The organism is Candidatus Odyssella thessalonicensis L13, assembly GCF_000190415.1.
GTDB classification, from domain to species: Bacteria; Pseudomonadota; Alphaproteobacteria; order Paracaedibacterales; family Paracaedibacteraceae; genus Paracaedibacter; species Paracaedibacter thessalonicensis.
Genome location: NZ_AEWF01000003.1, coordinates 230686 through 288356, shown reverse-complemented (window position 1 = coordinate 288356; position 57671 = coordinate 230686). Strand labels below are relative to the sequence as shown.

Sequence of the window (57671 nt, the reverse complement as noted above, 5' to 3'; positions counted from 1 at the left end):
GGGTACCGCCAATCTTTCTCAATCTACCTAATATTGACCTAATTCATAAGAAGCTAATACTAGCTTGGGATAGATTATTATATAAGCGAAATAGGACCAAACCATTAATATATTTCTCCTATTTATTAGGAAATTAGTAAGGATTTAACGTTGTTTAAATAGAATTGATCTTCAGACTTTACTTTTAAAAGAGAGCATCCCTTATTCTTAAACTTGTGAAGAGGAAATAGGGAGTCTCATCCGATTACAATCAACATATGCTAGGAAGATTTAAAAAGGCTAGCATAATAAATTTTACTTCCCCTATATATAAAATAAACAATTTTACCATCAAATACATTAGGAATATCGGAAATGAAAATTAAGCCCCTCCACTTACTTGCATTAATGCTCAATTCTTCTTCAGTGATCAGCATGGAAGCACCGTCTGCATTTAATCCTCTAGAGGCTCTGGCACAAGCAAGCATCCAGAAAAGTATCCCCGATAATCAAACGATAATTTTAAATCGTTTGGATAATGATCAGTATCAATTATTCTCCAAGATTATCATACCGCCAGATATGGGAGATCTCTTTAGAAATGGTCAGATTTTGCCCCTCTCATCTATGGCTACGCCATTTACCCCCTCTATAGTTCAAGAATGCATCGAACAGGCAACAAAGCAAATATGTGAACTATTCTCCATCAATTATCCGCCAAACTCTGAGAAAATAGAGCTAACTGCGATAGAAGCAAACTTGCGATATCTATTTATTATGGATCAACTTTCTCTTGCAAAGATAGAAAACAAGCAACTGGTTGAGAATACGAAGGGGTATTTATATAACTTGCTGTCCAACCAGATGAGGAGCTGTGGAAAATTGGATAGAAATAAATTCCATGAGATTCTATCTCTCCCTTCCTCCTCAGTATTTATCAATAAAATAAATAAACGCGTGCAAGATCTTAAGTTTAATATCAACAGTAAAGGCGGGCAGGCTAACCTTTTTAAAGATATAGCAACCATTAATCACAGCCAAGGGCGGGCATCAGCCTATAAATTCATCTTGGAGACCTTCAAGAAGGCTTTATCAACTACTATTACTACGGATCTTGTCCCTTCATCGCCTGCGCCAGTACCCTCTTCTCCTTACGGGTGGCTACCCCCTTCATCTCCTACGCCAGTACCGCCTTCTCCTTATGGGTGGCTACCCCCTTCTCCTTATGCTCCCTCAAGTGGTTCCGCTTATTCAGTAATGCCTTCCATCTCCCTTTCTGATAGGACCGGTCACCAGGCTGCCCAGTCCTCTATGAGAGAGTCGAACAGTAGCGCCAGTTCTTCAACTATTGTTACGGATTCAAATGTAAATATTAGTCCAGCTGACTCAAGCGCACTATCATGCGCCAATGAAGAAGCATCATCCCCTACGGTAATTACAACAGGGAAGAGACAACGAGAGAAGGAAGACAATGAGGCATCCCGCGACAAGCATTCTTATAAGACCCGAAAAATTGATCTCTCTCTTGTCGAGACTCCAGAAGATTGTAAGAATGAAATTCTTAATTGTTTAGAGGAGGCTTTAAGTCGTTGTGAAGGAATAGAAGAAACTGAAAGAAAACTTAGAGACTTTCAAGATTATCTTCACTCTTCCGTAAGTACAAAGAGTATGAAGACAATTTATCATTATTATATTCAGGCAAAAAATTGGGGCCTAAGCAATGATTTTTTCTATTTTATTCTCAATAATTCAGAGAGTAATGAAGGAGATCATAAAGAAGCAGAATCAATTCAGTTAAGTGATGACTTTATTCAATATTTACAACTTCGCGAGCAAAGAGAGCAGCTATTTAAAAATAAAAGCGAACAGGTATCATATTTTGAGAACTTTAAAAAACTTATTGATCAGGCTCCGCTGGCTGGGTTCAACTCTCAGCCTTTGGGGCAAATCTTAGCATTACAACAAGAAGAAGCAAGCAATCGACTTAAAGAAACTAACCAAAAATTAGCAGTCCTGAGCCGCAAAAATGGATATCCTCGTGCCTTTTAGAGGGACCTGTTTGGCGCAAAAGGATGGGTTAAGCCCATCCCTGCAGCGACCAGCAATAATTACTTCCTTTTCTGGAAGGAGTTAAGATAAAATCCAATAATTTAGCCTTATTACACACATTAAAAAAGCGGCCTTGAGGGCCGCTTTTTTAGTAGATCCAATTATCGATTAGCCTTGACGCGCTTTAAAGCGAGGATTTTGCTTATTGATAACATAAGTACGGCCACGACGACGCACAACTTTGCATCCTTTATGGCGCTCTTTTAATGTTTTGATTGAATTAGCAATCTTCATTTTTGAAAACCTTTTTAAAACAATTAGTACAATTAATACAGAGGTAAGTTAAGGTTGTCAAGTTTTTCCCTAATAATATGCTAACTTTCTCAGCACTCTATTATTTCTTTGCTTCCAAATCCTTAAGGAAGGCTTCAATATCACCATTCTTTCGATTTAACAGACTGCGATAATCATCTCTTAAGGTTATGCTCATGCTGATCCCTTCAATAACGACATCATGGATCTTATTATTCTTGACCTGCCATTCGACATCAGTCTTAGGGCTGCCTGGCTTTTGAATCGTAGATTTAACGATGTCAGAACCGGCACGCTGGGAAACGTCGCCAATCTTGAAATCTACACCGCGATATTCACGAAACCGATTGGCATAAGCTTTTTTAAGCCGATCCTTAAATACCCCGATAAAACGCTCTTTCTGGGCAGGTGTTGCCTGGCGCCAATAACTACCCATAACAAATTGAGCAATACTCCGCACATCAAATCCTTCTTCTAATAAAGCAACAAACCGCTGCTCAATTTGATCGGGGGAATCATTGCTATTGGTTAAGGTTAAGATTGCACGATTACCCAAATCTTGGATAAGCGCTTTAGAAGTGCCACACCAACCGGCACCGATCAATAAAATGCCTAAGAATATTATTCTTGTTAATTTCATCATCGATTGTATCCCCACATTCTATTATTGTGATGGATCACTATATACATAAATGATTTAATAATCAGTAAAAATTACGCCTATTTTAGTGTTTTTATGGTATATGTCGGCTTAACATCACAGTACTCTCTTAGCAGGCCGGATATACCATCTTCCACAAACAAGGTGTCAATCCCATACTGCTGTCCGCCTTGGATATCAGTGGTCAGGGTATCACCAATCATCAATGCTTTTTGCTTATCTTGAAGGATTCCAGGAAATTGAGCATTCACAAAGTCAAAGATAATAGCGTTTGGTTTACCAATGCGCCACGCTTGACCGCCGAACTTTTCTTCTAACCGCCGCGCAAAGAACCCTGCTGTCTTTCGTAAGGTATTCTCATGGGCAGCATGAATGTCTGGATTGGGGCAATAGACAAGCAGGTGCTGCTTAGCAATGTACTCCAACTCGGGGTCAAATTGGCTAAAATCTTCAGCTTCCTCAAGAAAACAGCTCAGGATAACAAAGTCACTTTCATCAAGCGTATCGACTTCGATAAGATTCATGCCTGACAACAGATCCTTATTTCGCGCCCGACCCAAATGATATACCTTTTGGCCTTGGTGCTTTTCTTGCAACAGGGACCGCATCACATCCCCGGATGTCACGATATTGATCGTACCGTGTATTCCTAGCTGTTGCAGCGTCATACGCGCCAGATTGCTCGGGCGAGGATTATTAGATACAAAAATAATTATTTTACCCTGCTGTTTTAGCTTATTTAGCGCTTTTACACCCTCCGCCAGGGGATGCACCCCATCATATACTACGCCCCAAACATCCACGAGCAACGTATCATACTGCTCTGCAATAGCAAAAATAGAATCTAATCGCATTTACCGATAGCTTCCTCATCTTTTTTTTCAGTTTAAGAAGATAGACCTTAGTGCCACCATAACGACGTTCATCAAGGACAGCCGTACACGCTAATAAAGGGGCTATGTCGGTCTGGACCTCAGTCTCGTATACGATGACTGTATCTGAATTAATCCAATTTTGCTCGACTAAGTACGGTAGGGCTTGGAACTCTAAGCCTTTACCATAAGGAGGATCTAGAAACACCAGATCCATGGCTCTTGCTGCCTTTTTAAGCTTCCTTATATCACTAATTATAAGGTGTAATTGGTCAGATTCAGGAAATAGCTTAAGATTTTGCTGTAGGATATTTGCTATTTTGGGATGAGCTTCCACAAAGGTAACGTTGGTTGCCCCCCGTGATAAGGCTTCTAGCCCCAAGGCACCACTTCCGGCAAAGGCATCAAGAACATAGGCGCCCTGTAAATCAATCTCAGGATGATGGCACAGGATATTAAAGATCGCCTCACGAATGCGGTCGGTGGTTGGCCGTGTATAAGCTTGGTCGGGAAGAGCAAGCTTACGCCCCCTATTTTTTCCGCCGACGATCCGCATAACCCTTATCCTTATGTTGCGGGGGCACAGCTCGAACGGCGGATGCCTGTTTTAAATGAGGGAAATGTTTCACAAAGGTACTGTAGGGTATCTCCCATACATCGCCTGGCTGCTTTTTATCTAAAGAAAATTCCCCATAGGCGACGCGAATTAAGCGGTTAACATGCAATCCTAAGTGCTGCATTACTCGACGGATTTCACGGTTTTTTCCTTCATATAAGGTCATAAATAGCCAACAATTGCGCCCTTTTGGTTGTTCCATGTCGACGTCAATCTGCCCGTAATTTATCCCCTCAATGGTGATTCCATTCGCCAGGTCGGCTAAAGCTTGAGGATCTATATCCCCATAAACTCGGACCCGATAGCGACGCGGCCAATTGGTGGATGGTAGCTCCGCGTACCGTGCCATCGAACTATCGGTCGTCAACAACAGCAGCCCTTCAGAGTTTAAGTCTAAACGGCCAATGGAGATCACCCGCGGCAAGCGATCAGAAAGTTGTTCAAAAACTGTAGGACGTCCCTGCGGATCATGATGGGTGGTAATAATGCCGGTGGGCTTATAATAGCCCCACAGGCGCGGCTTTTGAGACTCTGGTAAGAGTTTGCCATCAACAAAGATCTTGTTGGCTGAGGAGACATCCAAGGCAGGGGAAGTAATAATGGTCCCATCCACACTCACTCGTCCTGCCTCAATCCAACGTTCAGCGTCGCGACGAGAACACAGGCCTGCAGCAGCAATCCTTTTAGCAATTCTTTCTTTTTGTAAGGTCACTTTTGTGCTGCTTTTATAAAATGGTTAAAAATCGCTCGATCCAGCTGACTAATGTGGAACTCAGGGTGCCATTGCAATCCCAATGCAAACTGCTCAGGATCCTGAAATTCGATGCCTTCAATCACCCCATCAGTGGCGGTGGCATTGACAATAAACCCGGGAGCAACCTTACGCACAGCCTGGTGATGGGCACTATTAACAGCAACCTGTATTTCCCTGTCAGACAAGTGGTGCAGCAAGGTTTCAGGGACGATGTGAATATCGTGTCCAGGTTCATGGCGCGGATTGGGCTGTTCATGGGCCAAACAGTTCTCAATTTCAGCCGGAATATGCTGGATTAATGTGCCGCCGAAAATCACGTTCATTAATTGCATTCCACCACAGATCCCCAGAAGCGGCTTACGCTGCTCTTTAATTAAGCGGGCAATAGCAAACTCAAACTGTGTTCGCTCGGGCTTCACCTTAACAGTCTCATGGTTAACTTCTTCCCCATAATTGCTGGGGCAAATATCAAAAAATCCACCAGGAATCAACAATCCATCGATTCGATCAGCATATTCTTCTAATAAATCATAGGTATACGGTAATAGAAAAGGGATACCGCCCGCGGCCACGACCGCATCAACATAATTATACCGTATAGCATACCAAGGGTAGCGTGAATAGCTGCCCCCTATATCAGAATCTAACGTTATTCCAATAACTGGTCTGCGAGTCATAACTAAACCTTCTTATAAAATAAATTTTGATAGATCAGTGTTCTGCGCCAGATATCCTACTTTTTCTTGGACATCGGGAGCCGTAAATTCTACCGACTGCCCAGCCATATCGGGCGCTTTAAAGCTGATATCTTCAACAAGTTTCTCAATAATAGTGTGCAAGCGTCGAGCGCCAATATTTTCTACATCACGGTTGACATTAGCCGCAAGGGTGGCAATGGCTTCGATCGCATCCTCTTTAAAGTGTAAAGCGACAGATTCTGTCGCCATCATGGCTTTAGCTTGGGTAATTAAATTAGCTTCAGGTTCTGTCAAGATTCGGACAAAGTCCTCCTTTGCTAACGCTTTAAGCTCGACCCTTATGGGTAACCGACCTTGTAATTCTGGAAGCAAATCAGATGGCTTGGCCAGATGAAAAGCCCCCGAAGTTATAAAAAGGATATGATCCGTTTTAACAGTTCCGTGTTTTGTCGCAACATTGGTCCCTTCAATCAAAGGAAGTAGATCCCGTTGGACTCCTTCCCGGCTCACATCTCCTCCTGAGCGTTCACTGCGTACACAGATCTTATCAATCTCGTCGATAAATACGATGCCATTCTGTTCTACGGTTTCAATTGCTTCCCGAGTGACCCGTTCTTGATCTAAAAGCTTATCACTTTCTTCAGAGATTAGGATTTGTAAAGCTTCTGCAACTTTCATTCTTTTTGTTTTGGTACGACTTCCTAAAGACTTTCCAAAAATATCGCCTAAACTGACCATGCCCATTTGCGCTCCTGGCATACCCGGAATGTCAAAGGCCGGCATATTAACGTTCGAGTTATCGGCTATTTCCACATCAATTTCTTTATCATCAAGCTCACCAGCATGTAACATATTGCGAAACTTAAGACGTGTTTCCGAGCCTGCTGTTTCCCCGACCAAAGCATCAAGAATGCGCTCTTCTGCATGGACCACAGCTTTTGCCTCGACTTCCTTCTTAAGCCTCTCCCGGGTCATATGGAGGGCAATTTCCACAAGATCGCGAACAATTTGTTCCACATCACGACCAACATATCCAATCTCAGTAAATTTAGTTGCTTCCACCTTCAAGAAAGGGGCATTAGCCAACCGGGCTAATCGACGCGCAATTTCTGTTTTACCGCAGCCCGTTGGGCCAATCATTAAGATATTTTTAGGCAGGACCTCATCTTTAAGATCCGGTGAGAGTTGCATCCGTCGCCAGCGATTCCGCAAAGCAATGGCGACTGCACGTTTGGCTTCGTGTTGGCCGACAATAAACCGATCAAGCTCACTTACAATTTCGCGAGGTGTTAAGTTTGTCATAGGGAAATACTCTCTAACACAATATTATTATTCGTATAGATACAAATATCAGCGGCAATTTTTAAGGATTTGCGAGCGATTTCTTCAGCAGTAATACCTTCCACATCCACGAGAGCACGGGCAGCTGACAAGGCAAAGGAGCCGCCAGACCCGATGCCCATTAATCCATCTTCGGGCTCTAAAACATCGCCATTTCCAGTTAAGATCAAGCTTGTCGCCTTGTCCGCTACAGCCATCATTGCCTCAAGGCGCCGCAAATAACGATCTGTGCGCCAGTCTTTAGCGAGTTCCACACAGGCACGGGTCAACTGGGCGGGGTATTGCTCTAACTTAGCTTCTAACCTTTCAAATAAAGTGAATGCATCAGCGGTTGCCCCCGCAAAGCCAGCGATCACATTTCCTCCTGCTAAACGCCGAACTTTACGAGCTTGAGACTTAATGACCGCATTTCCCAATGTTACTTGACCGTCCCCAGCAATCACGACTTGGTTACCTTTGCGCACACTTATTATTGTTGTTCCGCGCCATTGCGGCATCGAAGAGGTTGATTCCATCCTAAACTCCTGCAATTATGGTCAAAACAATGAGGGAGGTTACTCATGTCTTATGATGTTAATAACATATTTGCACGAATTTTGCGTCAAGAAATTCCATGTAAAAAGGTTTTTGAGGATGAGAAAATTCTCGCGTTCCATGATATTTGTCCCCGCGCCCCTATCCATATCCTGATTATTCCCAAAGGAGAGTACATCAGTTTTCATGATTTTCACAGCCATGCCGATGCTGAAACAGTTGCTCACTTTTACCAGAAAGTCGCAGAGATTGCTGCCGAATTTAAGTTAGATGAGGCAGGATATCGAGTGATCGCTAATTGTGGCCTTAATGGCGGCCAAGAAGTCCCTCATTATCATTTGCATCTGTTAGGAGGTACCAAATTAGGAGGATTCTGAAAGGGGCAAGCTAAAGCAAGCCGGCGTTAGCCACCCCTTATATTGCTTTAGAAGCGATAATCCAGCCGCAATTGTGCCCGATGAAGATACTGAGCGCGCGCGATTTCAGCCGAATAATTCGCTGAGATATTAACCTGATCTGTTAACAAGGCAATAACTCCCACCCCTGGATTCACCATGTGCTGCGCTTTCATATATGTAAAGACTTTAAAGCTGCCCCCACACTCCGCAAAGGAAGCCTTAATGCCTTGGGGATAGCTTGCATAGCGTTTATACGTATAACCTATTTTGCCATAAAGGTAGACTGACGTACCATTTATATCCAAAGTTTGGGATAATTGCGCTCCCAGTTTAACTTGCCAGAAACGGCTGTCATGACGATTCACCCTTAAACGCGGGTTAAACCCTTGACCACTTTCGGTATAGCCTTTTTCCGTTAGCTGCATGGTGCCTAGCGCTGCATAAGGGGTTAGTGTTAACAGTCGTGTCAGAATAATATCGCGGCCCGCTTCCATGATGGCGTTAAAATGATAGCCGCCATGATGTTGGCCATTGGTAAATTTAGCCGTCGGCAAAACTAAATGGCGTCGGCCACTAAAATCATGATAGCCAATAAAGGCAGCCACATTAAAGTACCACACCTCATCCGGTTCCCAAACCCCGTAGATACCGAAGCGATAGCTATCAACTTTACCACTGCCATAGCCTTTTCGCAGGCGATAGGACATCCGGTTATAACCAAGCGCTGCCCCAATCAAAACTTGACTATTAATGACCCGGTCGACCCCCACTAAAGCATTATAAACATCACCTTTGATGCCGGCGACCCCAATTGTTGGGCTGTCATCGCGATTAGAGCGCTGGTTTAAAAAGCTAGCGCCTTGCTGTAACCATAAGGTGATCGCTCCCACCACCGCGCGAACACTTTGAGGTAGGGCCGCCATCTTAAGATTAAGAGGGAAAGTTGAAGGCTGAGGTCGGTTTGAATTGGCAGAACCCATCACAGGCGCCTGGTTCTGACTTAATGCGAGTCCCAACTGTTCTTCCGTAACGTTTTCTTCTGTTGCTTCCTTAATTCGTTTCTTCAAGCGACGTAGGCTGCGATCCATATGGCTGAAAGCAAACAGGCTGTCGCCTTGGCTAAGTTCAAGAGAGGTAATTGCTGAACCAATCATGCCATTAATGGCGGGATGCAACTGATTCAAAGCATCATACATCTGCGCCTCACTCAAAGAGGGCAGCACATTAACCAACTGTTCTAAAACACTGCCCGAGGGAGGGGTGCCCAGCTGCTCTATATACTCCGCAACTTTACCAGGGTTACCGAGTTTAACCACGTCAGATAAAGGCAAACGGATCACTGTTAAATAAGCGTTATTGGTATCATAGGTCGCCGTGTATCGCAGAAGGCGAGATAATCCTGTCACCGTTGTAAAGGTGCCAATCAATGGATTATTGGGAGCGGACAAGATGGTATATGTTAGGCCGCTAGAATAGTCCCCGGGCTGCGGAATAACATATAAAGTCCCACCAAGAGTGGCCGTACCTGTGACATTAATAATATCTGATAAGCCCGCATCATTTATTTCACAAGCATAGGTCCCATTGGAATTGTTATAATTGGCTAGGACTTGAGCAACACCGATGGAGTTTCCAGGCTTAACTGTACCACTATTCAGAATACTTAGAACTGTGAAGTTACCTGTTAACCGTGAGGCATTATTAATCACCACATCCGCAGTGTTGGCCGTACCATTAATTTTGACTTCACCTTGCTGGATGACGATTTGTGCGGCCAATCCATTAACAGCGTTACTAAGTTCGAGAATACCAGGGCCTTCCTTGACTAAGTTACTATTGCCATTGATGGGGCCGGTAATTGTAACACGGTTGTTGCCAGTATGGATTATACCCACTGTATTTAAGTTAATGGTATTGGCAATATTATTGAGATCAGTTGTAAAGTAGAGGCGAGTCCCCGGAGAGCTAAAGGTAAAGTCTCCCGCACCGAGGGCTTGATTATTACCCGCTTTTATATCGCCCATTTGTAACAGAGCCCCGATGAAAGTGTTTGGACCATTTAACGTTAAAGTCCCTGTACCCAGCTTAGTCAACGCAGAGCTGCCACTAATGGCCCCATTAAAGGTAACATCGTAGCCTTGTGTGTCCAAGAAGCCATCCGCATTAATCTTGATGTCGTTGGGCAATCCTGATGTTAAGGCTGTCTGGATTTTTAAGGTGCGGGTATCAAGGGCGCTGCCCTTAAACTCAATTGCCCCTGTTCCTGCGGCATAAGCATCGCCCACTGTTACAGTCCCCTGGGTGAGGTCGACGCCACCGGTAAAGCTATTGGCATGGGTTAGAATTAGTTCTCCCGTTCCAACTTTGATGATTTTGCCGCCAGTGCCGCCACCCAGACCACCATCTTGAATTAGCCCCCCATAAGAAGAGGCGGTAGCAATATCTGTTGTCAAAGTCTTTCCGCCAAGATATACGGTTCCCTGGGTGCCCCCTAATCCATAAACAGTAACAGTTGCCGGAACCATCCCACTAATATCGAAGCCGGCAGTAGAGGCAGTCAAATTGATTGTCGCCGTTCCCACTGTGCCACTTGCCCCAAGTGCTACCCGCGTATTCGGCCCAATATCGATATTACCTTGCAGCGTATTAGTACCTGTTAACGTTATTGTCTTAAGAGAGCTACCGCTGTTGGTGGGATTAAAGGTTGACGTATTCGCCCCTGCAATAACGCCACTTAAGGTACCATCATAACCATTCAAATCAAAAGTGCTAGCCCCCGAGGCTGACAAATTAATATTATTCGCGACTGTTAACCCAGAGGCTGCAAACCGTGCCTTACCGCCGTTATAGATGACACCACTGGTGCCTAAAGCCGCATTGCTAGCAATGCCCACAAAGCCATCAGTTAAACGGGTGATTCCGGAATAAGTACTGGTCACGGTAAGGGTTAAGGCGCCGGTGCCTTGCTTTTCTAATTCTCCAGCGTTGGTGCCAGTAATGATGCCCGCATAGCTGGTCGAGTTGGCGGTCCCTGCTCTAAGACGATAAGCGCCTAAGCTCACTGTACCACCGCTACCACTTAAATCTTGGATGGTTTGATTACCTGCGGTAATATCAAAGGTGCCGCTGCTAATATCCACGCCCGAGCTCGGTTGGATCGAGCCGGCCGCGTCCATGACCAAGGTACCGCCTTGAATGTAGGTTTGCCCGGTATAATTCTTTGAATTGGGAATATGCGTCGTTCCCGCTTTGGCAATGACGCGCCCTGGACCATTCATAACATTGGAGAAAGTATAATTACCGGAAGTGTGATTAAAATACGCTGTTCCGGTGCCGGTACCGAAGGTAACGTTACCAACGAGGGTGCCGGGAGCGGCTGCAGTGTTGCCGGCTTCATCGCCGATATTAATGGCTCCGACACTGCCCGTATTCTCAGCAACGCGAAATTCTGTTGCTGTAGCTGTGGCGCTACTTTGGAGCGTGAGACCGCCATCGCTGCCATTATTGAGACCAATATAAGGTGCTGTTGCTGATGAGTAAGCCGATCCTAAATCTTTTACAATTAAGCGACCGCGACCGCCTTCGCCAATGGTAGCCGGCGGTGACGCGAAAGTAGCACCATTGCGCAGAGTGACTGTCCCGTTACTTCCCGCTAGCTTTCCAGCCACAAGACTGGTCGCTAAGCTAAGATTAGAGGTAGCCCCATCAACAACTAAGTTTCCGGTTCCAGCATTGGCGACAATAGCGCTATCCATTGACACAGTGCCACTGCTTTGGATGGTAACAGTTCCATTACCCGTGGCCAAATCTCCTAAGGTTGTGGTCGTCCCCGTAATTGAAGAGCTGGCATCTTGAACAACAACGTTACCTGTGCCTGCTGACCCTACCACCATCGGTGGTGAGTTAAAGGCAGCAGCATTGCGCACCGTAAAGGTTCCATTCCCCCCAACTGAGTTACCAACTGTCATGCTTGTATTTAAAGTAAAAGAGGAGCCAGAGCCGTCATAAATCAGTTGGCCGGTGCCGGCATTACCAACAATGGCAGTATCTAAGGTTAAGGAGCCAGTGGTCTGTAAGGTTAAGGTTCCATTACCGCCGTTCACCTCACCCAAATTCGCTGCTGTGGCTGTCAAGGCCGAGCCCGCATTCTGAACAAATAGATTGCCGGTTCCGCCATTACCGACAATGATTGTTGCAGCCGTAAAATTGGCATTCGCGCCATTACGCACTGTAAAGGTTCCATTGCCTCCCGTCTGATCACCAACACTCATACTGGTGTTAAGAGTAAAGGAAGAGCCGGCGCCATCATAAGTGAGCTGGCCCGTACCCGCCTTACCAACAATGGCAGTATCCAGAGTTAAAGAGCCATTATTATGGACCATGACTGTTCCTGTGCTACCAGCCACCTCTGCCAGGTGACACTGAGCTCCTGTAAAACTAGAGCTCGCATCCTCGATTGTTAAAGTCCCTTGTCCTGAAGGCCCTGAAGCGCCGATAATACTGTCAGCACTGGTAACTGTCGCTTGACTTTGGATAAGCATTGTTCCTTGGCCTGCTCCTCCGACAATGAGAGAGGTAGGGACAAAGGATTGATTAAAACTGCCGGTAGCTTGGTTTCTAATTGTCAACGTTCCACTGCCACCGGCATTGGCGCCGATTGTAGTGCCACTAGGAACATTAATTTGTGTTCCAGCCCCATCAATGGTTAAGGTGCCGGTCCCTGAGCCGCCGATAGTGGTATTAAAGGGGCCCCATGATCCTTGATTGGTCGCTAAGCCGGTCCCCACGCCCCCGCTTGAATTCCCCAAGGTACCGGATTCATAATAAACTGTTGAACCCGCCCCCGTCACTGTCACACTTCCTTGACCTGAGTCACCAATATTGGTAAACCGGGGGTTTAACAGTCCACCATTTTGCACAGTTACGGTACCTTGGCCGCCGGAGCTGGCCCCTATATTAACGTAATCACCAGAACTAAGCTCAGCCGAAGCACCATCAATAACAACGGTTGCTTGGCCGGCGCCGCCGATATTTCCATAATAGGTTGATAACTTGCCCTGATTTTGTAAAGTTAGGGTGGCTATACTACCAGCATTACTCGCAAAATCTGTGCCAAAGGAAGAGGTACAAACAGAACCGACACCATCAATAAGCATGGTGGCATTGCCAGCAATGCCAAAGCCACAATTATAATTTTGCAACTGGCCGCCATTAGTTACAGTGATCGAAGCCGTGCTGCCAACATTGGTTGCCGCTTGGGTTGAGAAAGAGCCATTAAGGACACTTCCGGCGCCGTCAACGGTTACGGTTGCTTGGCCCTGATCCCCCAAATTTAGGTTTGTGGCTTGGATCGACCCTTGATTGTTAACTGTTAGGGTCGTCTGTCCCGAGGCTGCTGTGGCAAGTCCTAAGCCGTCTAGAGTAATAACAGAGCTGGCGCCGGTCACATTAACCGTAGCCGTTCCCCCACCAACATCAAGACTCCTTCCCGTTATTTGCCCTCCGTTCTGCACAGTTAAAGAGGTGTTACTTCCAGCATTGCTCGCTGCGTAAAGATCGAAACCTGCGACTAACGATCCCGGATCCTTAATCAGGATTGTACTGTTACCATCCGACCCAAAGGACGTGGCTAAGTCATTGAGGAGTCTACCGCCATTACTTACTGTTAGGCTTCCGACACCTGCCGCTCCCGCCGCTAGACCGAACGTCCGCGTTTGATATAAAGAGTTAGTTCCATCAATGAGGACTGTAATATTTCCATCATTTCCTGGCACCATCTGGTTTGACCCCATGGTGCCACCATTGGTGATGCTAAGGGAGGCTGTACTGCCGGCAGACTGCGCGAAAGAAGTATTACTGACATCAGTAATATTTGAGCCTCCACCGTCGATATTGATGGTCGCATTTCCAGCACTACCCACAACCATACCGCCTGTGCTAACAGTGCCGCCATTGAGAACGTTTAAAGTACCAGTTCCCCCAACACTTGTTCCTATATTCATACCGGCTTCAATCTTCGACCCCGCCCCCGTCACTGTCACGATGCCTGTACCTGCCTGACCAGCAGTGATAGCATTTCCTGCGGTTGCACTATTGATTACTGCCCCATTCTGCAGCGTCAAGGTGCCATGACTCCCGCCGTTTACACCAATTATGTCTGCATCATCAAGAGTTAACGTTCCATTACCGTCTAGCAATAAGGTTGCTGTACTATTCACCCCTATGGTGACTCTGTCCAAGGCAAAGTTGAAGGCGCCTGCTATAATCGGGGATTGCGGAATATTAGTATCAATAATTGCTCGAAAATTTGGAACACCATTAGGATTCCAGTTGCTGGCATCGAACCAGTCGGTGCTGGTCGTTCCTACCCATTCCGGGTCGCCCGCCCAAGACAGAGCCGGGAAAATGAAAAGCATCGCCTTGTAGGGTAATTTTAGAGAAGAAAGAGCCTCTGCTGATCTTAAAGAAGAAGAGAGATAGTAAGCCTCAGCCAGTTGAGCAATACGACTAGCAAGTAAGCGTCGACAATTAACATTCATGCTTTCACCTCTTCCAGAACCGCAATTTTCTTTAAAAGAAACGTTCTGAACCTTCTATAATCAAATCCTGAACTAGATTTTCTTTGATCCGTCCTACAAATATCTGATTTATCTAAAATTTTACTTTTTATAGATAAGGGTTTAAACACTTTAATATTGATTAACAATAAGTTAATTAAAAATACTGCGAATAGAAGCTGCTGGATCGGGTGTCAGAATTAATGATCCTAATCGATTAGGAAAGGACAAGTTGGGAAACCGATATAGCAGGAAGATAAGAGGTTTATGCTGCACATTTTCGGAGGAAGAAACCTGAGGTTCTTAACTGCTGAGAAGACGTTGACACCTTAAAAGGGATCTAAGAGAGCAGCACAATTTGGAAGAGTTAGAAACCCCTCACACCTTCTCTGCTTATCAATTGCTGGGGCCACATAAAGAGTGCTCACGGCCCCCATTAATCAATTACTTTAGTAAGGGAGAGATAAGATAATTGAATACTGTTTTTTACTCGTCTGGATCTCGGCTTTGACTTTCATGCCGGCGGCCAAGAGTCGACCTAAAGAGGGAGAGTTCAGAGAACTGGGAGTAAGCGTCACCCGGGCTTGATAATAAGATTGCTTGTCAGCATCCACATAAGGATGGCTAGCAATTGCAGTAATTTGCCCCTCCAGGGACTCTGTCGACCAACTTTTATCAGTATTATCTTTAATTTGTACGCCTTGGCCGATCTTAACCGCGGCAATGTCTTGAGCAGGGATCTGCAGATGGATCTCAATATTCTCCAGAGGAATAATCTGGGCAATCTTTTGCCCCCGCTGCAAAGTTCCCCCCACTTTGTGAACGCTAAGACCTTTAATTAAGCCGCTGCTGGGAGCTTTAATAATTGCTTCCTCAAACTGGCTTTTCATTTTTGCTTTCTGCTCATTTATTGCTGTGAGTTCCTTCGTGACCTCGGCCAGCTCCTTAAGAGATTCTTCGCGCAGTTGAGCGTCCAGGGCAACCAGTTGTCCTTCTTCCTCACTGATTTCTTGCTTATACTGTTGGTTCTGATTAATTGAGGCCCTTAATTCACTGTTTAAGGCGGCAACAATGTCTTCCGCTTGACGGTAATCTAATTCAGGCCCTAATTTCTTCTCAAAGAGCTTCTTGGCCACATCCCGATGTTGTTCAGCATTTTCCAACTGTTCACGGATTTCATGCTCCTGAGCTAGGGTGAGGGCTAGCTGAGCACGCCGCTGCTCAATTTGCTCCATAATCAATGATCTCTGTTCTTCACGATTCTTTAGGCGCATTTCATAGATAAGCTTCTGCCCTTGCACTATTTGCGATAATTTGTCGGGATAGTGTGCCGTCTCAAAGTTCTTATTTAAGCTTAATGCTTGTAACCTATCAGCCCTCACTTGCAATATCTGAGCCTTTATTGACAACGCATCAGAGTCAGATTGCGTTGTATCGGTCACAAGCTTCATCAATAGTTGGCCGGCCTGGACTTGATCCCCCTCGGCAACAGGGAGTTCAGAGATAATCCCCTTTTGGGTCGATTGAATAATGTGAAGCTTATTCGTTGTTACCATTTCACCCGTGGTGTTAACACTCTGTTGGAGGGGAGCAATGAGCGCCCAACCCACGAGCAGAAATAATAGTCCCAAGCTGGCTAAGATAATTGCTTGAGAAGAGCGCGGCGCCGCGCTTTCATCAAGCATAATTGATTGTTTCAACGCAGGAAATTGACGCGTAATCTCATGCAAAGATGAAGGAATTAAGGCGGCTGTTTGAGTTTTCTCGGTCATGCGGCATTCCCCGAAAGAATATTAAGAAAATAATTTTTAGAGCCAAAGAGTCGCATCTTGCCCTTATTAAGGACAAGAATGCGGTCAGCAAAGTTAATAATGCTAGGGCGATGAGTCACAATAATGATTGTTTTCTTTCCTCTTATCGTCTGGAGCGTATTCTTAAAGATTGCATCCGTTTTAAAATCAATGTGCCCTGTGGGTTCATCAAGGATGAGAATATTACTGTCCCGAATTAAGGCTCGAGCGAGATTAAGCTGTTGTAAAAAGCTCGGCGAAAAACGTTGATCGTTATTGCCATATAAGTGGGTATAAATGCCGTCCGGTAACTGCTGCACCACCTCTTTTAGTCCCACTTGAGATAAAACCTCTAAAATTTCTTGCTCGGTGGCCTCGGGGTTAGCTAAGCGGATATTCTGAGCAATGCTCCCTTCAAATAATTGCGGCGTACTAGGGGCAAAGCCAATGGATTGGCGATAGCTTAAGGGGTCAAAGTTTTGAATGTTAACCCCATCTATTCTTATTTCACCGTCTAAAGGATCATATAAACGCATCAATAAATTGACGAGAGTCGATTTGCCAGAAGCATTCTGTCCAATAATGGCAATAATCTCTCCGGGCTTGATATCCATGGTAATCCCCTGTAACGCCATATGGGTTTGTCCTGGATAGCGGAAATGCAAGTCCTTCACCGTAATATGTCCCTGGAATCTGGGTTGACCATGAACGGCAGCATCCCCTTCAGGAACATGGGACATGATATTGTCTATATCCGTCAGAGTTTTTTTCAAGGCTGGCCACTGGATAAAAAGCCCCCCCAGACGATAAATGGCTGTACCAATCTGCCACAGCCAGAGAGTGACCGGTAAGAACAGTGCTTGGGGCAGCTTACCTTGATTTATTAAATGCATAGCCCAGATCAAAGTTAAGGTAGCAGAACTTTTTAAGAGCCATAACTGCCAATTTGCGAACCGAGCTTGAAGCTGTTCCCATTCCTTATCGTAGCCACTCGCTTGTGACAGATACGCACAATAGCGCTCCTTCCAGGGTGGTGTTGCTGCTAGATTGCTTATGGACTGTTGATTGGTCACTGTCTCAGTTAGAAAATCGTTGGTAATTTCCTGTGCCGCATGAACCTGTGCTTGCAGGTCTTTCGTAGTGGACAAGAAATATCTCACAGAGAGAAGTTGTATCCCGATTACACCGCAGGGCACAAAGACAAGCTGCCCCCCATGAAGGCCTAAGAATAATAAAGAGAAAATAAGGAGAGGTAAGTCCATTAATGCGACTGTTGCTGATATCCAGAGATCAGCATGATTCTCATCATAACATTTGAGCTTATCTAACTGAGTCGTCAGCTCTAAACCTTTAGTGTTTGCAAAAGGAACTTTCAATAAATGCCTTAATAACTCTGTATTAATAATCACTTTTATACGAGCAGCTAGATAGGCTAACCGTCGTCCTTTAAAGTGACTAAAGGCCAACAAACTTAAAAGGAATAAGATTATCCCTGTTGAAAAATACATCAAAGTTTCTTGGGATTGCTTTTGAAGAAGGTACTGATTAACAAATAGAAAGAATAAGGGCACTAAAGCAAACCAGAAACTGCAAAAAGTAGAAATAATGACCGGCAACCACAGCTCATGCTTAAAACGCTTCATTAATTGCTTAGACCATGAAGCTTCAGCAATACCCAGGGCTGGGGTATCTTTGACAAAATTATAGCGGATACCTTTTAATCTTTTACGAATAGGAACAGCTGACTTTTGCCCGGTACGACAATCAATATATAAGAAGTCCTTTTCTGTTCTCTCATAAATAACCCAATAGATCTGTTTTGACTCATTAATAAATAATGTGGGCAAAAAGCTGCGCTTGATCTCTGCTAATCCACTGTGCTTGCTATAACAACTATATCCTAAACTGACAAAAATATTTTTTAGATCAATAAGATCAATTGCTTTCACTTCATAGGGCACAGCCTCAAAAATACGCCGTGAATCCCCCTGCCATCCTAGACAACGGAGCAGTGGCTTAAGGCAATTTATATAATTAAAAGTTGTCATTCGCTGCCTCCTGAGACCCGAGCAGGTCTAAAGGTGGCTGCCGTTACCTCAGATACTACATTGAGACTGGGAACAAGACGACCACCAATCAAGTCATAAGATTCATCCGCAATCTGTTTCATAGAGGGACGGTGCGTGATGAATATTATGGTTGAGGCTACTTTTAAATTTAGCAGGATTTTTTTAAGCTGCGAGTTTCCTTCCTGATCAAGCGCTTCATTGGCTTCATCCAGAATCAACACTCTAGGTTCCATTAATAAGGCCCGAACTAAGCCAATACGCTGCTTTATCCCCTCTGCTAGGGTTACGGATAAGCCATCATTCAACCTTGTTTGATAAGAGGACGGCAGCGCTTCTATCCAACTTTCTAAACCAAACTCTTGAGCAAGCTTGATTGCTTCTTCAACAATAACGCCCGTACGAAATAGAGTTAGATTATCCAGAACACTGGCTGAGAAAATTTGCGTGCTGGCAGGAACATACATGACTTGGCGCGCTAGTTCTGCTGTGGAGAACTCACTTAGTTCATGGCCATCAATTAGAATCTTACCTTGCTGAGGGGTAAGCCTATTCAGAATTAAGCGTGCTAAGGTGGTCTTGCCTGCGCCGCTGGCCCCAAAGATGGTCACAATTGTATGGGGCTGTATGGATAAGCTTAAATTAGACAGAACAGGTTTGTCTTTACCAGGATAAGTAAATTGAACATTTTCTAATCTTAGGGCCCCTGTTAACTCGGGACAGTTAACCTTTGATGCCGAGCAGTGCGGAAAACCCATATCTTCTTGTGTAAAAGAGTGCTCGAGTTGCCGTATATAGTAAATTTTAAACCAATGAACGAAAATGGAATATGTTGGCTCTAAACTGATAAACAGCAAAAACATGCCTACAGAAATCGTATTAATTGATATCTGTCCTTGAGTCGCCTGGGTCGCCATAACAGCCATCGCTGTAATTAAGATAATGTACCCTAAAGTGGACACCACGTCGCGCCCCGCGTTGTGCAGTTCGATGAGTTTATCATTAAAGAAAGCTGCTTGGAACTGTAATTTCTCGAATCTTCTCTGGAGAAGGTTTTCCATCGCCAGGGACTTCACAGTTAAGTAATTGGATAAGACTTGCGCCCTGAAATCATCGTTTTGACCCTCTAGTATATGGTGCTCCTTTAAGAGTGTTCTTAACTTAGTACCGTTATAATGAACCGCGCCTGCAATAAAGGTAATGCCCGCAAAAAGGATTCCAGCCATGATTGGGAACAAATACATAACCCCACACAGGGTTGTGAAACTAAAGGGAAGATTAAGAAACATTAAAAATTCTTGGCTGTTTACAAACTTTTTCAAATATTTAGTCTGCTTGATCAGCTCTAAATAATTGCCCACAGACCTGTAAGAAGGATTAACAATCTTAGAATTGGTTAAACGATCAAACAAAGCACTTGATAACTGATAAGAGTATCGCATTTTTAACCAATTTAAGAGACGACCTCGTGCTTGACGAATAATCAAATCGAACACCATTATCAACAGTGCACTAATCCATAGTAATCCTGTACTTGATACAAAACTATCTCCCCAGGAAACGCTAAAGTGAAAAATTAGCAGCGCTAAAGCAAGGCTCAAGAGGTTAAGAGCCGCCGTCGCCGCCAGGATATCCCAGCGCCACCATTTAAATGATACTTTTTTTTCAAGGGGGTCAGTCATCGCAGTATTAGAAATTACAGAGCTCCTAAATCATAAGCATTATAGTTTTAAGGATACCCTGACAATTTAAGTTCGTCTACGATATCCTCTCCATTTAGGCGCTAACTCAAAAAAATTACTTTTTTCAAAAAACTAGGAATATTTGCTTTGAATTAACATTATTCCCCAATAATAAATTAAGGATAAGCAATTTTATGGCAAAATATGAAACACGTCATACTTATTTCAATACTTAGCGTTTTCTTCAAAACTGCTGCCATAGAGGCCCCAGAAGAGCCTCTCAGGAGTTTAGTGGGATACGGAGCAGAGAGCTGGCAACAGATTATTACTCTGACTCAAGATATCCAGATTTTACAGGATCAGACAGCTGCCCTGAAGACTCATGAGGAAAAGTTTAAAAACTTTCTAATCAGTAGTCACAGACTTATTGAGGCGCATAAAGAGCTTATTACCATTGTCAGCCACGCCTTGACCTGCAAGAATCTTACCGAAAAGCTCCAGCTTCAAACGCTTTATCAAGCCAAGTTTAACCAGCTCTCCCCCTCCTTGTCTTTACTCTTGAGCGAGATAAAAATGTTACAACATTTTTATGGGTTCCAATCCTCGGAAGCTATGGATATTGAAGGCTGGCCCTCAACCTTAAGTTATGAGGTCCCCTTGGAAAGAATAAAAAATTCTCAGTTTCTGAACCCCACTTATACACAACAGATATTAAATACTCTGCAGCGATCAGCTCAATTTTTATGTGAACATTTGACTCAATGTAACCATTTATTAGGGCAAACTTTAATTCTGCAGAACCTTAAGAAAGAACAAATCAAGCATAAATTCTTGTTACAGAACCAAATACTAGGCATCTTGCAGCAAACATGTGGCCAATTGGATTGGTATCTAAAGCAACCGCATTATTTAAAACGTAATTGATTCCATTTCTTACAGTTTATCAGTAAAAGCAGAGAAAGATTGAAAAGGTTGAAAGAATTTAGGCAATGATATCCGGCACCATCATGGCTTCAATTTTTGCCATTTGATCTTTTAAGGCTAACTTTTCACGCTTTAAACGGTGAACCGCAAGATTATCATGCCCTGTCTCTTGCAAAAGGCTCTCAATTTTACTCTCAAGCTCCATGTGTTTTTTCTTGAGGGAGTCTAATTTATGGTGAAGTGCAACGAAAGTTTCAGGATCAACACCCATGAGTATCGCCTTTTTATTATATTAAGCATAAATTAATATAGGAGACGCAGGAGAAAACAACTCTGTTATTTTGTATGGTGCCCGGAGCCGGATTCGAACCAGCGACACAGGGATTTTCAATCCCTTGCTCTACCAACTGAGCTATCCGGGCAAACACATATTCAATGTATATGAAAAAAACATGCTTCTGTCCAGAGTTTTTTATCGCGAGCCCAGGGAACTGATACCCAGGACTGGAAAATTAGCGACTTAGAATAAGACTTTTTAAAAGAAAACCTCGGCAATCTGAGCCTAGAGCGCCAACAAGCCTGCCAAGATGTATTCCCTTTTTACGCCCTTACGCCTCTCCCGCTACAAACCTAAAAAAATCAAACAAGTATATATTTTTTAGCCTCATCTTAACGAGATCTTTACTGATCAACCGTTAGCCTTGGTTTGAGACAAAATTAATCAGGAAGATCGATTGTGTCAGGAAAGGTATCCATATTTGGAGATAACGAGACTCAAAAGGCTGATCTAGCTTATGTTAGAGGCGTTATGAATCAGCCCGTTTTATCTCGTGAAAAAGAACTTGAACTTGCAAACGCATGGTATAAAGAGCGCAATGAAAATGCGCTCCATGATCTAACGAAGGCTTATTCCCGTTTAGTGGTGGCAACAGCAACCCGTTTCCGCCATTATGGGTTGCCCATTGGGGACTTGATTCAAGAAGGAAATGTGGGATTAATGCATGCGGCCGAACGCTTTGAGCCCGAACGCGATATTCGCTTCTCTACGTATGCAAAGTGGTGGATCCGCTCTCATATCCAAGATTATATTTTAAGAAACTGGTCAATTGTTAGGACAGGTTCCACTTCTGCGCAAAAACAGCTCTTTTTCAATTTACGACGCCTGCGCGCTCAATTAGCCAATGTGACCACAGATAATCTAGCTCCTCAAGATCGTCAGAAAATTGCTAATATTTTAAACGTGACCGTTGAAGAAGTAGAAAATATGGAAAATCGTCTGGCTGGTCATGATTTATCTTTAAGCAGCCCGATTGGAGAGGAAAGCAATGAAGACTGGGTTAATACCTTAATTGATCAGAATCCCAGTCCTGAAAGTGAAGCTTTAGAAGAATATGACCGGTCGGTCCGCAGGCACTGGTTAGAGGCAGCTTTACGTCAGCTCCCTATTCGAGAACGTCAAATTATTCAGTGCCGTCATCTCTCGGATGCGCCATTAACTTTAGAGCAGATTGGCGAGATGATGAATATTAGTAAAGAACGGGTCCGTCAATTAGAGGCTCGCGCCCTGCGCAAGATGAAATATCACTTGGCTCGCAATATTCATGATGTTAAGGATGTTCTTTGGTAAGTTCTAAACCAAGCCATTGTTTCTTTAAATCTATCCCCCAGGCGAATCCGCCTAAATCGCCATTCTTGGCAATAACACGATGACAAGGAATAAGAATGCCAATGGGGTTTGCGCCAATAGCCGTGCCAACCGCCCGCATTGCCTTGGGATGCCCAATCTGCTGAGCAATATCACTATAAGCTCGCGTATGGCCACAGGGGATATCCAAAAGCGCTTGCCAAACTTTTGCTTGAAATACAGTACCGTTGACCACTAAGGACGTAAACTGAGGTAATTCCGGCAGACTCGGCGTAAGAGCTGAGGGTGTTAATCGGTGAAGAACCGAGCCGCTGTATTCGGCTTCAACAGCACCATAATTGCTGAATCTGAAACGCCCGACTTGGCGATCAGGATACTGAGCACTAAAACTTTTCTTATCTAAAACAATCAATTTCATAAGATTCAATTTTACCAAAATTATTTTTTTTGTTATGGTGGGCTCAAGTTGGTGTAACTTCAGCTGCCTTATATGACAGATAACACTTCTAAACCACAAAATTCAATGACAAGCTTTGTTTTACGGGCAGGAACAGAGTTTACCTCGGGGATTTTTGTGGGCGTTATCTTTGGTTTAGCCATTGATCACTTCTTTAATACCAAGCCCTTTGGTCTGATTATTATGATCCTTTTAGGGGCCGCGGCAGGGTTCCGAAATATTTTTAAGCTTGTGTGTCAAAACTTTTCCACGGTAAAATCGAATCATCCCCACGGGAAACCATCCGACTTGGAGAAGAAGCCATGAAGCTTTGGACAGTTTTTTCTATATATGCCTATAAAGCGGAGAGTTGATGATGATCGATCCCTTGCACCAATTTATGATTACCCCTTTGATTCATCTAAATCTTGGCGGTTATGATGTCTCTTTTACGAACTCGTCCTTATTTATGGTATTAGCAACCCTCAGTTCTATTGTCTTAATGGCCGCAGCAAGCCGCCGTCCTCAACTTGTCCCCAGTCGCCTCCAATTTATTGGCGAATCCCTACAACGCTTTATAGGACAAATGATCACGGACAATGTTGGCAAAGAAGGATTACCTTATTTACCCTACGTTATGAGTTTATTTTTATTTATTCTTATGGGGAATTTCTTGGGAATGATCCCTTATGGGTTTACTTTTACTAGCCATATTATCGTTACCTTTGTTTTAGCTTTGATTGTTTTTATCAGTGTGACCATCCTGGGATTCATTAAACACGGCAGCCATTTTCTACGGTTATTTTGTCCGCAAGGAACCCCTATTTATATCATGCCGTTATTGGTTCCTGTCGAAATCATGTCATATTTTACGCGCCCAGTAAGCTTAAGCGTACGTTTGTTTGCCAATATGATGGCAGGACATGCGATGCTAAAAATTTTTGCTGGCTTTGTTATTATCTTAGCAGGGACAAATTTGTTCCCTGTGGCAGCCCTACCCTTTGTCGTGAACCTAGCGGTGGTGGGCTTTGAGTTCCTGGTGGCTTTTCTCCAGGCTTACGTGTTCACGGTATTAACCTGTATTTACTTAAATGATGCAATTCATCTGCATTAAACTTGAAAAGGAGAGAGGACTTATGGATTTAGCAGCAGCAAAAATGATTGGTGCAGGTATGGCTGTTATTGCCTTACTAGGTGTTGGTATTGGCTTGGGTAACATATTTTCAAACCTGATTACCGCTATTGCCCGTAATCCATCAGCCAAAGGCGACGTCATGCCTGTGGGTTTGCTAGGATTTGCTTTAACTGAATCGATCGCTTTAATGGCCTTCGTTACAGCGATGATGATTTTGTTCAGCTAATCTATTAGACTATCCTTGTTGATACGGCATTAAGTAGTAACAAGGAATTTTTTATCGACCACAGCAGAGAGGGTAAGAATGCCACAGCTAGATGTTTCAACTTTTCCATCACAGATATTTTGGCTTGTCGTTTGTTTTGCGCTTCTCTGCTTTGCGATGGTTGCTTTTCTTGTACCACGGTTAAGCCAGGTTATGGCAAATCGTGCAGCAACATTAGAAGAATTACGCCAAAAGACAGAACAGCTGACGTTAGAAGCAAGTCGGCTTAACCATATAAATGAGAAGAATTTGCAGGCGGCAAAAGCTGAAGTTCATTCTAAAATTAAGCAGTCCATGACGGAGCTCGCTAAATTAAAGGAAGAAAAGCTTCACGAATTTGAGGCCCGATTACAAAGCCACTTGAATCAAACACAGCAGCAATTAAATCAACATAAACAGGAAATCTTGAGCTCATCAGAAGAGATAGTTCAGCATTTAGTTAAAGATATGTACCGCAGTTTAACGCAGCAGGATCCAGAAAGCAGCCCCTCGGCTCCCGCAAAGAATTTGTAAGATAAAGGATGATCACCAATGCATGAAACCAATTTCTTTGATGCAAGCTTCGTGGTTTTTATAGGGTTTATTATCTTCATCGGCTTTGCCTTAAAATACGGGTATCATAAAATAATTCAAACCATTGATACTGAAATTAAAGATATCAAAGCAACGGTAGAGCAGGCTGAAATAGCCCTAAAAAATGCTGAAAGTCAAGCGTTCCAGGCCCATAAGGATGAAAAAAGACTTAAACAGGAAATTGAAGAATTTAAACAGTCTGCAGAAAAAAGGATTGAAGAGCTTCGCCAGCTTACAGAAACCGAAATTACGGCTCAATTAGCCGCTAAACAAGAAATCGCAGATACCACTTTAGACTTAATCCGCCATAACACCATTATATCCTTAAGAGAGATTATAACTGAGCAAGCAACAACCACATTGCAAGAAATGATTATTGCTAGTAAGAAGAGCGTCCAGGAACGCTTTAATGACCAAGCCATCGAGAAACTTTCTCAATTAATGTCCCAGCCTCAAAGTAACGCCAAACGCTGTTCTTCAAAACAAGCTTTAGCATAAAAGAGGCTACTAACACTTTAGGTATTCTCGAAAGCTTAGCATTTCTAGGGGCTAAGCTTTTTTGTATGTCCAAGTCAGTAACTCCAGTGGAGAATTTTTTTCCCCTCTCTTCCTTAGCTGTACCTAGTATATGGTCAATTCTTGAGGATTAAATATTGCGCACAAACCGGTTAAGATACAAATAAATTACCGGGGTAATATATAAGGTTAAAATTTGCGACGTAAATAAGCCTCCGACCACAGCGATTCCTAACGGTTGGCGCAGCTCTGCGCCCGGCCCTAAGGCCAAGGCAATCGGTACTGCACCTAACAGAGCTGAGAGGGTGGTCATCATGATCGGTCTAAAGCGAACAACACATGCTTCATAAATTGCTTCTTCCGCAGGGGTGCCTTGTCTTTGAGCGGTAATGGCAAAATCAACCATCATAATTCCGTTCTTTTTAACAATACCGATTAGCATAATAATACCAATAAAGGCGATCATATCGAGATTCATCCCCATTATTAATATGGCAAGAATAGCCCCAATAATGGCAGACGGCAGACCTGATAAAATGGTGATAGGATGGATGAAGTTTTCATAGAGCATCCCAAGAATAATATACATTACCAGTATTGAGAGGATTAAAAGCCACCCCATCCCCGCCATAGAACTTTGAAAAATCTGTGCCGTGCCTTGGAAAGAAGGAATGATTGTTGACGGTAAAAACATACTTTTCTCAATAGTTTCTATTTGATCTGTTACATTTCCCAGCGATGCCCCTTCTTTTAAATTGAAGGAGATGGTCACAGCGGGCAGTTGGCCTTGATGGTTAATTGATAAAGGCGCAGGCCCCATTTTAAGATTAGCAATTGAATCGATTTCCACTAATTTGCCTGTTGTGGTACGGATATAAAGATCACGTAAATCATCCAAAGATTTTTGCTGCGCCTTGGTAACTTCAAGGATAACTTTAAAATTATTGCTCTGTGTGTACAGCGTTCCTACCTGCGCCGTCCCAAAGGCATAGTATAATTCCTTACGCAGATCATCATAGGTTATTCCTAGAAACTCAGCCTTATCGCGAATCAACTCGACGCCAATTTGTAGACTTCCCAATTGTTGATCAGTGGACGCTTCAATCACGCCATTAATTTTCTTTATCTCAGCTAGCATTTTATCGGCCCAGGGGGTCAATTCAGCATAATTAAGGCCTTGTAATGTATATTGATAAAGCCCACGCGTCAGCCGTCCGCCAACATTAATATTTTGTATAGGTTGCATATAGGCGTTAATCCCTGGCACTCGGGCTAACTCTTGGCGAAGCTGACGTAAGACTTCAGGCATGCGGGGGCGCTGCGACTGCGGTTTTAATCCGATCACTAGAACCCCCTGATTCATTGAGCCTCCGCTTCCGCCCACCCGCGAAGTTAAGCGATCGACCATCGAGTTCTGCTCAATAATCATAGCAAGCTTAGCCTGAAGTTCAGTCATGGCCTCAAAAGAGATATCTTGACTGGCTTCGGTTTGGGCCAGAATTAAACCATTATCTTCCAGCGGAAAAAAACCTTTCGGGGAATAAAGGAGCAATAAAGCGGTTACAACCATGGTGCCGAGGGTGACCATTAACGCTGTGAAACGATGAGCTAAAACTTCCTTGAGGGTTAGCTCATAGGCTTCTAGAACCTTGTCAAAGGCGATCTGGAACCATTCTGTCCAAGCATGGGCGCGCCCCCCTTCTTTAAAAGTCATATATTGGCATAACATGGGGGTTAAGGTGAGCGAGACCAAGCCAGAAATTAGGATCGCCATACTAATGGTCACAGCGAATTCTCTAAAGATACGGCCAATAATCCCTGACATAAATAGAATCGGAATAAATACAGCAACCAAAGAAAATGTAATCGATAAAATAGTAAATCCGATTTCTTTTGAGCCAATTAAGGCTGCTTCTTTAGCTTCCAAGCCTTTTTCTCGATAGCGAGCAATATTTTCTAACATGACAATGGCATCATCGACCACATAGCCTACCGCTAAAGCCATCGCTAACAAAGAGATATTGTTTAAAGAATAGTCGAGGGCCGCCATGCCGCCAAAAGTCGCAATTAAAGAGAAGGGTAAGGCTAAAGAAGGGATCAAGGTGGCAGATACCTGTCTTAAGAACAAGAAAATGACCAGCAGGACCAGTAGGATAGCAATAATAATTGTCGATTGCACATCGTGAATAGAATCCCGGATTGAAACCGAACGATCGAACATCGGGATTAAGTCCACAGAGGCTGGCAGAATCTTTTTAAACTGTGGCAATAATTTCTTGATCTCATCGACCACTTCTACGGTATTACTACCAGGCTGGCGCTGAATCGCCACCGTTACCACAGAACGGCCATTAGCATAGCCTGCGGTACGATCATCTTCGGCCCCTTCGACAGCCTCCCCCACATCAGAGAGCTTCACATTTCCTCCCAACGCTGTGCGCGAGACAATCATAGAATTAAAGTGCTCGGCGGCGGAGGGTTGACCGACGACTTCAATGTTATAGGCCTGATAGGATCCCATAATAACGCCAGGGGGTGTAATGGAAGTCGTTTGCTGCACGGCGCGGGCAATGTCATTCAAAGTTAGATTACGACCCGCCAGAAGTTCTGGGTTCACTCTGACACGGATCGCTCGTTTCTGTTGACCATAAATATTGACTTGTGAGACTCCCCGCAACATAGAAAGTCGCTGGCCAATCAGAGTATCGGCATACTCTGACAAATCCGTCATCGGCACTACATCGGAAGACACCGCAATATAAAAAACCGGTTGATCCGCTGGATTAACCTTGCGTAACCGCGGCGGTGTGGTCATTTCAACCGGTAGGTTTGCCTGCGCTGCTGAGATAGCCGTCTGCACATCTAAGGCAGCGCCATCAATATTGCGATCCAAGCGAAATTGAATGGTAATATTGGTTGAGCCTGTCACGCTTGAAGAAGTAATATTATCGATCCCGTCAATGGTGGCAAATTGCCGTTCCAAGGGGGTGGCAACAGTGGCCGCCATACTTTCAGGACTAGCCCCCGCCAGAGTGGCGCTGACCTGAATGGTGGGAAAGTCCACATTCGGTAAGGCACTGATCGACAATTTACTATAGCCGGCTATACCCATGACTAATAAGGAAAGCATTAATAAGGTGGTAAAGACGGGACGCCGGATGCAGAATTCTGATAGGTTCATCGCTTATCATCCTTAGAAATCTTAACCATCATTCCTGCTTTTACGTTAAACCCACCATCGGTTATTAATTCATCGCCAGCTTTTAGATCGCCGTCAACGACAGCCTCGGTGGCTGTGGCGAATTTAACAGTGACTGGTTTTAAGGCAACTTTACTCTCAATGACTTGATAAACTTGGCTACCTTTTTGAGTTCGCATAATGGCTTTCATGGGCGCGACTAGAGCCTGTTTGACCTTCTGAATTCCTAGGACCACATCGACATACATCCCCGGCCACAACTTATGATCGGCATTGTCGAGCTGAGCCCTTAGAATAAGGGTGCGCGCCTCCACATCCAGGGTATTCTGGATGGCAGCAATTGAGCCCACTTTAAGAAGTTGCCCCTCACTATTATAAATGTCCACCTTTAGCTTCTTAAAATTAGCTTGAACTGTTGAGAAATATCGTTGTGGTAAGGCAATATCTACATAAATAGGATCAACTTTATTAATGACTACAAGAGACGCCGTATCATTGACCTTAACCACATTCCCCAACGTAATGGCAATGGTGCCAGCGACCCCATCTATAGGTGATCTGATATTAGCATAGTCGATCTGAGTTTTCAGTTGCGTGATTCGTGCTTGTGTCGCCGCCAAGCTGGCTTGAGCTGCCAAGTAAGTCTGGGTAGATTGATCTAATTGCTCCTTTGCCGCCACACCACGCTTAGCCAATTCGGTATCTCGTTCGTATTTCTTCTGGGCCCGGATGATCTCGGCCTCATTGCTTTTTAAGACCGCTTCTGATTGGAGCAACTGAGCTTTTAGATCACGATCATCTAATTGGAACAAGCGATCTCCCTTTTTGACCACTGCCCCATCCTTGATAAAGACCTCCATAATCTGCGAATCCAGACGGGATTTTATCGCCACCGATTCGGAAGCGGTAACACTGCCAATTAAGTTGAGCTGGTGAACCATATCCTGGCATTTTACTGGGGCCACTTTAACAATAGGGGGGACCTGAATTGGCGCTGATCCTCTTGCTAAAAAAAGCCAGAATAAACTTAGGACTAAAATTCCAATGCCACCGAGCAGCCGCCATTGGGGTTGAGTCAGTTGAATTTTCACGTCACTCCATCCTATACCTGTGGTCAGTTCTTATCTTGCAGCGGTCAGCTCGAGCAAAAAAGCCCACCATTACCCAACAATTAAGGCCTTAAAACTCATAAGGATTAATCTGGATCATCGCTGCCCGCTATTCTTAATTGTGGCAGCTAACATATTAAAGAGTAATTAATAGAATTTTATAAAAAATTAGCTAACCTTCGCTTTTTCTCAACCCTCGAGTGATAATACAGGTGTAAGTATACTAGGATAACAAAAATAAAGTTTATTATAAGAAAATTTTACTAAAACTAGTGTGCTTTTAACCGCACAGGTAATAAGGTTGTGGGGAGCGATTAATATTTTTCATTTATTATTTAGCGGAGGGCCGTGTTAGAAGTTCAGGTGTGAAAATTATTTTGAAACAGATTCACACAAGGATTGAAAAATGAAAAAGATTATCGCTTCTGCAGTTGTTGCTATCGCAACACTTTCAGCTTCTCAAGCTGCCGTATTTAATGGAGCCTCTGCTGGTTTAACAGCTGGAGTACTTAACACTAACAATACTTTTAGATTTAATCATGATGTTCCTGGAGTGACGAACGGCTCCCATAAATCAGCTGCTGCTAAAGGATTAGGTTCTTTTGGTATCCATTTTGATTATGATCGTTCGGCCGCCAATGCTTTTTATTGGGGTCTAGGCTTAGACTTAATGTTTTACACAGGAAAAGCGACGAAATCTTCTGCAATTACTGACGCCACTATCGGTGTGAATGTACCGGTTAAAATGGAAGCTAAATACAAGTGGTCCTCTGAGGTAGATGCTCGTTTTGGTTACAATTTCTGCAATAATGTCGTAGCTTATGCATTAACCGGTCTTCGTTTTTACAATAAAGAAGTAAAAATTTCTCTTAATAATGAGAACTTTAAGGATAAAGCTCGCAAACATCGTTTTGCTCCTGTCCTTGGTGCAGGCGTAAAGGCGAAAGTTACCAATAATCTCTCAGTTGGTGCAGAGTATCGCTATGCATTTGAAAGAAAGATGACCGATAAAGGTGACGTTCTTGGCGTTCTTTCTTATAATGCGCAGCTTAAGCAACAATCTCACGCTGTTCTTGCAAAAGTTAGCTACCACTTCTAGAACGTGGCCAACCTTTAGAAAAAAGCTCCCCAATGGGAGCTTTTTTTATGACCCTAACTTTAGAGGGTTAATTAGGATGCTAGTAAAGCGTCTAACTTGCCCTCCGCTTCAAGCGCATAAAGATCATCACAGCCCCCCACATGGGTCTCACCAATAAAGATCTGCGGCACCGTGCGGCGTCCCCCCGCCTTAGCGATCATAGTTTCGCGTAACGCATCATCTTGACCGACATCGATTTCTGTAAAATTGGCCCCTTTCTTATTGAGTAAAGCTTTAGCTTTAACGCAGTAAGGACAAACTTGGGTGGTATAAATGGTAACAGGTTGCATTATTTTCTCCTTTTTTACATATCTTGCACAACTCTTGCTAAGGCTAAGACGTTAACCGTGCTCACGCCAGCCTTTTTTAAAACCTTTGCGCATGCTTCTAGGGTGGCGCCGGTGGTCCAAACATCATCAATTAGGGTAACGGTTTTCCCATTTAACAGTCCATGGGAATCTTTGACAGTAAATGCTCCTTGCACATTCTTGACTCTTTCCTGACGAGTTTTATGGCCTTGCGACGCTGTGGCCTTGTGACGAATGAGAATATTGGTCAGCACCGGCAGCTTTGTGCGCTTTGCAATAGCGCGCGCCAGCAGTGTGGCTTGATTATAGCGACGGCGCACTAAGCGCCAGCGATGTAGGGGCACCGGTATAAGGTAATCCGTTTGTATCCAGAATTCCTTACCGACTTCAACCAACCATGGGGATAAACTGCGCGGTAAATAGGTAGCGTCACCATGCTTAAGCTTTAGAGTTAGGTCCCGCATTAAGCCCTCATAATGGCTTACGCAGCGTCCTTGATCAAAATGAGGAGGATACGCTAGACAAGCTACACAGACTAGAGTACCATCCTCATAAGGCATAGGCATGCCACAACAGCTGCAATATGGCTTTTGAATAAAATTTATCTTTGCCCAGCATTTTGCACAAAACACATATGGATTTAAGGTAGCATCATCGCAGCCGGGGCAACAAGGTGGCAGCACTGTCGATAAAGCCAAGTTATAAATCTTTTGCACTGGTGCTTTTATTGCAATCATTAATAAATTAACCTATGATTATAGGGGTATTTTACAAGGGGTCGACAATCATGAAGAAGTTTATGCTATCATTTTTAATTATGTCAACGGCAGTCTTAGCTGATCAAAAGCAGCCTTCACAATCAAAAAATCTAATCAAGCAGGCTGTAGAGAAGAAACAACCTGAAGTTATTGTCTATTCCTCTGACCAGTGTAGCTGGTGTACCAGTGCTAAAGAAATTCTCCAAGAACGGAAGATCGCTTATAAAGAGATCAACGTGCGCGGTAATAAAAAACTGATTGATGAAATGGAACACGTTACCGGCAAACGGACCGTTCCCCAAATCGTTATTAATGGAAAACATATTGGAAGTTATCTATCTCTCGCTTCAGCTAATCTGTCAGGAGAGCTCGATGAGATGCTGGGTAATTCCCAAGACAAAGAATAAATCTAGAGACTATAATGCCTTTACTGATTCGCTACGGTGTGGTTTTGGCCGCACTGATATTTATTATTTTCAACTTATCAAGTTTTACAACCTCTTCCCCTCTTCCCACCGTTGCCATAACCCAGATCATTAGCCACCGCACCCTCGATACCGTCCGTGAGGGCTTAATCCAGGGCTTAGAAGCACAAGGCTATATCGATGGTAAAACTGTCAGGATTATCTATGATAATGCCAATGGTAATCCAGCCATCGCCGCCCAGATTACAAAGAAATTTATCAGCCTTAAGCCGGCAGTTATTGTGGGGCTATCAACCACCAGTGCCCAACTTCTGATTAAATCTGCTCAAGAGAGTAAAGTTCCTTTGGTATTTTCGGCCGTCACTGATCCGATTGCCGCCAAACTCGTAACCGCTTACACTCAAACAGATCAAGGTGTTACCGGAATCAGCGATTATATGCCGCCAGACCCCCAGCTCGATTTAATTGTCGCCTTTGTCCCGCATCTGCGGCGATTAGGGGTCTTGTATAATCCGTCAGAAGCCAATTCTGTAGCTTTCTTGAAGCGCTTAGAAGAGGAAGCCATCAAGCGTGGCATCGTGTTAGTCCGCGGAACAGTTAACTCAACCGCTGAGGCAGCAGAAGTTACCAAGAGCCTTATTGGTAAAGTGGACGCCTTATTCTTTCCTAATGATAATACCACTATGGCAGCAGCGGTAACGGTGGCTCATGTGGCTGTCCAAAACCAGATCCCTTTGTTCGCTAATGATGCCGAATCCGTTAAGGATGGCGCCTTGGCGGCGATGGCTTATGATCGCATAGCCATGGGTAAAAAAACAGCAGCTATTGTCGCAGGCCTTCTTTCTGGCCAGCCCACCGCTATTTTTCCGGTAAGTCATGATATCGCCTCGGAGATTATCGTCAACCAAGGAACATTAAAACACCTCAACTTAGCTGTACCAACAACTTTAGGTAAAAACATAAGGGTCATCAGTGGAAAATAACGACTTTGTCCTGCTTCATCAGCGTTTGCTTGAATGGTACGATTGTCATCAACGTCATTTGCCGTGGCGGGCGCGGCCGGGACAGCATCCTAATCCCTATCACGTCCTGCTCAGTGAAATTATGCTGCAACAGACAACAGTCTCGACCGTGATTGATTACTTTAATCGCTTTACTGAGCGCTGGCCCACCTTAAAGACGTTGGCCCACGCCACGGAAGAAGAGCTCTATCATCAATGGCAAGGCTTAGGATATTATAGTCGCGCCCGCAATTTACATGCCTGCGTCAAAAGATTAGTACACGACTGTGGCGGCCAAATCCCGCAATCTCCCGAAGCGCTGCTGCAACTGCCCGGGATCGGCCCTTATACGGCTGCAGCTATTGCCGCCATTGCTTATGATTTTCCGATTGTCCCGGTCGATGGTAATATTACGCGGGTTATTGCTCGGATTGCTAGTTTACAGACACCGCTTCCAGCACTTAAAGAGGAAGTATGTAAGGTGCTTAGCCCTTTACGGCCCACACGAGCTGGCGACTTCGCCCAAGCGTTAATGGATTTAGGGGCGACCATCTGTAAACCTAAACAACCCCGCTGTGACCTGTGTCCGTTAACAGCATCTTGTCTGAGTTATCAAACTAATCAGCAACATACTATTCCCCGCACTACGCCTAAACCTTTAAAGCCAACCCGTTATACTTTTGCTTTTTGGTGTGAAAATAAGGATGGTGATGTGCTTCTGGCTCGTCGTCCTAAAACAGGTGTTCTGGCAAATCTCGTGGGGTTACCGACCAGTGATTGGGTTAATGATCCTGCTGAATTACCACCTATCCTACCGCAATGGCGCCGTGTTCCTAAACCAGTTAAGCACACTTTTACGCATTTCCATCTGATTATTGACTGTTTTATTGTCAAAGATTTACAGATATCAGATACTTTCAAAGACCATCCTGACAATTTCCATTGCTATCCCATTCCTACTTTAATGAAAAAGGTTATCAATGCTTGTCTGGCGTCTCGAAATGCTCTCCCCGGGCTTTTTGAGCAGCTTAACGCAGGATAATTGAGATAGGGTGTCGAGGCGCTATCAGCTATCTGTTCTGACTTTGACCCGCCACATCACGGCCATCATTAAGCCCTTCATAAAGGGCAGTAATCCTAATGTCATTCCAATAATAATAGGGGGCCACACAATTAGATGAGTTAACATCGACATATGGTAACGGTATTCAAGGTAAGAAATAATCGGCAGCAAGATATGCCCAACAATAGCAATAGTAAAATAAGCAGGAGCATCATCAGAACGAATTTTATCAAATTCTAACTGACAAGTGGGGCAGTGATCGGCAATTTTAAGATAGCCCCTAAACATCCCTCCCGTTCCACAGGCGGGGCAGCATCGAGCTAGTCCTCTTTTTAAACTTAATATTAAACTAGAATTGTCCTGCATCTGCTAAGCACTCCCTTATATTTAACCATCGAGCTGAGGTTGAGCTATCCACCGGTGGCAGCGTATTGAGAAACGTCAAGCTCGCTAATTGATCAGCCCAGGCCCCAATGCCAAAAGACAACACCCCGTGGGTGGCCACCACATGCACTGAGGGTATACCTTGATCTAATAAATATTGTACACAAGCTTGCAAGGTTGAGCCAGTGTCCACCATATCATCCACAATAATTGCGGCTCTGCCTTGGGGCAAAGCAGTATCGGAGCTAATGGTCACCTGGCCAGGCAAGCGTGATTTTTTTAAGCCGATCATCTGTTGGCCTGTTAGCTGGGCAAGCCGTTCCACCCGCTGAATAGAGCCCCGATCGGGAGCCACAAGAATGGCGTCCTGTAAGCCACGTTTCTTGATATCTTCGGCGACCAGAGAGGCCAGCGGCAAATTAATAATTCCTGGGTGTTCTTGATGAAGATCAAACGTGAGAATCTTCAAAACTGTTGTCCCCTGTAACGGCCTTAATAAAGTGCTCAAATAACACGGCAATTGTCGACCATAAGAAAGATAAGGCAGCGTTAAAATAGTTGAGCATTGCCGTTGAGCCAGGCGATCAATCAGCAAATACAAGAAAATCCAATCATCATGGGTGCGGGTGTTATGAATCAGTTGTACCGTACAATTCCTCACCTCATCCGGCAAATGCAAATCGTAAGCCCCGTCACTGAACTGAGAACTTTCCAAAATAAAGTCGCCTGGCAAGGTTAAGTGAGAGGTAGAAGAAGTAAAATAAGTTACCATATTAAGCATTTTCCTTCAGCCAAGCCTGAAACATTAAAATATTCCACAGCCCATATTGCCAATTACGCTTCCCAGATAAGTGTTCTTGCCATTTGCGCTGAACAAATTCAACATTGAGCAATCCACTCTGTCGCAGAGCCTCTGTTGACAATAACTCCTCCGCCCATTCCTTCAGCGTTCCGCGCAACCACTGATCCAAGGGAACACCAAAGCCTTGTTTAGGCCGTTCAATTAATTCACGCGGCACATAGCGATATAACACTTGCCTGAGGGGCCACTTTGTTTGCCCGTGGCGAAGTTTTTGGGATAATGGCAAAGACCAAGCATACTCAACAACGCGATGATCTAATAGTGGCACTCGCGTCTCTAAGCTATTGGCCATCGCTGCCCGATCGACTTTGACCAGAATATCATCCACGAGATAGCTGAGAGTATCTAGGAACATCATCTGCTCGGTGAAAGAGGCGGCCTTACTTGATGTCTTAATATGAGGAGAAAACGGCGCATTACCGTTGCTCCTTAAGGTAACGGGATCTTTATGCTTCCAATGACTGGTTAAGGAATCATAGATCGCCAAGTTATCAAGGGGCAGGATGTCGGCGACCTTTCTTAATTTATCGCCCAGTTGGCTCGGGAGTTTATTCGACAGTTGTCCGACTTTATTAATGGCCTGAATGGGCATAACTTTAATAATCTGAGAGGCTAAATGGCGCAGCGGCTGGGGTAACCAACGGATACTATTCCAGATCTTTTCAACCATCAGATAGCGGTTATAGCCCGCAAATAACTCATCCCCTGCATCGCCTGATAAAGAAACGGTAACCTGTTGGCGGGCCATACGGGCCACCAAGTAGGTCGGAATCTGGGAGGAATCGGCAAAGGGTTCACAATAAATCGTCGGTAGGTTTGGAATCACATCCAAGGCATCTTGATGGGTAACATACAGTTCTGTGTGATCAGTTTTTAAATGATTGGCCACGGCTTTGGCATACTCAGCTTCATTAAAACCAGCCTCATGAAAGCCAATTGAGAAGGTTTTAACAGGTCGCGTCGATTGCTTCTGCATTAAGGCCACAATTGTGGACGAGTCTACACCTCCGGACAAGAAGGCGCCCAAAGGAACATCCGCGATCATCTGCTGACCGATCGCATCAGTTAACAAGGACTCCAGGCCATCAACGGCTTCGGGATCGGAATAGCTGGCCGAGTTCTGAACCACATTATCCTCTAATCGCCAATAGGGACATTCCTCAGGCAGGAGATGGTTTTGCAGTTCTTTCTGAGTAAAATGCCTATAGGTTCCCGGCGTTAATTTACTAATTGCCTTATAAATACTCATCCCTGAAGGGACATATCCATAACGGATCATCAGATCGACCGCTTCCTCATTGAGCTCGCTCGCAAAGCAAGGATGCACTTTTAAGGCTTTTAATTCACTGCCAAAAAGCAAGGCTCCCTTAGACCAGCCAAAATAAAGGGGCTTCTCTCCGATCCGATCTCGTGCCAGAATCAAACTTTGTGAGGAGTGATCCCATAAAGCGATCGCAAACATCCCCATCATTTTTTTTAAAGTTGCTTCCATTCCCCAATGATCAATGGCTTCTAAGATAACTTCTGTATCTGAATGCCCCCGCCATTGTCGCGGCGCTTGCGCGTCCAACTCGGCACGCAGTTTTTGATAATTATAGCATTCCCCATTAAAGATCATCGTTAAGCGTCCTGAATGGCTATGCATTGGCTGTCGACCATTCTCAGATAAATCTAAAATTGCTAAGCGTCGATGACCCAGAGCTATGCCATTGGGGTCCAGCCAATGACTTTCACCATCCGGCCCCCGATGGCTGATGGCTTGGGTCATAGCTTGGAGCACCGTTAATTGGTCATAGCGAGGTGAGTTGTGATAAAATCCTGAAAATCCACACAAAGTCCGTTAATCCACTTATTATTTTGTTAGCTTTACTATAGTATAGACTCAGCTATATACCCAAATAAAATGAAGAAGTGTGATGATTAAATTGGCTTTTATCATAACTGGCTTAAATCGTGGTGGTGCTGAAAAAATGCTGCTAAAGATACTATCTACCATTGATCGCACCACTTTTGAGCCACGTGTTTTCTGCCTAACCACTCATCGCAGTTTGCAATCTGATTTTATTGCGGCTGGCATCCAGGTTTATACCTATCAACTTAATAAACCCTTATCTATGCTTTCAGATTTATGGAAATTTTTAAGGGACTGCCGCCAATTTAAGCCACACTTGATTCAAGGATGGATGTACCACGGCAATCTATTGGCTTGGCTCGCTCAACTATTCTGCACAGCTAAGCTCATCTTTGGCATTCGCGCTTGCCTTTATGATTTTAATTTCGAGAGTTTTAGAACTCAGTGCTTTATTCGCCTGGGTGGCTACTTATCATCTTTAACAGATGGGATTATTTATGTTTCAGATGTCGCCCGCGCTCAACATGAAGCTGCCGGCTACCAATCTGCTCTCAATATTACAATTGCTAATGGATTTGAGCTCGATAGGTTCTCTCCTAATCCCCAGTGGCGCCAAGAGTATCGAGAAAAACTCGCTCTAAAGGAGCAAGAAATAGCCATAGGTTTCTTTGCTCGCTTTCATAAATTGAAAGGATTCCACAATCTGCTTGAAGCTTTTGCTTACGTCCACAAGAAGCAGCCGAACACCAAGTTGGTGCTCGCAGGAGATCAGGTGGTCGATCAAAATTCAGAACTTATGGCAACAATTAAGCATCATCATTTAGAAGACTCTGTTATTTTACTTGGTGAACTGCCTCATCCTGAGCACTGTCTAAATGCTTTAGATTTATTTGTTTCCCCTTCCTTGCAGGAAGGATTTCCGAATGTGGTCGGTGAAGCCATGGCCTGTGGCATCCCATGCGTTGTCACTGATGTCGGCGATTCAGCTTTAGCTGTCGGCGACACAGGCTTAATCGTCCCTCCGAATGATTGTAACGCTCTGGCAGACGCGCTTCTATCGGCCATAAAAGAGCCTAGGACATTACGGCAATGGGGGGAACAAGCCCGGTTAAGGATTAAAACTGAGTTCTCTTTAGCGACTATTGTCAAGAAGTATGAAGCTGCCTACACCACCTTGTTGGAGAAGAATGGATGAGCTTATCAGAAATATACTTACAGGACTGCGAACGGCAAGGGTGGCAACCGGACGTCAATCATCAGCTCGCTTTACAACAACTGGAGAAAATCTTTGAGACTTCCCAGGGCTTTCTCGCCAAGATCTTTAAAAGCCCTAAACCCTTGGGAGGTTATATCTGGGGCGAAGTTGGGCGCGGCAAGACCTACATTATGGATCTCTTTTTTAATCACATAGCCCTTAATCGAAAAGTTCGATATCACTTTACAGATTTTATGCAGCTTGTCCATCAACAGCTTTTTGATCATAAGGGAGATCTGATCAAGACAGCGAAAGCGCTGCGACAGGCCTATGATTTAATTTGTTTGGATGAATTCCAAGTCACTGAGATTGCTGATGCCATGATTTTAGCGCGGTTATTTCAGACCCTCTTTGCCCAAGGCATTTATTTTGTGACCACCTCTAACACCGCTCCGGATGACCTTTATCAAGGCGGCCTTCACCACGATCGCTTTGCCCCTTTTATTCCCATTCTCAAAACTAATTTAGAAATTATTCACTTAGATAGCCAGAATAATATTGATTACCGACGGCTCGACGCGCAGGGTGTCCACCATTTTAAGCCGGAAACTTATGCGCATCTGCGCGACAGATTTATCCAGCAATTAGACAAGGAAGATAAAATAGGCCTGACCTTTGTTATTCATCAGCGCTCTATCCATTTCCCTGAAGCGTCACAGACGACGCTGTGGGTCGACTTTAAGGATATTTGTGAGGTTGCTTACGGTGCAGCTGAGTATCAAGCGATCGCCAAGCAAGTCAAAGAAGTGTTTCTGGTGAATGTGCCGCTGCTAACAGCAGAACATCGTGATAGCGCTCATCGCTTTATTACCCTCATTGATTGCTTATACGATGAAGGGGTGCAGCTGCACCTCCACGCTGCAGACGCCCCTGATCGCTTATATCAGGATCATAAACATCCCCTCTTACCTTTTGAGCGAACGGCGTCGCGGCTAGTTCAAATGGAAGCTCAAAACTTGCGATAGATTACCAATACTGACTTCCACAGACCGTCGACTTGATCAGCATTAATTCAGAAGCTTAAGAGCTGTGAGCTGTATTTAACTGTCCAACCTAAACTAGTCTCATATTCAAGCCCAATAGGCCTACAAAATTTAATTTTGTTTTGAATAAAATTATTTGTAATCTCATTATTGTAATCTCATTAATGGTGATTATGTATTTCTTACAAGGAGATTCCATTTAATGGTAAACTTAAGACTTCTAAGCGTGCTCTTATTGTCTTTGAGCTCTATACAGGCGCTCGAGAGTACTAACTGGAGCAATTATGAGAGAGCGACACATCTGGTAGCTCAACGAAGGAAATTAGAAAACGCAGCTAGAGATGCGCTTCGCACCCTTCCCTTAACCGAGTCCGAGTTTAACCTTCTGCGAGAAAGGGAGACAGAAGAAATCATTTGGGAAGTTGATCGAGTCAAAAACTATGCAGACCATCTAGAGAAGTATTTGCCGCAAAGTTATTTTACTCTGTATGAATTTAATGACCTAAAAAATAGAAGCACTGAACAGTATATACCTGAGGTCGCCCCTTATGCTAATCATCAGGATTATTTATTGGCCATGAGAAGCAAAAGGTATAAGTAAATTAATTGGGAAAGAACACCTTGAGCTTCTTTCCCTTCATCGTAACCTGGATAAAACTGATCCCGATTCTCAGCTTAGACTGACTGTACCTCTTGCAACTGCTATTCTGCGAAGATTAATAAAGTTAAGAATAACGATAAGGTGAATACCTTGACCATAAGAAACTACTTGTGGTTAACCACCCTATGGAAATGCTTATTACCTCCTAAGTGATCCTCTTAAACACTCTCAATTGGACCTTCATTCCTTTTACATTTTGAGTGATTGTGTGCTAAATTATTTTCTAAGCAACCTCAGTAATTAGACAAGAAATCCATGCGCACACTTGCTGATATTCGTTCCACCTTCCTTAATTATTTTAAAGAAAATCGCCATGAAGTGGTGGCCTCCAGCTCTTTGGTGCCCGCCAACGATCCGACATTGCTCTTTACAAATGCCGGTATGGTGCAATTCAAGGACGTTTTTACCGGCCTTGAAAAACGCTCCTATACCCGTGCGACAACCTCTCAGAAATGTGTTCGCGCCGGCGGTAAACATAACGATCTTGAAAATGTGGGTTATACGGCTCGGCATCATACTTTTTTTGAAATGCTTGGGAATTTCTCGTTCGGGGATTACTTCAAAGAAGAAGCTATTTATTTAGCTTGGAACTTAGTAACTAAGAATTTTGCGCTTAGTCCTGAGCGGTTGTTAGTCACCGTTTACCATGAAGACGAGGAAGCCGCTAATTTGTGGAAGAAAATAGCAGGATTTCCGGACCACAAAATTATCCGCATTGCCACCAGCGACAACTTTTGGTCCATGGGCGATACAGGACCGTGTGGTCCGTGTACTGAGATCTTTTACGATCATGGCGAAAGCATTGCCGGTGGCCCTCCCGGCAGTGCCGATCAAGATGGAGATCGCTTTACTGAGTTCTGGAATCTGGTTTTTATGCAATTTGAACAGCAAGCCGATGGCACGCGCATAAATTTACCTAAGCCTTCCGTCGACACCGGTATGGGGCTGGAACGTTTTGCAACCATACTCCAAGGCGTGCATAACAATTATGACACTGACCTGTTTAAATCTTTAATTGAGGCCTCAACGGAGTTGACCGGGACCCAGGCTGCGGCTTATCGACATTCGCACAATGTTATTGCTGATCACTTACGGGCCAGCTCCTTCCTTCTTGCTGATGGTGTCATGCCCAGTAACGAAGGCCGCGGTTATGTGTTGCGCCGGATTATGCGTCGGGCCATGCGTCATGCCCATTTATTAGGAGCCAAAGAGCCACTCATGTATCGCTTAGTCGATCGTTTGGTAGAAGTTATGGGCACGGCTTACCCTGAACTTACCCGCGCCCAAGCCATGATTAAAGAGAACCTGAAGCTCGAAGAAGAACGGTTCCGCCAAACCTTAGAGCGGGGTTTGCGTTTACTGGAAGAAGAAACAGCTAAACTAGCGCCGACTCAGGCTCTATCAGGCGAGATTGCGTTCAAGCTTTATGACACCTATGGCTTCCCCCTTGATTTAACACAAGACGTGTTACGGAGCCAGGATCGCTCTGTTGATTTAGAAGGCTTCAATGCTGCCATGGCGGCCCAGAAAGCAGCAGCGCGGGCGCATTGGTCAGGGTCCGGGGAGAAAAAGGACGAGCAAGTATGGTTTGACATCCAACAGGAATTTGGAGCCAGCGAATTTTTAGGATATGAAAGTGAAACTGCCGAAGCTTTGGTCCAAGCTATTGTCGTCAACAGCCAAACTGTTGCTCACTTAAGCGCTGGACAGACAGGCGATATCGTTTTTAATCAAACTCCATTTTATGCAGAATCAGGCGGCCAAGAAGGTGACCAGGGAGTTATCCACTTTGCTAACGGTGCACAAGCACGAGTTTTAAACACCAACAAGCATTTGGGAAGCTTGCATGTTCATCATGTCACCTTAGAATCAGGAAGGATTAAAGTGGGGGAGACCGCCAAGCTAGTAGTCAATGGCCAGCGACGCCAAGGATTAAGGGCGCACCATTCAGCGACTCACCTTTTACATGCGGCTCTGCGCCGTCATCTGGGCGGGCACGTGACCCAAAAGGGATCCTTAGTGGCTGCAGACCGCCTGCGCTTTGACTTTACTCATACTAAGCCGTTAACTGCCGAAGAAATTAAGGCCATCGAGCAAGAAGTCAATTTGCAAATCTTAGCCAACACCGCGATTGAAACCCACTTAATGGCTGCAGAAGAAGCCATTGCCAGTGGGGCAATGGCTTTATTTGGGGAAAAGTATGGTGATGAAGTTCGAGTATTGAAAATGGGCCAGTGTGACGGTGCTGCTTATTCAATTGAGCTTTGCGGCGGTACCCACGCTTCTAGGACAGGCGATATTGGCTTAGTTAAGATTCTTTCTGAGGCAGGTGTCTCAGCCGGCGTACGTCGCCTTGAAGCGATTGCTGGAATAGCCGCCTTAGATTACCTTAGAAGCTTGCAAGAGCAAATAAGCAAACTTTCCTTTACTCTTAAATGCCCAAGCGTTGAGATTCCCGAGAAAATTGATCTTTTACTTCAGGAACGGAAAACCTTTGAACGGCAACTGGCCGATCTACGGCAAAAGATGGCGTTAGGTGGCTCCTCAGGTACCACTGTTGCTGGCCTTAAACAGATTGGGCACATTAATGTTTTAACAAAAAACCTGGTCGATATACCCGCCAAAGATTTAAAACCTCTGGTTGATCAGCTAAAAACTGAAGTCAAGTCGGGCGTGATTATCTTAACAAGTGTCGTGGAAGACAAAGTTGCCTTGGTAATTGGCGTCACTGCTGACTTGACGGACAAAGTTAATGCCGTTGACCTGGTCCGCGCTGGCTCTGAGGTATTAGGGGGCAAAGGCGGTGGGGGGCGGCCCGACATGGCGCAAGCAGGCGGCAGTAATCCCACTGAGATTCCAGCAGCCATGGCAGCCATTGAGGCGATTTTATCGTGACAGAGCCGCAGTCTCTGCTCATTTTATCAAATGATAGTAAGTCGCTACTTGATTTCCGCTGGAGCTTTGTTCAGCAATGCCGTCGTCAGGGATGGCAGGTTACCATTGCTTGTAATCCGGACACCTATTTTGCGAAGCTGCAAGAGCACGCTTTACAAGAAAAGATTCCTGTTTTCCCTCTTGATTTTAGCAATGGGGGAATTAATCCTTTTCAGGACTTAACTTTAATTGTGCGGATGAGGCAGCTCTATCAGTTAGTTTGCCCCTCTCATGTCTTACTTTACCGTATTAAACCTGTCTTGTATGGTAGCTTAGCTAGCTATGGCTTACCCATTAAGGTGATCAGTACTATCACCGGTTTAGGGTATGTCTATACTGATCTGTCTTTAAAAGCGCGCTGCTTGAGAGTGATTACCAATGGATTATATAAATTAGCCCTTCGGCGTAACTCTTGGGTGTTTTTCCAGAATAAGGATGACCAGCAAACATTTATAGAGCAACGCTTAATTACGGCTGACAAATGCAGTGTAGTTGGCGGGTCAGGGGTCTGTCTTAATGAGTTTCCCTTTACTCCTCTGCCAGATACACTGAGCTTTGTGATGGTGGCGCGGTTATTAAAGGATAAGGGGATATGGGAATACTTGCAGGCGGCCTCACAGCTGAAAAAGCTCTATCCTCAGATTGACTTTAGATTAGTGGGCGGCAGTAGTAACAACCCCGCTGCCATCCCCCTCGCCGAAATTCAAGAATTCTGCCGCACCCATCGCTTGTCTTATTTAGGACAGGTTGATCGAATCCATCCTATTCTTCAGCAATCAAGCGTCTTTGTGCTGCCTTCTTACCGGGAGGGGATGCCGCGCGCAGGGTTAGAAGCTTTAAGCACAGGCCGTCCTATTATCACCACCGACACCCAAGGATGCCGAGACTTAATTGACCATAACGGTTTTAAGGTTCCTATCAAGAATGCTGCAGCCTTAATGCAAGCCATGCGCATGCTGATCGAGCAACCAGAGCTTCTGCCGCCCATGGCCCAAGCCAGCCGCCACTTAGCTGAAAAAGTATTTGATGTGCACCATGTGAATCAAGCCATGATGACAAAAATTAACGGTTAAGCAGAGGCTCTCTTTTTTAGTTGAGAAATTAGAGACCCTTTGGGGTCTCAAACTCCGTAGCTACCTGCCCTGTTAGAACGTGGGCAGGACTCCTTACCCTAGAGCATGTGGCACAATGTCACACAAGCTTAAACTCGGCATAAAAGTAGGCCGTTTCATCCTCAAAAACCTTTATAAAAAGCTTACTTTTAAGTCTATAAATTGTCGCGGCCGCGACAATTTATTAAACTCACGGGCAAAAAATTTAATCAACCAGAGGTTGTAATATAGGGATACCTAAGTTATTTTTGACAGCATATCCAGCGCAGGATATAAATGACTTAAAATTGTTATTTAATAAATTTTTATGTATATGCGCCTAGGGTTATTGATGCTAATTTTAAAGAGACTATATTAAAACTTGAGAGGCTAGAATGGATACCCCTGAATTAAAACCTTTAAAGTTGATTGCAAAAGATTTAGAAGATCTCCAGATTCTAGCTGCTCATCTCCAAGATGCCATTCTTCCCTTAATGGCTATGCAATATGATCCTACGACAAAAACATTTAGGGCTTTGGCTAATCGATTCTGTTGGGAGCATGGTGAGATGGAAGGTGATGGTAAACCTGTGTATCATCGCGTTCATTCTGGTCTTGAAATTCATAATGTTGAGCGAGTCCTTCATAAAGGCATCGACTTCAAGAAAAATGATCAACATTATAATTTGCTAACCATGCACGGTGAAAATGAGGGCGCTATCCATTTGGTTTTTTCTGGCGGTTCAGAAATACGCCTTGAGACCAACGATATTCATTTACACTTAGGTGATGTCCAGAAACCTTGGCCCACACCCCATAAACCTAAACACATTCATGAGCATCTTGAAGAATTAAACTCTTCAACCGCTAGCACTTCTTAATTCTTATTCCGGATAGATTGCCGCCTAAACTGCCCGCAAGGGTTGAGAGTATCTAAGGCTAAAGCTTATCAGCTCTTTTCCAGGCATGGGAGATCTCCCCTCACCCTCACATCCTCATTAGTTTCTATCTTGTGTCTTCCACGCGTGAAATTGATCTGCGTTTTAGGCCTCCTATTAAATGAGAAGACCCTTTACATCCTTGCAAAAGGCGTTTCTTCAAGTAAGACTATTTAGCAGCAACCTTCTTGCGAGGGCTGCCACTCTGCTCGCGGCAGAGCAATAAGGTCTCAACCTCTTTAAACGACTGCTCAAAATCTGTTTCGACAATTGGACAATCAGCAACAAGAGCAGCCCCCTCTCGACTTGTTGGAAACAGGAAATCGGAGGACAAGGTGGAGCATTTTAGGGTTAAAATGAGGGAATTAAGCTTGTACGAGAGGTCAGCCAAGGTCTCTTTAATCCTAATTTGCCGAGGCAACTTGAGCTTTTGGCATTCATAGACATGGGTAACTTCCCATACGGCGCCAAAATGGGCAGGATTTTCGGTGAGCTGCTCTAAAACGGTCAAAAGTGTTAAAGCGGTTTGATTAACGGGCGCGAGCAAAAGTTTGCTCTTATCAAATTGCCACAGATGCGCCAACAATTTGCTCTTGACCTCTGGTAATTCAGCCAAAGGTCGAATTCGGAAAGGGATAACGCGGGTCTTGTCACCATCAAGCCGCTGGGCATAGCTTTCCAGCAAGGTTTGAGTAGCCGCCAGGGTGTCGTCTTTTTCACCGGGGATAGCCGACAGGCTAATAACAAATTTTGCTTTATTGGCAACTGCCTGATCCAGAAGCAATCGTGGAAATTTAAGATTGCGTTCACATAGCAGTTTATCGCTGCCTTCAATCGGCGACCTATAAAATGATCGGTCTATATCAAAGACGTACTTAATTCCATAAGTCTTGAATAAATTCTTCAAGGAGGAAGGTGTTAATTCACTACTTAACAAGTAAACAGCTTGAACCTGAGGGAAAAATTTTTGCATCCACAAGCGCAACAATAATAACTGATTCTCATCTGAGTCAATTAACACAGCCTTCTTTAAAGCAGGTGTCCCCATAAAGCTTAAAATCTTTTGTCCTAAAGCTGTGCTAGCCCCTGAAATCATGATGCTATCATAATTAATCCAGGGCTTTTTGTTAGCCAGCTTTAAGCCTACAGGCACAGTCGAGGTAAGGTGTTCCCAGCTTTGGATAGCCTTAGCAGCCACTGTCGCTGATTTAAAGTTATAGCGCATCAATCTCAACAAAGATCGCCGACTCACCATGAGCAGCATTAAGCCCATTGCCAACACTGGGGTGAACCAGGGCAGCATCTCTTTCTTTCCGCCCAATAACATTAAGGGAAAGAAAATCACAGTGGTTATTATGATTTGCCAATAATCAAGGCGTGCATAAATCCTGAGAACCATTGATCGATTATCTGGAGCCTGTAAAAATAGGAATACGCCTAAACTAACTAAACAATAGATAAGCAGTGTCTTGGATAAATAAGGGGCCGAATATCCTGTTAAATCGAAATCATTGGTAATCAGAGCACTAATAACAAAGAAGCATAAAGATTTAAGGACAAATGCAAGAGGCAGAAAAAAAGCAATTCTGCTCTTATAAAAATGACGTATATTAGAGATTAGTAGAGACAATTTGTCTTTCATAATTAACCTTAAATGACAATAAAATTGTTAGCATTATTATGGTCGACAACCACCACGTTTGCCAAATCCCAAAGCCAACAGAGACAATAAAAAGTAATGTTGTAATGTAACCATGCATTACACCTAACCGGTATCGATCAAGATTTAGCTTCCAGAGCTTAGTTAATAATCGCCAGATAATAGCAACGATCAGTAAGAAGCCGATGACTCCCAGCTCCAGGAATATCTGCAATAATCCATTATGGAGATGCCAGGTGCCTTTTTCCCAGATCGTAGTGGTTGTTAACTGGTCATTTTGTAAATCATACCCCTTAATTTTATCTTTTACGCTTAACGCACGTGTTTGGGAAAACCCATATCCTAACGGCTTTTCAATAATTTTCTTTGAGGCCCAATCAATCATCTCTAAACGTTGTTGGTAGGTTGAATGAACTCCAAAAGAGGTAATCTTTTGCCAATGCCCTTCCGTCATCCACAGTCCACATCCCAAGATCACAATAATCGGGACGAGGACACATCCGCACCGCAATAAATAGGAAGTAAATCTCGGAACCAGAAAAGTCATCACCATAAGCCCGGTGCCAAACAGAAGACCGACGGGCCCCGCATCGAATTCATACGTCCAGAAAAAGCAGGCCATAATCAATAAGACCACGATTGCCATCAATGGTTTAAAATTGCTCTGAGGTAATCTCAGTAAAAAGATCCAGATTCCCAGAGAGATTAGAGTAATATACCGGGCATAGGTTAAAGCTATGGATCGATGGGTGAAGTGCGTTAAAGAGTAACCCAGACTGCGATCGATAATAATGCCAATCAGAGTTATCACGCCGCCTAAAATAAACGCTTTCAAATATAAATCAATCTCTTTGCGGCTAAGTTCGTGACAGTGTAAAATGACTGAGGCTGAGGCTAATAAAATGGAAAACAGCTTAACCCAGTCTTGCACAGCAAAGCCGGGGTCTAAACTCCACTGGCTGGAGATCAGAGCCCAGCTTAGAAAGGCGCTCAACAGCAACCATTCGGGCTGGATTAAAAGGCGAATATTCTTAAAACGGTGGCTAAAGCAGCTGGTGGCAGCGAGAATAAATAAAGGCAGATGCATGGCCCGCGGGGCTACCAACGCCAAAGGTGCCCACAGGAAAAGAGCGAGCAGATTGAGACGTCGGCCAAGGCTTTCAATTAAAGACAGCATGTTTGCCTCCTAGTTGACAAATAATTTTCCAGGAATCCTGATCTATTGGCATGACGGATAAACGGGATTGCCGGACCAAAGCTATATGCTGCAACTCAGGCAGTGCTTTTATTTGGTCCAAGCTTACCGGCATAGATAACTCTTCAACGTATTCCACATCCACCATACCAAACCGACCCATTTCATCAGTATGATCGGGATAATATTCGCGGATCACTTGAACGATTCCCATAATCTGGCGCTCAGACACCGAATGATAAAAGAAACATAAGTCCCCTTTCTTCATGGCCTTCATGTTGTTCGAAGCCTGGTAGTTTCTCACGCCATCCCAATGGGTAACCTTTTTGGTTTTCTGGTCGTGCCATGACCAGGTTGATGGTTCCGTTTTTATTAGCCAATAGGCCATCTATCTAAAACTCCTGTTCTGATTGCTTTGATAAGATCTTATCAATAACCTCACTAATCGGGACTCCTTTATGGAGAATATCATTTACGGCTGCAGTCAAGGGCGCATAAATGTTCAGTTCTTGTGTCATATTAAACAAAGCAGCAGTGGTCCAGAACCCCTCTGTTAATTGATGACGACCGCTCAGAAGCGCATCAATTGATTCTCCCTGCCCTAGTTTATAACCAAAGGAATAATTTCGGGACTTTTGGCTGGTCGCGGTAAGAATAAGATCCCCCATGCCGGCTAATCCCATAAAAGTTTCCGGCAAGCCTCCCAAACTGATACCAATGCGTGACATCTCGGCCAACCCTCTTGATAACAATGCGGCACGACTATTGCAGCCCATTTTGAGGCCATCGACAATACCACTGGCTATAGCCATCACATTTTTACTGGCCCCTGCTGCTTGGACGCCAATGACATCCTCAGTAGCATAGCAACGCAAGGTAGAATGTCGCAGGCTCCGCGCCAAGAATTTCGCATGCTCAATATTGCTGCTTGCTATCATTACAGCTGTTGGTTTACCTTGGGCCAATTCATCGGCGAAAGAGGGACCGGAGAGGACCGCTAAGGGATTATTAAGCTGTCTTTGGACCACATTCGATAGTAAAGATTTCTGAATAAGATGCATTCCCTTGGCACATAAAACCATAGACGTGTCATCCTTTAAGAATGGCTTTAGTTGGGAAACTATACCATCTGTCTCTTGAGCGGGCGTCGCTAATAAGATGATATCAGCTTGCTGCAAACAGGCCAAATTCGAGACAACTTTTAGGGTTGATGATAAGAAAATTCCCGGTAAATAGTGTTGATTTTGTTGGCTAAGATTTAACTCTTCGGCAAGCTCTGGTCGTCGTGCATATAGGGTAACGCTTGCGCCTGCTTTCACACAACTTAGGGCAAGGGCGGTGCCGAATGCACCTGCTCCAATAACCACAATATTAACATTCTCAGCCATTTTTTAATTCCGTTAAAGGCCAGCGCGGTCGCGGCTGGAAATCTAAGGATGATACCCAACCTCGCTTTAATCTTTCTAACCCCGCCCAAGCAATCATCACAGCATTATCCGTACACAATTTCAAGGGTGGCGCCACAAAAATTTTTTGTTGTTCTTTACATACTTGAGTTAATGCTTGGCGTAAATATTGATTGGCTGCCACTCCGCCGGCCAGCACCACATGCTTAACGTTATCAGGTAAGTGCTTCAAAGCCTGTTGCAAGCGGTCGACAAGGCAATCTTTAACCGCTGCTTGGAAAGAGGCACATAGATCTGCCTTGTCTTGGATTGATTGGACCTCAGCGGTCAAAATTAAATTTCGCGCTGCTGTCTTCAAGCCTGCAAAAGAAAAATCACATCCCTCTCGCCCTATAAGAGGCCGAGGCAGTTTATAGCGTGCCTCATTACCCTGCTGGGCCAGTTTTTCAATCTCTGGTCCCCCTGGATAATCTAAATCAAGACATTTAGCGACCTTATCAAAAGCTTCCCCCGCAGCATCATCAATGGAGCTTCCCAAAATCTCATAGTCGCCAAGCTCTTTAACGAGAAGGATCTGACAATGGCCCCCGGACATTAACAGCAACAGAAAGGGAAAAGGAACATCATCGGTCAGACGCGCCGTTAAAGCATGGCCTTCTAAATGGTTAACCGCAATTAACGGCTTATCCAACGCGGCAGCCATAGCCTTTGCAGCCATTACTCCTACCATTACTCCCCCAATGAGGCCGGGCCCCGCTGTCACAGCAATAGCATCAATATCCGTTAAAGTCAGCTCCGCTTCCAATAAGGATCTTTCAATCACTTGGTGTAGGTAAGTTAGATGATTGCGTGCCGCTATCTCGGGCACCACCCCTCCATAGGGTTGATGCTCAGCAATCTGAGCATAAATAATATTTGATAAGATCTCTTTATCTGAAGAGACCACAGCGGCTGCGGTTTCATCACAACTTGATTCAATTCCTAAAACACGCATCGCTCTTTCGATCATTCTTTGTTATAATTGCTTAACTTAATATAATTGTGACTCGTCTAGAAAGCCATGAAAAATCTGCGCTCAGTTTTAGATAAGCTTACCACCCCGATTAGCCAACAGCAAGGGTTTGTAAAAGCATCAATACTGCTAGACTGGCATCTTATTGTTGGGGATCGCTTTGCTAATTTTTGCCAACCTGAAAAAATCTCTTTTCCGCCTCAGCGCCGTACGGGTGGGCGTCTTACTCTGAAAACGTCAAGTGCTTTTGCCCTAGAAATTTCCCACTTGGAGCCCATTATTATTGAGCGCATTAACCGTTACTTTGGGTATAAAGCTATCGACAAATTAATCATTCGCAATGGCAAAGTCACGCCTCCCTCAAGAAAGATCCAACCAACGCCCACCGTTAGCGCAGAACAATTATCCTATATTGAGTCTCTGCTGGAGGGCATTCACGATCCTGCTTTAAAAGCGACTCTTATGGAGCTGGGCAAAGGGGTTTATCATCAACATGCTCAGAAAAATTGAGAAGCCGTATCTACTAAAAAAACTTTTAGCTTATCGTTTAATGTTTCCTCTTCTGCTATGATGTTAACTGGTTCCCTCCGCGGTGCCAACGGGTAGCTCTTCACCTAAGCAGGGAATTGTATTTATTAACCTGGCACCGATACGAACCGGTTCAATACGAAGTGCCAAGCCAGTATGATCATCTGTTTGGACAAAGACACCACATACAGTTCCATCGCCTAAGGCAGGGATCATACGCTCAGTCGGCGTCTTGCGAGTAAATCTGTGCACAGGCACAACTTTATCCATGCCAATTACTGAATTATAATCACCGCACATACCTGCATCTGTTTGATAAGCTGTTCCTTTGGGCAAAATCTGAGCATCGGCAGTGGGAATATGAGAATGGGTACCAACCACACAGCTAACGCGCCCATCACAAAAATGTCCTAAAGCCATTTTCTCTGAGGTTGCTTCTGCATGGATGTCGATGAAAATCGCTTGCACCGCACTTCCTAAAGGGTAAGGTTTAAGAATGTGATCTACAACTTTAAAAGGATCATCTAGGCTTTCCATAAATAGACGCCCCATAACATTAATTACTAGCACCTTTCTGCCCCGCTGATCTTGATACAGGGCATGGCCGCGTCCTGGGGCGCCGTCAGGGTAGTTAGCGGGACGTAGCAAACGGGGCTCAGAGCCAATATAGGACATGACTTCGCGCTGATCCCAGATATGATTGCCTGTGGTCACGACATCTATCCCTGCTTTAAAGAAGTCTTGACAGATTGCTTTATTGATCCCAAAGCCATGGGCAGCATTTTCCCCATTGACGATAATGAAATCTAAGCTAAGCTCGGCTTTAAGGCGGGGCAGCTGTTGCAATAGGATATCCCTGCCAGACCGCCCCACCACATCACCGCAAAATAATATATTCATCTATTAAGACCTTTTTATTTTAAAAATAGTTGTATTTAAGAATGGAGAGGATTCAAAAAATGAGCAAGTTAAACATTCTTAAGCCCCTCACACCATTTATCTTGAGACCACCATAGTCATGCTTTAGAATAAAAATAGCGGTAGTGCAGGATTTTTTATTGTTTTATTAACTTCTTATCATATCTTTCTTGATTCATTCTGTGAATAGCATATAAAGTGATAAGGACAGTCTGATCATAAAAAACTTGACCTAGTGCCATTAAATTTGCAAAAGTAACCGATATTCGTTTGTTTTTTATTATATTCGACAAACTAACTTGCTGTCACTGAAGGAGTTTGATCGCGTTGTCAGAACTATCAAGAAAAATATTTGGCATTCCGCGTGCTTGGATTGTCGTATCAAGTGGGGCACTTTTCTATTGTTATCAGTTTATTTTACGGGTTGCCCCCAATGTTATGAAAGAAGACTGGTGCGAATTCTTCTCCCTGGATGCGAGTGATTTCGGCCAGCTGGTTTCACTCTATTCGTGGTCCTATGCGGCGGTACAGATTCCCCTGGGCGTCATGCTTGATCGTTTCGGAGCAGGGCGTATTATCGTTATTGCTTCCACCATTTGCGCCTTATCCTGTTTCTTATTTGCCTTTAGCAGCTCGATCTACGTCGCTGGTATTGGCATGTTTTTTATGGGCCTTGGATCGGCAGCTGGCTTTCTCGGCAGCATTAAATTAGGCACCACTTGGTTTCCCCCTTCTCAACTGGCCAAGGTTGTTGCTTTAACCTTATTATTCGGAACAATTGGGGCTAGTTTTGGTGGCACGCCTTTGTCCGCTGCTGCTGACCATTATGGGTGGCAATATGCGATAAAATTCTTGGGCGTTATCGGCCTTATTATTTCCCTAATCATCTTTATGGCTGTCGGGCGGCATGGAGAACCTCATACCTATGAGCCCGCTGATAGCTTATTGCATGGATTAATTAAGGTTATCCGTAAACCTCAAGCCTGGTTAATTGCTACTTACGGAATGCTTATGTATGCGCCGGTCACAATTATGGGAACAGCTTGGGGCGTGCCTTTTGTAAAATCGGTTTATAATATTCAAGAAACTGTTGCGGCCACCCTTACCACAGCCTTATTTATTGGAGCCGCTGTTGGAAGTCCAGTTTTTGCTTTATACTCAGATAAAATTAAACGGCGCCATCCGCCGATGATGGTCGGAATTATCCTCAGTTTAATTGTTAACGCGTTGGTGGTTTTTGTCCCCAATATTCCGTTGATTCCCATGTATATGCTGTTCTTTGCCATTGGCTTTTGCTATACAGCAAAATCTTTGTCATTTACATCCATCTGTGAGATTATGCCAAAATCTTGCAGCGGCGTGGCCGTTGGCTTCTTGAACACAATTACTATGGCAACAGGAGCCCTGTTCCATCCCCTGGTCGGTAACTTGTTGGATTATCATTGGAATGGCACAGTTATAAACGATGTCAACATTTATAGTGAATGGGATTATCGCTTTGCCCTTTCTATTGTTCCCATTTGCATGTTATTTGGCATCATTGTGGTTCGCTTTATTAAAGAGACCCATCACGCGCAAAAGCTGACGCCCGCCGAAGAATCAACGGCTCAGTTAGGGGCCCTTGACTGAGGCCACCTTTCTTTATTCTATTGCAGAGTATTTTAAGCAGCTTTCATAGAGCTAGTCTTAACTGAAGCAGTTTTAAGCATAACCATTAGTTTATCTTTTTAAACTTAGATGTAGGCTCTTAATCTTGCCAGCTCCCTTGGTCGACAAATCCTTGCGGGTCTTGCGTCTTCTGAATAAATTTCATCCTCGCAGGGATAGCACTAATAGCATCTAGTAAGGACTTATAACGATATTGGTAAGCTAGTAAAATATTCTTGAAAAGTAAAGGCCGTCAGGCGGCGCAGTTACGCCGCCACGAGTCCTATCTCGCGCTAAAAGGGCCTCTTGCAGGTCTTTCAGCGTCCAACGCCCCTCACCGATCATCTTTAAGGAGCCCATCATAATGCGGACTTGATTATGTAGAAAAGCTCGCGATTCGATGGTAGCTAAAATTTCTTCGCCCTGCTGTATCAGCTCGAAACGGTCTAAACGGCGGACAGGATTCGGGGCTTGGCAATTGATTGACCTAAAGGTGGTAAAGTCGTGTACCCCTACCAGTAAGGCTGCCCCCGCCATCATTTTCTCCACATCTAAAGGTTTATTTACATGCCAGGCAAGGCCTTGCTCAAAAGTTAGAGGCGCCCGCCGGTTAATAATGCGATAAATATACTGACGGCGCTTAGCAGAGAAACGAGCATGAAAACTTTCATCGACTTCTTCGACGGCGACAATTGCAATTCCTGACTCCTGCAAGAAGAAATTAAGGCCCTTGAGTACCCGATAAGGGGCGTCAGGGCGAGGCAAGTCCACATGGGCTACCTGCCCTTTAGCGTGGACGCCTGTATCGGTTCGGCCCGAGCCTTCCACGAGTAGATCGTAACCACTAAATTTCTTGACGGCTTGCTGTAACATTCCTTGCACTGTAGGCACCTGAGGTTGAAGTTGCCAACCACAAAAGGGACGCCCATCATATTCAATGATCAGTTTGTAACGCGGCATAAACGGGTCCCAGGTTTAAGCGCATAACCACGCAAGAAATCATCAGCTGACAGCCATTTACTGCCTGGTTTTTGGATGCTTGTAATTTTCAAGGCATCTTTGCCACAGGCAATTGTTAAACCTTCTAAAACTTCACCAGGATTACCTGCTAACGGCACCACTTCCGCCGTCGCTACCTTTAGCGTGGTTTCTTCATGAACAAAATATACACCCGGCCAAGGGTATAGCGCATTAACTTGGCGCTGAATCTCGTCAGCAGGCCGCTGCCAATCAATCTGGCTTTCAGCCTTGGTTAACTTATGAGCATAAGTTACCCCTTCTTCCGGCTGCACGACGGGTTGAATTGTTCCATTCATCAGCTGGGGGATAGCTTCAAGGACCAAGCGTGCTCCTAGAGCCGCTAATTGGTCATGCAACTCTGGTGTTGTGGTGAGGGGAGAGAGTGTGATCGCTTCACTAAGCAACATTACCCCTGTATCTAATCCCTCATCCATTTGCATAATGGTAATGCCGCTTTGGGTATCCCCCGCCATAATAGCGCGCTGTATCGGAGCCGCACCGCGCCAACGTGGCAATAACGACGCATGAATATTAATACATCCAAGCCGAGGCGCTTCTAAAATCTCTTTCGGAAGGATTAATCCATATGCCGCCACCACCGCTAAGTCCGCTGCGTGCGAGCGGAACTCAGCCTGAGCTTCAGCATTACGCAGACTCTTGGGCGTTAATACCGGGATTCCCACTTGTTCTGCATATTGGTGAACCGGCGACTTAGTAACCTGATGGCCTCGACCTGACGGGCGGGGCGGTTGAGAATAAACAGCAGCCACCGTGTATCCGGCCTCTACTAATGCTTGTAAAGCCACCACAGAAAAAGAGGGTGTGCCCATAAAAATTAATCTTGGTTTAATCATAGAGCGTGAAATTTCTTAAGTTTCTTTAATTTCTTGTGGATCATTTCTTGTTTCAGGCGCGATAAATAATCAATAAAAAGGACACCATTTAGATGATCGACTTCGTGCTGAATACAAGTTGCTAATAAGCCATCAGCTTCAATTTCTTGAGCTTGGTTATCGCGATCTAAATAGCGAACCTTGATGTGGGCTGGCCGGGTGATATCCGCCCTTGTTTCGGGAACCGATAAACAGCCTTCTTTCAAGGTTGATTTCTCCTCAGAGTGCCAAAGAATTTCCGGGTTAGCCATATAAAATACCTCGGGCGCTTCCTCAGTACCTGAGTTTAAATCGATGACGATCACACGCTTATCAGATCCAACTTGTGTAGCAGCTAGGCCAATCCCTTCATCATGGTACATAGTCTCGAGCATATCTTCCATCAATTGACGGATTTCATCAGTTACAGCCTCTATAGGTTTAGCTTTAACACGGAGCCGAGGATCAGGTTCTTTTAATATAGTCAGCAGCATAATTTTCATCCTTTTAGGTATAAAATAGGCTGAAACAGTCGATATTTCAACCATATCCCTTATATTGAGGCCTTTACTCAATCTTTTTTTGTCATGCCTCTCCTTTAACTAAGCTCGCTTTTCTGGTAATGTAAAAAAGTTGTAATCAAGATTTATCAATTTCTAACTTGAAGCTTTCCTTAAGCTTAGCCACGAAAAATTTACAATGATACAATTGAAAACAATGCTCTATTAGCCATAAGATCGTGATTGGTGCACATTTGCTGACGTTCTTTTACTTTGTCACCATGCTTATCCTTGATTTTTCTTGTATTACCTCCCATAAATGAAGAATAAGGAAGGGGAACATTAGTGGAATATGTCTTAGAGTTTTTGAAAGAGTGGGGATATTTAGCCGTTCTGTTGGGGTCAATGGTTGAAGGTGAGACCATCATTCTTGCAGCATGCGCCCTGGCCTATAATGAGGACTTATCCATTTCTAAAGTTGCCGGTATTGCGTTTTTAGGTACCCTAGTGGCTGACCAAGGTTTATACTATGTGGGTAGATTTTATGGTCATCAAATAATTCGTCGCTTTCCTAAGCTTAAAATCCCTTCAGAAAAAGCATTCCATCTCTTACATAAATGGGATATAGGGTATATCTTAAGTTTTCGATTTATCTTTGGGATCCGTATCATCAGCCCTATTGTGATTGGTACCGCTGGCGTTGCCCCTAAGCTATTTATTCCGCTTAACTTTTTGGCGGCTATCATCTGGACATCCTTAAGTTGCTCAGTGGGCTACTATATCATCGGTCCAATCTTCGCCGCCATCGACTTAGCTGTAATCAAGAAATATACTCACTTTATCTCTATAGGCTTGCTAGTCATAGTCATTTATATTGCCTATTCCAGCTGGAAAAAGCTTAATCATAACGAGCCAGAGCCCCCCCATTCCTAAGAGTCGCTTTTTTGGAGCACTGCCGCGAAAAAGCCATCTGTTTGGTGATCAGCTGGATTCAGTTCAAGGGCGCCATTATTTGCATAGTCATAGCTCAATGAATAAAACGCAAACTGGGGATGCTTTTTAAGAAACATCTCTATCTGTTCTCTATTCTCCGGGTTTAACAGTGAGCACGTCGCATAGACAAGGCGCCCCCCGGGTTTTACAAGCAGT

The 57671-nt window shown here is 44.3% G+C and carries 53 protein-coding genes and 1 tRNA gene (1 of these 54 running past the window's edge); 22 read left to right on the top strand and 32 right to left on the bottom strand.

The window, feature by feature from the left end:
• Window positions 1–354: 354 nt before the first annotated feature.
• Window positions 355–2028 (top strand): hypothetical protein, encoded by a 1674-nt coding sequence (locus HMO_RS0106770; RefSeq protein WP_010300351.1) that lies wholly within the window; start codon window positions 355–357, stop codon window positions 2026–2028.
• Between the two features lie 168 nt (window positions 2029–2196).
• Here HMO_RS0106770 and ykgO read toward each other — a convergent pair whose 3' ends face one another.
• The 8 genes from ykgO to hslV form a co-directional block, all read right to left on the bottom strand.
• Window positions 2197–2322 (bottom strand): type B 50S ribosomal protein L36, encoded by a 126-nt coding sequence (gene ykgO / locus HMO_RS0106765; protein ID WP_010300349.1) that lies wholly within the window; start codon window positions 2320–2322, stop codon window positions 2197–2199.
• Between the two features lie 100 nt (window positions 2323–2422).
• A complete protein-coding gene (locus HMO_RS0106760; RefSeq protein WP_010300348.1) occupies window positions 2423–2983 on the bottom strand; it encodes an MlaC/ttg2D family ABC transporter substrate-binding protein in 561 nt (186 codons plus the stop codon).
• Between the two features lie 77 nt (window positions 2984–3060).
• Window positions 3061–3855 carry a TIGR01459 family HAD-type hydrolase gene (locus HMO_RS0106755; RefSeq protein ID WP_010300346.1) on the bottom strand — a complete coding sequence of 265 codons (795 nt, stop codon included), beginning with the start codon at window positions 3853–3855 and terminating at the stop codon, window positions 3061–3063.
• A complete protein-coding gene (gene rsmD, locus HMO_RS14135; protein WP_010300344.1) occupies window positions 3815–4429 on the bottom strand; it encodes a 16S rRNA (guanine(966)-N(2))-methyltransferase RsmD in 615 nt (204 codons plus the stop codon). Before rsmD ends, HMO_RS0106755 begins: the two co-directional genes overlap by 41 nt.
• Window positions 4404–5201, bottom strand: coding sequence for a pseudouridine synthase (locus HMO_RS14130; protein WP_010300343.1), 798 nt, complete (start codon window positions 5199–5201; stop codon window positions 4404–4406). Before HMO_RS14130 ends, rsmD begins: the two co-directional genes overlap by 26 nt.
• Window positions 5198–5920 (bottom strand): gamma-glutamyl-gamma-aminobutyrate hydrolase family protein, encoded by a 723-nt coding sequence (locus HMO_RS0106740; RefSeq protein WP_010300340.1) that lies wholly within the window; start codon window positions 5918–5920, stop codon window positions 5198–5200. Before HMO_RS0106740 ends, HMO_RS14130 begins: the two co-directional genes overlap by 4 nt.
• Before the next feature lie 12 nt (window positions 5921–5932).
• Complete coding sequence (gene hslU, locus HMO_RS0106735; RefSeq protein ID WP_010300337.1) at window positions 5933–7243, bottom strand: ATP-dependent protease ATPase subunit HslU; 1311 nt, start codon at window positions 7241–7243, stop codon at window positions 5933–5935.
• Complete coding sequence (gene hslV, locus HMO_RS0106730) at window positions 7240–7797, bottom strand: ATP-dependent protease subunit HslV (RefSeq protein ID WP_010300334.1); 558 nt, start codon at window positions 7795–7797, stop codon at window positions 7240–7242. The genes hslU and hslV overlap by 4 nt, the downstream gene beginning before the upstream one ends.
• Window positions 7798–7842: 45 nt before the next feature.
• On the opposite strand from hslV, the gene HMO_RS0106725 reads away from it, so the two are divergent.
• On the top strand, window positions 7843–8193 hold the full coding sequence (locus tag HMO_RS0106725; RefSeq protein WP_010300329.1) for a histidine triad nucleotide-binding protein: 351 nt from the start codon (window positions 7843–7845) through the stop codon (window positions 8191–8193).
• Window positions 8194–8240: 47 nt separating this feature from the next.
• Here HMO_RS0106725 and HMO_RS0106720 read toward each other — a convergent pair whose 3' ends face one another.
• The 4 genes from HMO_RS0106720 to HMO_RS0106705 all read right to left on the bottom strand — a co-directional run bounded on the left by HMO_RS0106720 (window position 8241) and on the right by HMO_RS0106705 (window position 20309).
• Window positions 8241–14753, bottom strand: a complete 6513-nt coding sequence (locus HMO_RS0106720; protein ID WP_010300326.1) for an autotransporter-associated beta strand repeat-containing protein — start codon at window positions 14751–14753, stop codon at window positions 8241–8243.
• A 467-nt stretch (window positions 14754–15220) separates the two neighbouring features.
• Complete coding sequence (locus HMO_RS0106715; protein ID WP_010300321.1) at window positions 15221–16543, bottom strand: HlyD family type I secretion periplasmic adaptor subunit; 1323 nt, start codon at window positions 16541–16543, stop codon at window positions 15221–15223.
• Entirely contained in the window at window positions 16540–18609 is a 2070-nt protein-coding gene (locus tag HMO_RS0106710; protein WP_010300318.1) for a peptidase domain-containing ABC transporter, read from the bottom strand. The genes HMO_RS0106715 and HMO_RS0106710 overlap by 4 nt, the downstream gene beginning before the upstream one ends.
• Complete coding sequence (locus HMO_RS0106705) at window positions 18606–20309, bottom strand: ATP-binding cassette domain-containing protein (RefSeq protein WP_010300316.1); 1704 nt, start codon at window positions 20307–20309, stop codon at window positions 18606–18608. The genes HMO_RS0106710 and HMO_RS0106705 overlap by 4 nt, the downstream gene beginning before the upstream one ends.
• 204 nt (window positions 20310–20513) lie before the next feature.
• Here HMO_RS0106705 and HMO_RS0106700 point away from each other — a divergent pair, with 204 nt between their 5' ends.
• On the top strand, window positions 20514–21233 hold the full coding sequence (locus HMO_RS0106700) for a hypothetical protein (protein WP_010300313.1): 720 nt from the start codon (window positions 20514–20516) through the stop codon (window positions 21231–21233).
• Window positions 21234–21291: 58 nt separating this feature from the next.
• Here HMO_RS0106700 and HMO_RS0106695 read toward each other — a convergent pair whose 3' ends face one another.
• Both HMO_RS0106695 and HMO_RS0106690 read right to left on the bottom strand, forming a co-directional pair.
• Window positions 21292–21504 carry a YdcH family protein gene (locus tag HMO_RS0106695; RefSeq protein ID WP_010300309.1) on the bottom strand — a complete coding sequence of 71 codons (213 nt, stop codon included), beginning with the start codon at window positions 21502–21504 and terminating at the stop codon, window positions 21292–21294.
• Between the two features lie 75 nt (window positions 21505–21579).
• Window positions 21580–21655: transfer RNA gene (locus tag HMO_RS0106690), tRNA-Phe, on the bottom strand.
• Between the two features lie 314 nt (window positions 21656–21969).
• Between HMO_RS0106690 and HMO_RS0106685 the strand changes: the two genes are divergently transcribed.
• Window positions 21970–22860: an RNA polymerase factor sigma-32 gene (locus HMO_RS0106685; RefSeq protein WP_010300305.1), complete on the top strand. Its 891-nt coding sequence runs from the start codon at window positions 21970–21972 to the stop codon at window positions 22858–22860.
• On the opposite strand, the gene HMO_RS15545 is transcribed toward HMO_RS0106685, so the two are convergent.
• Window positions 22841–23296, bottom strand: coding sequence for a methylated-DNA--[protein]-cysteine S-methyltransferase (locus HMO_RS15545; RefSeq protein ID WP_010300301.1), 456 nt, complete (start codon window positions 23294–23296; stop codon window positions 22841–22843). The two genes, HMO_RS0106685 and HMO_RS15545, sit on opposite strands and share 20 nt — an antisense overlap.
• Before the next feature lie 72 nt (window positions 23297–23368).
• Here HMO_RS15545 and HMO_RS14120 point away from each other — a divergent pair, with 72 nt between their 5' ends.
• The 5 genes from HMO_RS14120 to HMO_RS0106655 all read left to right on the top strand — a co-directional run bounded on the left by HMO_RS14120 (window position 23369) and on the right by HMO_RS0106655 (window position 25785).
• A complete protein-coding gene (locus HMO_RS14120; protein WP_033444554.1) occupies window positions 23369–23641 on the top strand; it encodes an AtpZ/AtpI family protein in 273 nt (90 codons plus the stop codon).
• Window positions 23642–23690: 49 nt separating this feature from the next.
• On the top strand, window positions 23691–24428 hold the full coding sequence (locus tag HMO_RS0106670; RefSeq protein ID WP_029448567.1) for a F0F1 ATP synthase subunit A: 738 nt from the start codon (window positions 23691–23693) through the stop codon (window positions 24426–24428).
• Window positions 24429–24450: 22 nt separating this feature from the next.
• Window positions 24451–24675, top strand: coding sequence for an ATP synthase subunit C family protein (locus tag HMO_RS0106665; protein WP_010300293.1), 225 nt, complete (start codon window positions 24451–24453; stop codon window positions 24673–24675).
• A 78-nt stretch (window positions 24676–24753) separates the two neighbouring features.
• Entirely contained in the window at window positions 24754–25227 is a 474-nt protein-coding gene (locus tag HMO_RS0106660) for a F0F1 ATP synthase subunit B family protein (protein WP_010300292.1), read from the top strand.
• Window positions 25228–25245: 18 nt separating this feature from the next.
• Window positions 25246–25785: a F0F1 ATP synthase subunit B family protein gene (locus HMO_RS0106655; RefSeq protein WP_010300287.1), complete on the top strand. Its 540-nt coding sequence runs from the start codon at window positions 25246–25248 to the stop codon at window positions 25783–25785.
• Window positions 25786–25933: 148 nt separating this feature from the next.
• On the opposite strand, the gene HMO_RS0106650 is transcribed toward HMO_RS0106655, so the two are convergent.
• Both HMO_RS0106650 and HMO_RS0106645 read right to left on the bottom strand, forming a co-directional pair.
• Window positions 25934–28984 carry an efflux RND transporter permease subunit gene (locus tag HMO_RS0106650; RefSeq protein ID WP_010300285.1) on the bottom strand — a complete coding sequence of 1017 codons (3051 nt, stop codon included), beginning with the start codon at window positions 28982–28984 and terminating at the stop codon, window positions 25934–25936.
• Window positions 28981–30093: an efflux RND transporter periplasmic adaptor subunit gene (locus HMO_RS0106645; RefSeq protein WP_010300282.1), complete on the bottom strand. Its 1113-nt coding sequence runs from the start codon at window positions 30091–30093 to the stop codon at window positions 28981–28983. Before HMO_RS0106645 ends, HMO_RS0106650 begins: the two co-directional genes overlap by 4 nt.
• A gap of 424 nt (window positions 30094–30517) precedes the next feature.
• On the opposite strand from HMO_RS0106645, the gene HMO_RS0106640 reads away from it, so the two are divergent.
• Window positions 30518–31210 carry an outer membrane protein gene (locus HMO_RS0106640; RefSeq protein ID WP_010300279.1) on the top strand — a complete coding sequence of 231 codons (693 nt, stop codon included), beginning with the start codon at window positions 30518–30520 and terminating at the stop codon, window positions 31208–31210.
• A 71-nt stretch (window positions 31211–31281) separates the two neighbouring features.
• Here the strand turns inward: HMO_RS0106640 and grxC are convergent, their stop codons facing one another.
• Together grxC and HMO_RS0106630 are read right to left on the bottom strand one after the other, a co-directional pair.
• Entirely contained in the window at window positions 31282–31539 is a 258-nt protein-coding gene (grxC, locus tag HMO_RS0106635; protein ID WP_010300276.1) for a glutaredoxin 3, read from the bottom strand.
• A gap of 14 nt (window positions 31540–31553) precedes the next feature.
• Window positions 31554–32294 (bottom strand): ComF family protein, encoded by a 741-nt coding sequence (locus tag HMO_RS0106630; protein WP_010300273.1) that lies wholly within the window; start codon window positions 32292–32294, stop codon window positions 31554–31556.
• Between the two features lie 50 nt (window positions 32295–32344).
• Here HMO_RS0106630 and HMO_RS0106625 point away from each other — a divergent pair, with 50 nt between their 5' ends.
• Genes HMO_RS0106625 through HMO_RS0106615 form a run of 3 tightly spaced genes read left to right on the top strand, consistent with a single transcriptional unit; the run spans window position 32345 to window position 34783 of the window.
• Complete coding sequence (locus tag HMO_RS0106625) at window positions 32345–32722, top strand: glutaredoxin family protein (protein ID WP_010300271.1); 378 nt, start codon at window positions 32345–32347, stop codon at window positions 32720–32722.
• 14 nt (window positions 32723–32736) lie between these two features.
• Complete coding sequence (locus HMO_RS14115) at window positions 32737–33723, top strand: ABC transporter substrate-binding protein (RefSeq protein WP_010300269.1); 987 nt, start codon at window positions 32737–32739, stop codon at window positions 33721–33723.
• Window positions 33713–34783, top strand: coding sequence for an A/G-specific adenine glycosylase (locus tag HMO_RS0106615; protein ID WP_010300267.1), 1071 nt, complete (start codon window positions 33713–33715; stop codon window positions 34781–34783). The genes HMO_RS14115 and HMO_RS0106615 overlap by 11 nt, the downstream gene beginning before the upstream one ends.
• Window positions 34784–34807: 24 nt before the next feature.
• On the opposite strand, the gene HMO_RS0106610 is transcribed toward HMO_RS0106615, so the two are convergent.
• Genes HMO_RS0106610 through asnB form a run of 3 tightly spaced genes read right to left on the bottom strand, consistent with a single transcriptional unit; the run spans window position 34808 to window position 37884 of the window.
• The gene (locus HMO_RS0106610) at window positions 34808–35170 is read right to left on the bottom strand and encodes a DUF983 domain-containing protein (protein WP_010300264.1); all 363 of its coding nucleotides are present in this window, start codon (window positions 35168–35170) and stop codon (window positions 34808–34810) included.
• Window positions 35154–35960, bottom strand: a complete 807-nt coding sequence (locus HMO_RS0106605; protein WP_175282100.1) for a phosphoribosyltransferase family protein — start codon at window positions 35958–35960, stop codon at window positions 35154–35156. The genes HMO_RS0106610 and HMO_RS0106605 overlap by 17 nt, the downstream gene beginning before the upstream one ends.
• A gap of 1 nt (window position 35961) precedes the next feature.
• A complete protein-coding gene (asnB, locus tag HMO_RS0106600; protein WP_010300258.1) occupies window positions 35962–37884 on the bottom strand; it encodes an asparagine synthase (glutamine-hydrolyzing) in 1923 nt (640 codons plus the stop codon).
• An 82-nt stretch (window positions 37885–37966) separates the two neighbouring features.
• On the opposite strand from asnB, the gene HMO_RS14110 reads away from it, so the two are divergent.
• The 6 genes from HMO_RS14110 (at window position 37967) to HMO_RS14100 (ending at window position 45707) form a co-directional block, all read left to right on the top strand.
• Window positions 37967–39097, top strand: coding sequence for a glycosyltransferase (locus HMO_RS14110; protein WP_010300255.1), 1131 nt, complete (start codon window positions 37967–37969; stop codon window positions 39095–39097).
• Window positions 39094–40122 (top strand): cell division protein ZapE, encoded by a 1029-nt coding sequence (gene zapE / locus HMO_RS0106590; protein ID WP_010300253.1) that lies wholly within the window; start codon window positions 39094–39096, stop codon window positions 40120–40122. The genes HMO_RS14110 and zapE overlap by 4 nt, the downstream gene beginning before the upstream one ends.
• 220 nt (window positions 40123–40342) lie before the next feature.
• Window positions 40343–40741, top strand: a complete 399-nt coding sequence (locus tag HMO_RS0106585; protein WP_010300250.1) for a hypothetical protein — start codon at window positions 40343–40345, stop codon at window positions 40739–40741.
• Window positions 40742–41056: 315 nt separating this feature from the next.
• Window positions 41057–43696 (top strand): alanine--tRNA ligase, encoded by a 2640-nt coding sequence (alaS, locus tag HMO_RS0106580; RefSeq protein WP_010300245.1) that lies wholly within the window; start codon window positions 41057–41059, stop codon window positions 43694–43696.
• Window positions 43693–44808 carry a glycosyltransferase family 4 protein gene (locus tag HMO_RS14105; RefSeq protein WP_010300243.1) on the top strand — a complete coding sequence of 372 codons (1116 nt, stop codon included), beginning with the start codon at window positions 43693–43695 and terminating at the stop codon, window positions 44806–44808. Before alaS ends, HMO_RS14105 begins: the two co-directional genes overlap by 4 nt.
• A gap of 413 nt (window positions 44809–45221) precedes the next feature.
• On the top strand, window positions 45222–45707 hold the full coding sequence (locus HMO_RS14100) for a DUF2948 family protein (RefSeq protein WP_010300241.1): 486 nt from the start codon (window positions 45222–45224) through the stop codon (window positions 45705–45707).
• Window positions 45708–45933: 226 nt separating this feature from the next.
• Here the strand turns inward: HMO_RS14100 and HMO_RS0106565 are convergent, their stop codons facing one another.
• The 5 genes from HMO_RS0106565 to tsaD are packed head-to-tail and all read right to left on the bottom strand — an operon-like array spanning window position 45934 to window position 51019.
• Entirely contained in the window at window positions 45934–47406 is a 1473-nt protein-coding gene (locus HMO_RS0106565; protein WP_010300239.1) for a hypothetical protein, read from the bottom strand.
• Window positions 47375–48601: an O-antigen ligase family protein gene (locus HMO_RS0106560; protein WP_010300236.1), complete on the bottom strand. Its 1227-nt coding sequence runs from the start codon at window positions 48599–48601 to the stop codon at window positions 47375–47377. The genes HMO_RS0106565 and HMO_RS0106560 overlap by 32 nt, the downstream gene beginning before the upstream one ends.
• Window positions 48585–49007: an EVE domain-containing protein gene (locus HMO_RS0106555; protein WP_010300233.1), complete on the bottom strand. Its 423-nt coding sequence runs from the start codon at window positions 49005–49007 to the stop codon at window positions 48585–48587. Before HMO_RS0106555 ends, HMO_RS0106560 begins: the two co-directional genes overlap by 17 nt.
• A 4-nt stretch (window positions 49008–49011) precedes the next feature.
• Window positions 49012–50007, bottom strand: a complete 996-nt coding sequence (locus tag HMO_RS0106550) for an NAD(P)H-dependent glycerol-3-phosphate dehydrogenase (RefSeq protein WP_010300230.1) — start codon at window positions 50005–50007, stop codon at window positions 49012–49014.
• A complete protein-coding gene (gene tsaD / locus HMO_RS0106545; RefSeq protein ID WP_010300227.1) occupies window positions 50000–51019 on the bottom strand; it encodes a tRNA (adenosine(37)-N6)-threonylcarbamoyltransferase complex transferase subunit TsaD in 1020 nt (339 codons plus the stop codon). The genes HMO_RS0106550 and tsaD overlap by 8 nt, the downstream gene beginning before the upstream one ends.
• A gap of 66 nt (window positions 51020–51085) precedes the next feature.
• Between tsaD and HMO_RS14095 the strand changes: the two genes are divergently transcribed.
• Window positions 51086–51547, top strand: coding sequence for a DUF721 domain-containing protein (locus tag HMO_RS14095; protein ID WP_010300225.1), 462 nt, complete (start codon window positions 51086–51088; stop codon window positions 51545–51547).
• A gap of 63 nt (window positions 51548–51610) precedes the next feature.
• Here the strand turns inward: HMO_RS14095 and HMO_RS0106535 are convergent, their stop codons facing one another.
• Window positions 51611–52465, bottom strand: a complete 855-nt coding sequence (locus tag HMO_RS0106535) for a TIGR00282 family metallophosphoesterase (protein WP_010300223.1) — start codon at window positions 52463–52465, stop codon at window positions 51611–51613.
• A gap of 345 nt (window positions 52466–52810) precedes the next feature.
• Here HMO_RS0106535 and HMO_RS0106530 point away from each other — a divergent pair, with 345 nt between their 5' ends.
• Window positions 52811–54112 (top strand): MFS transporter, encoded by a 1302-nt coding sequence (locus tag HMO_RS0106530; RefSeq protein ID WP_010300221.1) that lies wholly within the window; start codon window positions 52811–52813, stop codon window positions 54110–54112.
• Between the two features lie 240 nt (window positions 54113–54352).
• Here the strand turns inward: HMO_RS0106530 and truA are convergent, their stop codons facing one another.
• Genes truA through def form a run of 3 tightly spaced genes read right to left on the bottom strand, consistent with a single transcriptional unit; the run spans window position 54353 to window position 56516 of the window.
• Window positions 54353–55090, bottom strand: a complete 738-nt coding sequence (truA, locus tag HMO_RS0106525; RefSeq protein WP_010300217.1) for a tRNA pseudouridine(38-40) synthase TruA — start codon at window positions 55088–55090, stop codon at window positions 54353–54355.
• Window positions 55072–56004: a methionyl-tRNA formyltransferase gene (gene fmt / locus HMO_RS0106520; RefSeq protein WP_010300215.1), complete on the bottom strand. Its 933-nt coding sequence runs from the start codon at window positions 56002–56004 to the stop codon at window positions 55072–55074. Before fmt ends, truA begins: the two co-directional genes overlap by 19 nt.
• Complete coding sequence (gene def / locus HMO_RS0106515) at window positions 56001–56516, bottom strand: peptide deformylase (protein ID WP_010300212.1); 516 nt, start codon at window positions 56514–56516, stop codon at window positions 56001–56003. Before def ends, fmt begins: the two co-directional genes overlap by 4 nt.
• Window positions 56517–56867: 351 nt before the next feature.
• Between def and HMO_RS0106510 the strand changes: the two genes are divergently transcribed.
• A complete protein-coding gene (locus HMO_RS0106510) occupies window positions 56868–57455 on the top strand; it encodes a DedA family protein (RefSeq protein WP_010300207.1) in 588 nt (195 codons plus the stop codon).
• Here HMO_RS0106510 and HMO_RS0106505 read toward each other — a convergent pair.
• Window positions 57452–57671: the final stretch of an RsmB/NOP family class I SAM-dependent RNA methyltransferase gene (locus HMO_RS0106505; RefSeq protein WP_010300205.1), read on the bottom strand. 1067 nt of this gene lie beyond the right edge of the window; 220 of the gene's 1287 nt are visible here — the last part of the coding sequence; its start codon lies off the right edge, out of view — the gene reads right to left on this strand; it ends in the stop codon at window positions 57452–57454. The two genes, HMO_RS0106510 and HMO_RS0106505, sit on opposite strands and share 4 nt — an antisense overlap.

Coding starts and splice junctions, on each gene's coding strand:
- HMO_RS0106770 (WP_010300351.1), top strand. CDS start 355: ATGAAAATTAAGCCCCTCCACTTACTTGCATTAATGCTCAATTCTTCT.
- ykgO (WP_010300349.1), bottom strand. CDS start 2,322: ATGAAGATTGCTAATTCAATCAAAACATTAAAAGAGCGCCATAAAGGA.
- HMO_RS0106760 (WP_010300348.1), bottom strand. CDS start 2,983: ATGATGAAATTAACAAGAATAATATTCTTAGGCATTTTATTGATCGGT.
- HMO_RS0106755 (WP_010300346.1), bottom strand. CDS start 3,855: ATGCGATTAGATTCTATTTTTGCTATTGCAGAGCAGTATGATACGTTG.
- rsmD (WP_010300344.1), bottom strand. CDS start 4,429: ATGCGGATCGTCGGCGGAAAAAATAGGGGGCGTAAGCTTGCTCTTCCC.
- HMO_RS0106740 (WP_010300340.1), bottom strand. CDS start 5,920: ATGACTCGCAGACCAGTTATTGGAATAACGTTAGATTCTGATATAGGG.
- hslU (WP_010300337.1), bottom strand. CDS start 7,243: ATGACAAACTTAACACCTCGCGAAATTGTAAGTGAGCTTGATCGGTTT.
- hslV (WP_010300334.1), bottom strand. CDS start 7,797: ATGGAATCAACCTCTTCGATGCCGCAATGGCGCGGAACAACAATAATA.
- HMO_RS0106725 (WP_010300329.1), top strand. CDS start 7,843: ATGTCTTATGATGTTAATAACATATTTGCACGAATTTTGCGTCAAGAA.
- HMO_RS0106720 (WP_010300326.1), bottom strand. CDS start 14,753: ATGAATGTTAATTGTCGACGCTTACTTGCTAGTCGTATTGCTCAACTG.
- HMO_RS0106715 (WP_010300321.1), bottom strand. CDS start 16,543: ATGACCGAGAAAACTCAAACAGCCGCCTTAATTCCTTCATCTTTGCAT.
- HMO_RS0106710 (WP_010300318.1), bottom strand. CDS start 18,609: ATGACAACTTTTAATTATATAAATTGCCTTAAGCCACTGCTCCGTTGT.
- HMO_RS0106705 (WP_010300316.1), bottom strand. CDS start 20,309: ATGACTGACCCCCTTGAAAAAAAAGTATCATTTAAATGGTGGCGCTGG.
- HMO_RS0106700 (WP_010300313.1), top strand. CDS start 20,514: ATGAAACACGTCATACTTATTTCAATACTTAGCGTTTTCTTCAAAACT.
- HMO_RS0106695 (WP_010300309.1), bottom strand. CDS start 21,504: ATGGGTGTTGATCCTGAAACTTTCGTTGCACTTCACCATAAATTAGAC.
- HMO_RS15545 (WP_010300301.1), bottom strand. CDS start 23,296: ATGAAATTGATTGTTTTAGATAAGAAAAGTTTTAGTGCTCAGTATCCT.
- HMO_RS14120 (WP_033444554.1), top strand. CDS start 23,369: ATGACAGATAACACTTCTAAACCACAAAATTCAATGACAAGCTTTGTT.
- HMO_RS0106670 (WP_029448567.1), top strand. CDS start 23,691: ATGATCGATCCCTTGCACCAATTTATGATTACCCCTTTGATTCATCTA.
- HMO_RS0106665 (WP_010300293.1), top strand. CDS start 24,451: ATGGATTTAGCAGCAGCAAAAATGATTGGTGCAGGTATGGCTGTTATT.
- HMO_RS0106660 (WP_010300292.1), top strand. CDS start 24,754: ATGCCACAGCTAGATGTTTCAACTTTTCCATCACAGATATTTTGGCTT.
- HMO_RS0106655 (WP_010300287.1), top strand. CDS start 25,246: ATGCATGAAACCAATTTCTTTGATGCAAGCTTCGTGGTTTTTATAGGG.
- HMO_RS0106650 (WP_010300285.1), bottom strand. CDS start 28,984: ATGAACCTATCAGAATTCTGCATCCGGCGTCCCGTCTTTACCACCTTA.
- HMO_RS0106640 (WP_010300279.1), top strand. CDS start 30,518: ATGAAAAAGATTATCGCTTCTGCAGTTGTTGCTATCGCAACACTTTCA.
- grxC (WP_010300276.1), bottom strand. CDS start 31,539: ATGCAACCTGTTACCATTTATACCACCCAAGTTTGTCCTTACTGCGTT.
- HMO_RS0106630 (WP_010300273.1), bottom strand. CDS start 32,294: ATGATTGCAATAAAAGCACCAGTGCAAAAGATTTATAACTTGGCTTTA.
- HMO_RS0106625 (WP_010300271.1), top strand. CDS start 32,345: ATGAAGAAGTTTATGCTATCATTTTTAATTATGTCAACGGCAGTCTTA.
- HMO_RS14115 (WP_010300269.1), top strand. CDS start 32,737: ATGCCTTTACTGATTCGCTACGGTGTGGTTTTGGCCGCACTGATATTT.
- HMO_RS0106610 (WP_010300264.1), bottom strand. CDS start 35,170: ATGCAGGACAATTCTAGTTTAATATTAAGTTTAAAAAGAGGACTAGCT.
- HMO_RS0106605 (WP_175282100.1), bottom strand. CDS start 35,960: ATGGTAACTTATTTTACTTCTTCTACCTCTCACTTAACCTTGCCAGGC.
- HMO_RS14110 (WP_010300255.1), top strand. CDS start 37,967: ATGATTAAATTGGCTTTTATCATAACTGGCTTAAATCGTGGTGGTGCT.
- zapE (WP_010300253.1), top strand. CDS start 39,094: ATGAGCTTATCAGAAATATACTTACAGGACTGCGAACGGCAAGGGTGG.
- HMO_RS0106585 (WP_010300250.1), top strand. CDS start 40,343: ATGGTAAACTTAAGACTTCTAAGCGTGCTCTTATTGTCTTTGAGCTCT.
- alaS (WP_010300245.1), top strand. CDS start 41,057: ATGCGCACACTTGCTGATATTCGTTCCACCTTCCTTAATTATTTTAAA.
- HMO_RS14100 (WP_010300241.1), top strand. CDS start 45,222: ATGGATACCCCTGAATTAAAACCTTTAAAGTTGATTGCAAAAGATTTA.
- HMO_RS0106565 (WP_010300239.1), bottom strand. CDS start 47,406: ATGAAAGACAAATTGTCTCTACTAATCTCTAATATACGTCATTTTTAT.
- HMO_RS0106560 (WP_010300236.1), bottom strand. CDS start 48,601: ATGCTGTCTTTAATTGAAAGCCTTGGCCGACGTCTCAATCTGCTCGCT.
- HMO_RS0106555 (WP_010300233.1), bottom strand. CDS start 49,007: ATGGCCTATTGGCTAATAAAAACGGAACCATCAACCTGGTCATGGCAC.
- HMO_RS0106550 (WP_010300230.1), bottom strand. CDS start 50,007: ATGGCTGAGAATGTTAATATTGTGGTTATTGGAGCAGGTGCATTCGGC.
- tsaD (WP_010300227.1), bottom strand. CDS start 51,019: ATGCGTGTTTTAGGAATTGAATCAAGTTGTGATGAAACCGCAGCCGCT.
- HMO_RS14095 (WP_010300225.1), top strand. CDS start 51,086: ATGAAAAATCTGCGCTCAGTTTTAGATAAGCTTACCACCCCGATTAGC.
- HMO_RS0106535 (WP_010300223.1), bottom strand. CDS start 52,465: ATGAATATATTATTTTGCGGTGATGTGGTGGGGCGGTCTGGCAGGGAT.
- truA (WP_010300217.1), bottom strand. CDS start 55,090: ATGCCGCGTTACAAACTGATCATTGAATATGATGGGCGTCCCTTTTGT.
- fmt (WP_010300215.1), bottom strand. CDS start 56,004: ATGATTAAACCAAGATTAATTTTTATGGGCACACCCTCTTTTTCTGTG.
- def (WP_010300212.1), bottom strand. CDS start 56,516: ATGCTGCTGACTATATTAAAAGAACCTGATCCTCGGCTCCGTGTTAAA.